57 protein-coding genes (1 of these 57 running past the window's edge) are annotated in these 57,671 nt (G+C 41.4%); 21 read left to right on the top strand and 36 right to left on the bottom strand.

The window, feature by feature from the left end:
- The 3 genes in view from crtID to J4E06_RS16835 are tightly spaced (each overlapping or abutting the next) and all read left to right on the top strand, a layout consistent with a single transcriptional unit that may run on beyond the window.
- Positions 1-765, top strand: partial view of a bifunctional phytoene desaturase/3,4-desaturase gene (gene crtID, locus J4E06_RS16845; RefSeq protein WP_349525167.1) — the 3' portion only. It extends 696 nt beyond the left edge of the window; the window shows 765 of its 1,461 coding nt (coding positions 697-1,461); its start codon lies off the left edge, out of view; the stop codon is at positions 763-765.
- Positions 762-1,604 (top strand): phytoene/squalene synthase family protein, encoded by an 843-nt coding sequence (locus tag J4E06_RS16840; RefSeq protein ID WP_349525166.1) that lies wholly within the window; start codon positions 762-764, stop codon positions 1,602-1,604. The genes crtID and J4E06_RS16840 overlap by 4 nt, the downstream gene beginning before the upstream one ends.
- Positions 1,601-2,053 carry a sterol desaturase family protein gene (locus J4E06_RS16835; protein ID WP_349525165.1) on the top strand — a complete coding sequence of 151 codons (453 nt, stop codon included), beginning with the start codon at positions 1,601-1,603 and terminating at the stop codon, positions 2,051-2,053. Before J4E06_RS16840 ends, J4E06_RS16835 begins: the two co-directional genes overlap by 4 nt.
- Position 2,054: 1 nt before the next feature.
- On the opposite strand, the gene J4E06_RS16830 is transcribed toward J4E06_RS16835, so the two are convergent.
- The 6 genes from J4E06_RS16830 to J4E06_RS16805 all read right to left on the bottom strand — a co-directional run bounded on the left by J4E06_RS16830 (position 2,055) and on the right by J4E06_RS16805 (position 9,020).
- Entirely contained in the window at positions 2,055-2,621 is a 567-nt protein-coding gene (locus tag J4E06_RS16830) for a TlpA family protein disulfide reductase (protein ID WP_349525164.1), read from the bottom strand.
- Entirely contained in the window at positions 2,618-3,178 is a 561-nt protein-coding gene (locus J4E06_RS16825; protein ID WP_349525163.1) for a TlpA family protein disulfide reductase, read from the bottom strand. Before J4E06_RS16825 ends, J4E06_RS16830 begins: the two co-directional genes overlap by 4 nt.
- 245 nt (positions 3,179-3,423) lie before the next feature.
- On the bottom strand, positions 3,424-5,691 hold the full coding sequence (locus tag J4E06_RS16820; RefSeq protein WP_349525162.1) for an aconitate hydratase: 2,268 nt from the start codon (positions 5,689-5,691) through the stop codon (positions 3,424-3,426).
- Positions 5,692-5,796: 105 nt separating this feature from the next.
- Positions 5,797-6,750, bottom strand: coding sequence for an AAA family ATPase (locus tag J4E06_RS16815; RefSeq protein WP_349525161.1), 954 nt, complete (start codon positions 6,748-6,750; stop codon positions 5,797-5,799).
- A gap of 4 nt (positions 6,751-6,754) precedes the next feature.
- The gene (locus J4E06_RS16810) at positions 6,755-8,155 is read right to left on the bottom strand and encodes a peptidylprolyl isomerase (RefSeq protein ID WP_349525160.1); all 1,401 of its coding nucleotides are present in this window, start codon (positions 8,153-8,155) and stop codon (positions 6,755-6,757) included.
- A complete protein-coding gene (locus tag J4E06_RS16805; protein WP_349525159.1) occupies positions 8,139-9,020 on the bottom strand; it encodes a peptidyl-prolyl cis-trans isomerase in 882 nt (293 codons plus the stop codon). The genes J4E06_RS16810 and J4E06_RS16805 overlap by 17 nt, the downstream gene beginning before the upstream one ends.
- 117 nt (positions 9,021-9,137) lie before the next feature.
- Here J4E06_RS16805 and J4E06_RS16800 point away from each other — a divergent pair, with 117 nt between their 5' ends.
- The 3 genes from J4E06_RS16800 to J4E06_RS16790 are packed head-to-tail and all read left to right on the top strand — an operon-like array spanning position 9,138 to position 10,991.
- On the top strand, positions 9,138-9,590 hold the full coding sequence (locus tag J4E06_RS16800; RefSeq protein WP_349525158.1) for an SRPBCC family protein: 453 nt from the start codon (positions 9,138-9,140) through the stop codon (positions 9,588-9,590).
- 5 nt (positions 9,591-9,595) lie between these two features.
- Positions 9,596-9,853, top strand: coding sequence for a hypothetical protein (locus J4E06_RS16795; protein WP_349525157.1), 258 nt, complete (start codon positions 9,596-9,598; stop codon positions 9,851-9,853).
- A gap of 10 nt (positions 9,854-9,863) precedes the next feature.
- Positions 9,864-10,991 carry a serine hydrolase gene (locus tag J4E06_RS16790; RefSeq protein ID WP_349525156.1) on the top strand — a complete coding sequence of 376 codons (1,128 nt, stop codon included), beginning with the start codon at positions 9,864-9,866 and terminating at the stop codon, positions 10,989-10,991.
- A 71-nt stretch (positions 10,992-11,062) separates the two neighbouring features.
- Here the strand turns inward: J4E06_RS16790 and J4E06_RS16785 are convergent, their stop codons facing one another.
- Positions 11,063-11,581, bottom strand: a complete 519-nt coding sequence (locus J4E06_RS16785; RefSeq protein WP_349525155.1) for a fasciclin domain-containing protein — start codon at positions 11,579-11,581, stop codon at positions 11,063-11,065.
- A 119-nt stretch (positions 11,582-11,700) separates the two neighbouring features.
- Between J4E06_RS16785 and J4E06_RS16780 the strand changes: the two genes are divergently transcribed.
- Together J4E06_RS16780 and J4E06_RS16775 are read left to right on the top strand one after the other, a co-directional pair.
- Positions 11,701-12,264 (top strand): RNA polymerase sigma factor, encoded by a 564-nt coding sequence (locus tag J4E06_RS16780; RefSeq protein WP_349525154.1) that lies wholly within the window; start codon positions 11,701-11,703, stop codon positions 12,262-12,264.
- Complete coding sequence (locus tag J4E06_RS16775) at positions 12,261-13,013, top strand: anti-sigma factor domain-containing protein (RefSeq protein WP_349525153.1); 753 nt, start codon at positions 12,261-12,263, stop codon at positions 13,011-13,013. The genes J4E06_RS16780 and J4E06_RS16775 overlap by 4 nt, the downstream gene beginning before the upstream one ends.
- A gap of 95 nt (positions 13,014-13,108) precedes the next feature.
- Here the strand turns inward: J4E06_RS16775 and J4E06_RS16770 are convergent, their stop codons facing one another.
- From J4E06_RS16770 to ftsY, 5 genes are all read right to left on the bottom strand, one after another.
- On the bottom strand, positions 13,109-14,725 hold the full coding sequence (locus tag J4E06_RS16770; protein WP_349525152.1) for a Gfo/Idh/MocA family protein: 1,617 nt from the start codon (positions 14,723-14,725) through the stop codon (positions 13,109-13,111).
- The gene (locus J4E06_RS16765; RefSeq protein ID WP_349525151.1) at positions 14,722-15,201 is read right to left on the bottom strand and encodes a DoxX family protein; all 480 of its coding nucleotides are present in this window, start codon (positions 15,199-15,201) and stop codon (positions 14,722-14,724) included. Before J4E06_RS16765 ends, J4E06_RS16770 begins: the two co-directional genes overlap by 4 nt.
- 320 nt (positions 15,202-15,521) lie before the next feature.
- The gene (gene rimO, locus J4E06_RS16760; protein ID WP_349525150.1) at positions 15,522-16,823 is read right to left on the bottom strand and encodes a 30S ribosomal protein S12 methylthiotransferase RimO; all 1,302 of its coding nucleotides are present in this window, start codon (positions 16,821-16,823) and stop codon (positions 15,522-15,524) included.
- Positions 16,824-16,938: 115 nt separating this feature from the next.
- A complete protein-coding gene (locus J4E06_RS16755; RefSeq protein ID WP_349525149.1) occupies positions 16,939-18,600 on the bottom strand; it encodes an amidase family protein in 1,662 nt (553 codons plus the stop codon).
- Between the two features lie 3 nt (positions 18,601-18,603).
- On the bottom strand, positions 18,604-19,560 hold the full coding sequence (gene ftsY / locus J4E06_RS16750) for a signal recognition particle-docking protein FtsY (RefSeq protein WP_349525148.1): 957 nt from the start codon (positions 19,558-19,560) through the stop codon (positions 18,604-18,606).
- A gap of 224 nt (positions 19,561-19,784) precedes the next feature.
- Here ftsY and J4E06_RS16745 point away from each other — a divergent pair, with 224 nt between their 5' ends.
- Positions 19,785-21,668, top strand: coding sequence for a hypothetical protein (locus tag J4E06_RS16745; protein ID WP_349525147.1), 1,884 nt, complete (start codon positions 19,785-19,787; stop codon positions 21,666-21,668).
- 67 nt (positions 21,669-21,735) lie between these two features.
- Here the strand turns inward: J4E06_RS16745 and J4E06_RS16740 are convergent, their stop codons facing one another.
- From J4E06_RS16740 to recR, 9 genes are all read right to left on the bottom strand, one after another.
- Positions 21,736-21,888: a DUF4295 domain-containing protein gene (locus tag J4E06_RS16740; RefSeq protein ID WP_014033527.1), complete on the bottom strand. Its 153-nt coding sequence runs from the start codon at positions 21,886-21,888 to the stop codon at positions 21,736-21,738.
- 38 nt (positions 21,889-21,926) lie between these two features.
- Complete coding sequence (gene rpmG / locus J4E06_RS16735) at positions 21,927-22,109, bottom strand: 50S ribosomal protein L33 (RefSeq protein WP_100817574.1); 183 nt, start codon at positions 22,107-22,109, stop codon at positions 21,927-21,929.
- Between the two features lie 33 nt (positions 22,110-22,142).
- Positions 22,143-22,370, bottom strand: a complete 228-nt coding sequence (rpmB, locus tag J4E06_RS16730) for a 50S ribosomal protein L28 (RefSeq protein WP_349525146.1) — start codon at positions 22,368-22,370, stop codon at positions 22,143-22,145.
- Between the two features lie 74 nt (positions 22,371-22,444).
- Positions 22,445-23,695 carry a competence/damage-inducible protein A gene (locus J4E06_RS16725; protein WP_349525145.1) on the bottom strand — a complete coding sequence of 417 codons (1,251 nt, stop codon included), beginning with the start codon at positions 23,693-23,695 and terminating at the stop codon, positions 22,445-22,447.
- Complete coding sequence (locus J4E06_RS16720; RefSeq protein ID WP_349525144.1) at positions 23,696-24,034, bottom strand: Hpt domain-containing protein; 339 nt, start codon at positions 24,032-24,034, stop codon at positions 23,696-23,698. It abuts the gene before it with no gap.
- Positions 24,034-24,645: a fumarylacetoacetate hydrolase family protein gene (locus tag J4E06_RS16715; protein ID WP_349525143.1), complete on the bottom strand. Its 612-nt coding sequence runs from the start codon at positions 24,643-24,645 to the stop codon at positions 24,034-24,036. Before J4E06_RS16715 ends, J4E06_RS16720 begins: the two co-directional genes overlap by 1 nt.
- Before the next feature lie 31 nt (positions 24,646-24,676).
- Positions 24,677-25,450 carry an exonuclease domain-containing protein gene (locus J4E06_RS16710; RefSeq protein WP_349525141.1) on the bottom strand — a complete coding sequence of 258 codons (774 nt, stop codon included), beginning with the start codon at positions 25,448-25,450 and terminating at the stop codon, positions 24,677-24,679.
- Positions 25,451-25,520: 70 nt separating this feature from the next.
- Entirely contained in the window at positions 25,521-26,882 is a 1,362-nt protein-coding gene (locus J4E06_RS16705) for a dihydrolipoamide acetyltransferase family protein (protein WP_349525139.1), read from the bottom strand.
- A gap of 79 nt (positions 26,883-26,961) precedes the next feature.
- Positions 26,962-27,582, bottom strand: a complete 621-nt coding sequence (gene recR, locus J4E06_RS16700) for a recombination mediator RecR (protein WP_349525138.1) — start codon at positions 27,580-27,582, stop codon at positions 26,962-26,964.
- Between the two features lie 76 nt (positions 27,583-27,658).
- Here recR and J4E06_RS16695 point away from each other — a divergent pair, with 76 nt between their 5' ends.
- On the top strand, positions 27,659-29,146 hold the full coding sequence (locus J4E06_RS16695) for a sodium:solute symporter (protein ID WP_349525137.1): 1,488 nt from the start codon (positions 27,659-27,661) through the stop codon (positions 29,144-29,146).
- Here the strand turns inward: J4E06_RS16695 and J4E06_RS16690 are convergent.
- Positions 29,130-29,489 carry a CoA-binding protein gene (locus J4E06_RS16690; RefSeq protein WP_349525136.1) on the bottom strand — a complete coding sequence of 120 codons (360 nt, stop codon included), beginning with the start codon at positions 29,487-29,489 and terminating at the stop codon, positions 29,130-29,132. The genes J4E06_RS16695 and J4E06_RS16690 overlap by 17 nt on opposite strands.
- Before the next feature lie 342 nt (positions 29,490-29,831).
- Here J4E06_RS16690 and J4E06_RS16685 point away from each other — a divergent pair, with 342 nt between their 5' ends.
- Positions 29,832-32,282 carry a TonB-dependent receptor gene (locus tag J4E06_RS16685; protein ID WP_349525135.1) on the top strand — a complete coding sequence of 817 codons (2,451 nt, stop codon included), beginning with the start codon at positions 29,832-29,834 and terminating at the stop codon, positions 32,280-32,282.
- A 118-nt stretch (positions 32,283-32,400) separates the two neighbouring features.
- Here the strand turns inward: J4E06_RS16685 and J4E06_RS16680 are convergent, their stop codons facing one another.
- Positions 32,401-33,408: a 3-oxoacyl-ACP synthase III family protein gene (locus J4E06_RS16680; RefSeq protein WP_349525134.1), complete on the bottom strand. Its 1,008-nt coding sequence runs from the start codon at positions 33,406-33,408 to the stop codon at positions 32,401-32,403.
- A gap of 154 nt (positions 33,409-33,562) precedes the next feature.
- Between J4E06_RS16680 and J4E06_RS16675 the strand changes: the two genes are divergently transcribed.
- Complete coding sequence (locus J4E06_RS16675) at positions 33,563-35,980, top strand: S9 family peptidase (RefSeq protein WP_349525133.1); 2,418 nt, start codon at positions 33,563-33,565, stop codon at positions 35,978-35,980.
- Positions 35,981-36,065: 85 nt separating this feature from the next.
- Here the strand turns inward: J4E06_RS16675 and J4E06_RS16670 are convergent, their stop codons facing one another.
- Together J4E06_RS16670 and J4E06_RS16665 are read right to left on the bottom strand one after the other, a co-directional pair.
- Entirely contained in the window at positions 36,066-37,376 is a 1,311-nt protein-coding gene (locus J4E06_RS16670; RefSeq protein ID WP_349525132.1) for an ABC1 kinase family protein, read from the bottom strand.
- A 5-nt stretch (positions 37,377-37,381) separates the two neighbouring features.
- On the bottom strand, positions 37,382-38,038 hold the full coding sequence (locus J4E06_RS16665; protein ID WP_349525131.1) for a TetR family transcriptional regulator C-terminal domain-containing protein: 657 nt from the start codon (positions 38,036-38,038) through the stop codon (positions 37,382-37,384).
- A gap of 325 nt (positions 38,039-38,363) precedes the next feature.
- Between J4E06_RS16665 and htpG the strand changes: the two genes are divergently transcribed.
- The 3 genes from htpG to J4E06_RS16650 all read left to right on the top strand — a co-directional run bounded on the left by htpG (position 38,364) and on the right by J4E06_RS16650 (position 42,044).
- Positions 38,364-40,250 carry a molecular chaperone HtpG gene (htpG, locus tag J4E06_RS16660; RefSeq protein WP_349525130.1) on the top strand — a complete coding sequence of 629 codons (1,887 nt, stop codon included), beginning with the start codon at positions 38,364-38,366 and terminating at the stop codon, positions 40,248-40,250.
- Between the two features lie 93 nt (positions 40,251-40,343).
- The gene (locus J4E06_RS16655) at positions 40,344-41,681 is read left to right on the top strand and encodes a hypothetical protein (protein WP_349525129.1); all 1,338 of its coding nucleotides are present in this window, start codon (positions 40,344-40,346) and stop codon (positions 41,679-41,681) included.
- A gap of 6 nt (positions 41,682-41,687) precedes the next feature.
- Entirely contained in the window at positions 41,688-42,044 is a 357-nt protein-coding gene (locus J4E06_RS16650) for a DoxX family protein (protein ID WP_349525128.1), read from the top strand.
- Here J4E06_RS16650 and J4E06_RS16645 read toward each other — a convergent pair.
- On the bottom strand, positions 42,041-42,451 hold the full coding sequence (locus J4E06_RS16645; protein ID WP_349525127.1) for a hypothetical protein: 411 nt from the start codon (positions 42,449-42,451) through the stop codon (positions 42,041-42,043). The two genes, J4E06_RS16650 and J4E06_RS16645, sit on opposite strands and share 4 nt — an antisense overlap.
- Positions 42,444-43,022: an RNA polymerase sigma factor gene (locus tag J4E06_RS16640; protein ID WP_349525126.1), complete on the bottom strand. Its 579-nt coding sequence runs from the start codon at positions 43,020-43,022 to the stop codon at positions 42,444-42,446. Before J4E06_RS16640 ends, J4E06_RS16645 begins: the two co-directional genes overlap by 8 nt.
- 134 nt (positions 43,023-43,156) lie before the next feature.
- Here J4E06_RS16640 and J4E06_RS16635 point away from each other — a divergent pair, with 134 nt between their 5' ends.
- Together J4E06_RS16635 and J4E06_RS16630 are read left to right on the top strand one after the other, a co-directional pair.
- On the top strand, positions 43,157-43,510 hold the full coding sequence (locus J4E06_RS16635) for a DUF6249 domain-containing protein (protein WP_349525125.1): 354 nt from the start codon (positions 43,157-43,159) through the stop codon (positions 43,508-43,510).
- A 72-nt stretch (positions 43,511-43,582) separates the two neighbouring features.
- Positions 43,583-44,215 (top strand): MOSC domain-containing protein, encoded by a 633-nt coding sequence (locus J4E06_RS16630; protein ID WP_349525124.1) that lies wholly within the window; start codon positions 43,583-43,585, stop codon positions 44,213-44,215.
- Between the two features lie 50 nt (positions 44,216-44,265).
- On the opposite strand, the gene J4E06_RS16625 is transcribed toward J4E06_RS16630, so the two are convergent.
- The gene (locus J4E06_RS16625; RefSeq protein ID WP_349525123.1) at positions 44,266-44,643 is read right to left on the bottom strand and encodes a hypothetical protein; all 378 of its coding nucleotides are present in this window, start codon (positions 44,641-44,643) and stop codon (positions 44,266-44,268) included.
- A 213-nt stretch (positions 44,644-44,856) separates the two neighbouring features.
- Between J4E06_RS16625 and J4E06_RS16620 the strand changes: the two genes are divergently transcribed.
- Positions 44,857-45,729, top strand: a complete 873-nt coding sequence (locus J4E06_RS16620; RefSeq protein ID WP_349525122.1) for an AraC family transcriptional regulator — start codon at positions 44,857-44,859, stop codon at positions 45,727-45,729.
- 5 nt (positions 45,730-45,734) lie between these two features.
- On the opposite strand, the gene J4E06_RS16615 is transcribed toward J4E06_RS16620, so the two are convergent.
- Entirely contained in the window at positions 45,735-46,505 is a 771-nt protein-coding gene (locus J4E06_RS16615; protein ID WP_349525121.1) for a S1/P1 nuclease, read from the bottom strand.
- 148 nt (positions 46,506-46,653) lie between these two features.
- Here J4E06_RS16615 and J4E06_RS16610 point away from each other — a divergent pair, with 148 nt between their 5' ends.
- The 3 genes from J4E06_RS16610 (at position 46,654) to J4E06_RS16600 (ending at position 50,933) form a co-directional block, all read left to right on the top strand.
- Positions 46,654-48,852 carry a DUF5916 domain-containing protein gene (locus J4E06_RS16610; protein WP_349525120.1) on the top strand — a complete coding sequence of 733 codons (2,199 nt, stop codon included), beginning with the start codon at positions 46,654-46,656 and terminating at the stop codon, positions 48,850-48,852.
- Between the two features lie 74 nt (positions 48,853-48,926).
- Positions 48,927-50,189, top strand: coding sequence for a DUF819 family protein (locus J4E06_RS16605; protein WP_349525119.1), 1,263 nt, complete (start codon positions 48,927-48,929; stop codon positions 50,187-50,189).
- Positions 50,190-50,231: 42 nt separating this feature from the next.
- The gene (locus tag J4E06_RS16600) at positions 50,232-50,933 is read left to right on the top strand and encodes a DUF4369 domain-containing protein (RefSeq protein ID WP_349525118.1); all 702 of its coding nucleotides are present in this window, start codon (positions 50,232-50,234) and stop codon (positions 50,931-50,933) included.
- Here J4E06_RS16600 and J4E06_RS16595 read toward each other — a convergent pair.
- The 7 genes from J4E06_RS16595 to J4E06_RS16565 form a co-directional block, all read right to left on the bottom strand.
- Entirely contained in the window at positions 50,930-51,202 is a 273-nt protein-coding gene (locus J4E06_RS16595; RefSeq protein ID WP_349525117.1) for a hypothetical protein, read from the bottom strand. The two genes, J4E06_RS16600 and J4E06_RS16595, sit on opposite strands and share 4 nt — an antisense overlap.
- Positions 51,203-51,230: 28 nt before the next feature.
- Positions 51,231-52,199, bottom strand: a complete 969-nt coding sequence (locus J4E06_RS16590; RefSeq protein ID WP_349525116.1) for a type I phosphomannose isomerase catalytic subunit — start codon at positions 52,197-52,199, stop codon at positions 51,231-51,233.
- Between the two features lie 4 nt (positions 52,200-52,203).
- Positions 52,204-52,611, bottom strand: a complete 408-nt coding sequence (locus tag J4E06_RS16585) for a 6-pyruvoyl trahydropterin synthase family protein (protein WP_349525115.1) — start codon at positions 52,609-52,611, stop codon at positions 52,204-52,206.
- Positions 52,608-53,141, bottom strand: a complete 534-nt coding sequence (idi, locus tag J4E06_RS16580) for an isopentenyl-diphosphate Delta-isomerase (RefSeq protein ID WP_349525114.1) — start codon at positions 53,139-53,141, stop codon at positions 52,608-52,610. The genes J4E06_RS16585 and idi overlap by 4 nt, the downstream gene beginning before the upstream one ends.
- A 56-nt stretch (positions 53,142-53,197) precedes the next feature.
- Complete coding sequence (locus J4E06_RS16575; RefSeq protein ID WP_349525113.1) at positions 53,198-54,115, bottom strand: PorP/SprF family type IX secretion system membrane protein; 918 nt, start codon at positions 54,113-54,115, stop codon at positions 53,198-53,200.
- A 39-nt stretch (positions 54,116-54,154) separates the two neighbouring features.
- Positions 54,155-56,128: a T9SS type B sorting domain-containing protein gene (locus J4E06_RS16570; RefSeq protein ID WP_502877359.1), complete on the bottom strand. Its 1,974-nt coding sequence runs from the start codon at positions 56,126-56,128 to the stop codon at positions 54,155-54,157.
- A gap of 77 nt (positions 56,129-56,205) precedes the next feature.
- A partial coding sequence (locus J4E06_RS16565) for a beta strand repeat-containing protein (RefSeq protein WP_349525111.1) occupies positions 56,206-57,671 on the bottom strand: 1,466 nt, incomplete at its 5' end.

The raw sequence follows: 57,671 nt of genomic DNA, 5'->3' as shown, positions 1-57,671 counted from the left end.
TTGGGTGTCACCATACACACCAATAGCCCAGCAACCCATATTTTGGTTTCGGACGGAGAAGTATTGGGCATAAGAAGCAAAGGAAAAAATCATCTCGGGGACTATGTGGTGAGCGGTGCGGATTACCATCACTCCGAAACATTGCTCGATAAAAAATATAGGCAATACTCCGAAGAATATTGGGATAAGAAAACCTATGCCCCATCTTCCTTGCTATTTTACATCGGTTTTGACAAGAAATTAAATAATATCGAACACCACAATTTGTTCTTTGATACGGATTTTGAAAAACACGCCGAAGAAATCTATGACAATCCGCAATGGCCCAGCAATCCGTTGTTCTACGCCAACTTTCCATCGGTAACCGATACTTCGATGGCCCCAGAAGGCAAAGAAACAGGTTTTTTCTTGGTGCCCATTGCCCCCGGATTGGAAGATACACAACAGCTCCGTGACCAATATTTTGATATTGTCATGGACCGATTTGAAAATTTAACTGGACAAACTGTAAAAAATTCAGTAATTTTTAAGGAAAGTTTCTGTGTAAACGATTTTGTGGAGCAGTACAATTCCTATAAAGGAAATGCCTATGGCTTGGCAAACACGTTGCGCCAGACCGCTTTTTTGCGACCTAACCTCAAAAGTAGCAAGGTAAAAAGCTTGTTCTTTACCGGTCAGCTGACCGTACCCGGCCCAGGGGTTCCACCTTCCCTGATTTCCGGTAAACTGGTGGCTGATTTAATTATTAAAGAAGTTAAAAGATGAAAACTATTTTTGACGATGTATCTTATACTTGCAGCAAGGTCGTAACTCAATCCTACAGCACCTCTTTTTCGCTGGCCACCAAGATGCTGGCGCCGTCCATCCGCTCCGATATATACAATATTTACGGTTTTGTCCGTTTTGCAGACGAAATTGTGGATACTTTTCACGATTACGACAAGAATCAACTGTTCGATGCTTTTGAGAAGGATATGGAACAGGCCATTGACGACAAAATCAGCCTAAACCCTATTTTGAATTCATTTCAACATACGTATCACAAATATGATATTCCACACCATTTGGTAGAGTCCTTTATGAAAAGTATGCGGATGGACCTTACCAAGAAAAATTATGAGACTTTTGATGAATACCGGGAGTACATCTATGGCTCCGCCGACGTTGTTGGACTGATGTGCCTATGTGTATTTGTTCAAGGAGACAAAGAAAAATATGAGGAGTTGAAAGAATCCGCAATGGCTTTGGGTTCCGCTTTTCAGAAAGTTAACTTTTTACGCGATTTAAAAGCAGATTACGAACATTTGAACAGAACCTATTTCCCCAATACAAATCTGATGGAACTTGACGAAGCGTCCAAAAAACGTATCGTTAAAGAAATAAAGGCAGATTTCGCTCTCGGGTATTCTGGTATTGTTAAGTTGCCGGAGCAAGCTAAGTTTGGAGTCTATACGGCCTATAAGTATTACAAAAAATTGCTTCAAAAACTTCAAGGAACACCTCCTTTGGAAATCAAAAATACTAGAATTCGTGTCCCCAATTATCAAAAATTCGGGCTTTTGGCACAATCATATGTAAATTATAAACTACAATTGGTACAATGAAAGTAGCACTTTGGATATTGATATTTTTAGCAACCTTTTGCTTTATGGAATTTATGGCGTGGTTTACCCATAAATATGTGATGCACGGTTTTCTGTGGAGTCTGCATAAAGATCACCACAAAAAAGATCATGATTCGTGGTTTGAGCGAAACGATGCTTTCTTTATTTTCTATGCTGTTGTGAGTATGGCGCTATTTTACCTGGGCAGCTATACTTCTTTTTGGTATGGGTGGCCGTTAGGATTTGGCATATTGGCTTATGGGATTGCTTATTTTACGGTACATGACATCTTTATTCACCAACGCTTCAAAATATTTAGGAATGCCAATAATTGGTACGCTCGAGGTGTTCGCAGGGCACATAAAATCCATCACAAACATTTGGGCAAGGAAGATGGAGAGTGTTTTGGGATGTTGGTGGTTCCCTTTAAATATTTTAAGAAGAAATAAGCTATTGGGAAATAAGCTCGTCCAACAGGCTACGGGTTTTGTCGGAATTCCAATTGGCAGCACCTGTTTTGTCCACTACAATGTTACCTTTCTTATCCAAAATGTAAGTTACCGGAATACTACGGCTCTCGAGTTCTTGGGGCATGCCCGAAGCTTGGAAGTAAACCGGTAGTTCATATCCTTTTTTCTTTAGAAATGCCCGTACTTTTTCTTTTTCATCATTGGCAACGAAGGCAAAGGTGACTTTATCCTTATAATCCGAGTACAATTCAATAAATCCGGGGAGCTCGGCAACACATGGCGGACACCAGGTAGCCCATACATTGATCAACACCACTTCACCTTTTTTGGATTGAAGATTGGTTTGTTTACCTTCTAGATCAACAAGGTTCCAGTTGTAATTTTTTAAAGTGGTTTGTTCGTCCTCATCAACGGTACTTGGACTAATTACTGTGGCCACAATCTTATTGACCCACACCCTAGGATAAAAACCCACGGGGGTAAACACTATTAGGATAATGGCCACTATCCATATAAGGTTACTGATTTGTTCCTTGGTTATCTTCATTCTGCTATTAACCGATCTAAAAGCTTATAAACTTTGTTGGTGCTCCAATCTGAAATGCCTTCTTCGTGAACGACAATGTTACCGGATTTATCAATCAAATAGGAAGAGGGCACCTTAGCTGTTTCTATGGGCATTTTTTCACCTATAATCAAATATGTAACCGGAAATGTAAACTCATGTTCTGCGATAAAGGCTTTAACAGGTTCCTGTTCCTCATTGGTTATGATATAGAAATCGACCTTGCCTTTATATTTGTCGTACAATTCCTGAATACTTGCAAGCTCTGCTTCCGAGGGCAAGCGCCAGGAAGCCCAAAGGTTGATAAAAATTACATTGCCCTTAGATTCTTCAAAATTGAAAAAGTTCCATTCTTCGTCTTTAAGTTTCCAATCATAATCCGTGATTTTTTGTTGCTCTCCTTTTTCGATGATTTCGGGAGAAAACGCAAAGGCCCTGTTCAACCAAATTTTACCGTAGTACCCTATCGGGGTCACAAAAAATGATAGTATAAAAAGAATCAATACTACATTGAGAATGGTCTTTTTACTAATCTTCATTGAAAATTATTTATCGAAAGATGAATGTCTATTATTTGCGATAATGCTGACAACGTCACCCTGAACTCGTTTCAGGGTCACATAAACATACTTAAATTTAGTAGGATGAGATGCTGAAACAAGTTCAGCATGACACCAAACACACAATTATTACTCATTTTATACAGACAATCAATATCAAAAATTAAAAACTCCTGACATCTTAAACAACATCAGGAGTTTTTTACTGATTATTTTAAATACAATTAAGCATTCTGTTTCTTGATCAAGTTCAAGGCCGAACCTTCATTGAACCACTTGATCTGTGCATCGTTGTAAGAATGGTTTGTAATGATGGTATCCTTACTTCCATCGGTATGCACCACTTCAAGGGTCAAAGGTTTGTCCGGAGCAAACTCTGCTGCATCCACAATGTTGAACGTATCGTCTTCCTGAATCAAATCGTAATCATCCTCATTTTCGAAAGTCAGCGCCAACATCCCTTGTTTTTTCAGGTTGGTCTCGTGAATCCTTGCAAAAGATTTTACTAGTACAACGGCAACACCCAAGTGTCTTGGCTGCATGGCCGCATGCTCTCTAGATGAACCTTCACCGTAATTGTGGTCTCCCACAACAACTGTCATAATACCTTCTTTCTTGTACTCACGTTGCGTATCAGGAACACCTCCGTATTCACCGGTCAACTGGTTTTTTACAAAGTTGGTCTTTTGGTTGAATGCATTTACAGCACCGATCAAGGTATTATTGGCAATATTGTCCAAATGTCCTCTAAAACGCAACCATGGCCCGGCCATGGAAATGTGGTCGGTCGTACACTTACCAAAGGCTTTGATCAACAATTTCATACCTTGAAGGTCACTTGCTTTGATAGGCACAAAAGGCTCCAATAATTGCAAACGCTCAGAGTCCGCAGCTACCTTCACCTCTACTCCGGTACCATCCTCAAGTGGGTCTTCGTATCCGTTCTCTTTAACTTCAAAGCCTTTTGGTGGCAGTTCCCATCCTGTTGGCTCGTCCAACATTACTTCCTCGCCATCTTCGTTGATCAATTTATCCGTCAAAGGGTTAAAGTCCAAACGGCCAGCAATTGCGATTGCAGCGGTCATTTCTGGCGAAGCTACGAACGCATGTGTGTTCGGATTACCATCGGCTCGCTTGGCGAAGTTTCGGTTAAAGGAATGAACAATACTATTTTTTGGAGCGTTCTTCGGGTCTTTATAACGTGCCCATTGACCTATACATGGTCCGCAGGCGTTGGTAAAGATCGTAGCGTCCAATTTTTCGAATATCTCCAAGATTCCATCACGTTCCGTGGTATATCTTACTTGCTCGGAACCTGGGTTGATACCAAATTCAGCTTTTGTCTTCAATTTTTTGTCCAAAGCTTGTTGTGCAATGGACGATGCTCTCGACAAATCTTCATAGGAAGAGTTGGTACAGGAACCTATCAATCCCCACTCCACAGCCAAAGGCCAATCGTTTTTCTCGGCTTTTTCTCTCATTGTCCCTACTTCCGTAGCCAAATCAGGGGTAAAAGGACCGTTCAACAAAGGCTTTAGTTCCGACAAGTTGATTTCGATCACTTGATCAAAATATTGCTCTGGGTTGGCGTACACTTCCGGGTCGGCGGTCAAATGCTCTCTTACTTTGTTGGCTTCATCAGCAACATCAGACCTATCTGTTGCCCTAAGGTATCTCTCCATAGATTCGTCATAACCAAAGGTTGACGTGGTCGCTCCTATTTCAGCCCCCATGTTACAGATGGTTCCTTTACCGGTACATGACATGGAAGTGGCTCCTGGGCCAAAATATTCAACAATGGCTCCGGTTCCTCCTTTTACGGTAAGAATTTCGGCCACTTTTAAAATAACATCTTTTGGGGCCGTCCAACCGGATAGTTTACCGGTCAACTTAACACCGATTAGCTTTGGGAATTTAAGTTCCCAAGCCATTCCCGCCATTACATCCACAGCATCTGCTCCACCAACACCAATGGCCACCATTCCCAATCCACCTGCGTTTACGGTGTGGGAATCCGTTCCTATCATCATTCCTCCAGGGAAGGCATAATTTTCCAAGACAACTTGGTGAATAATACCGGCACCCGGCTTCCAAAACCCAATCCCGTATTTATTTGATACGGAGCCCAAGAAGTCAAAAACCTCTTTACTGGTCTCATTGGCGTGCTTTAGATCGGATGCGGCACCGTCCTTGGCTTGAATCAAGTGATCACAGTGAACTGTTGTTGGCACGGCCACTTTATCTTTTCCGGCCTGCATAAACTGTAGCAAAGCCATCTGTGCCGTTGCATCTTGACAGGCTATCCTGTCCGGAGCAAAATCCACGTAATCCTTGCCTCTTACGTATGCTTTTTCTGTTTTACCGTCCCACAAGTGAGAGTATAAGATTTTTTCGGAAAGTGTTAGTGGCTTACCTACCAGTTCACGGGCTTTTTCCACGCGTTCCCCTATGGAAGCGTAGACACCCTTAATCATGTCTATATCAAATGCCATTATACAATTGAGTTTTTTAAGATTTTCGTAATTCGGTAAATTTACTAAATCGTAAAGTAATTTGGAATTAGAATCGCACTAAATAAGTGTTAGCTTTCTTATTTTCTACAATAATTCCGTGATAATTTTTTCTTCATTGATGCCTTCTGCCTCAGCTTTGTAGTTTTTTAATATCCTGTGGCGAAGTATTCCCAAGGAAACCGCTTTGACATCCTCTATGTCAGGAGAGAACTTTCCGTGTACCGCGGCGTGCGCCTTTGCGGCCAAAATCAAGTTTTGGGATGCCCTTGGTCCAGCCCCCCAATCAATATAGTTTTTTACGTAATCGGATGCTCCTTCTTGCCCTGGTCTTGTTTTGTTCACCAACCTAACCGCATAATCCACAACATTGTCCGGTACAGGTATTCTTCTGATTAAATGTTGCACTTCGATGATTTCATCGGCATTGAAGAGTGTGTTTATCTGCACCTCATCATCGGTTGTGGTGGATTTCACCACTTGGATTTCTTCTTCTATGGACGGGTATTTTAGTTCTATGGCAAACATAAAACGATCCAATTGTGCTTCCGGCAAAGGATAGGTTCCTTCTTGTTCAATCGGGTTTTGGGTGGCCAATACAAAATAAGGACGCTTTAATTTGTGTTGCTTTCCTGCAATGGTCACCGCTCTTTCCTGCATGGCTTCCAGCAAAGCGGCTTGTGTTTTTGGGGGTGTTCTGTTGATTTCATCCGCCAATATGATATTGCCGAAAACCGGCCCCATGATGAATTTAAAATTGCGGTTTTGATCCAGCACCTCGCTTCCCAAAATATCGCTGGGCATTAAATCGGGGGTAAACTGGATTCTTTTAAAATCCAATCCCAAAGTTTGCGCAATGGTATTGACCATTAAGGTTTTTGCCAAACCCGGCACACCGATCAATAGGGAATGCCCCCCTGTGTATATGGATAGTAGTATTTGATCGATCACCGTTTCTTGGCCTATAATGACCTTGGCAATCTCTTTTTTTAGTTCTTGGTGTTTTTTAACAAGGTTTTCTACAGCAACTACATCCGACATACAATTATTCCTTTACCCAGTTGTTTGCAAAATCGCAGCCTCTACTTTCTGAATCTACATGGATATAGGTGTCATCAATATGTTCCTCCATCCATTCTTTTATGGCTTTGAACTGCTTTTCTCTTAGCGCTAATTCTTGGATTTTCATATAGTCCTTGGCGAAATCAGCTTCATGCTCATCGTACCGATTGGAAATTTTCATGATTTTGAACTTGGGAGGTCCACCTCTTTGATCATCTTCTCGAATAGGTCGGGATATCTCACCATCCTTGAGATTCCTTACTTGATTATAAAGCGTAGGATCCATTTTGGTCAACTCAAAACGGGAATCGAAATTTATGGGGTTACGAAGCAATCCACCGTCAAATTTGGTCTCCTTTTCATCGGAGAAGTTCATTGCTGCTTCGGCGAAGGTATATTTTCCATCCAAAACGTGCTTACGGATGGTATCCAGTTCTTGGGTCGCTTTATCAATGGCACTTTGAGGAATTTCTGGAATCATTAGTATATGGCGTAAATCCAATTCCTGACCCCTGATTTTTTCAATATAAATGATATGATATCCAAAACTGGTTTCGAATGGCTCAGAAATCTCGCCCTCCCTGAGGCTAAAGGCCACATCCTTAAATTCCTTTACAAAGGGGGTTTCTTTGGTCATACTATAGAATCCGCCTTTGGATTTTGAACCTGGATCTTGCGAGTACAAAATGGCTTTAACATTAAAACTCGCATCGTTCTCCAATACATCTTGGCGAATTTCCTTTAACTGGTTGATTACCTTTTGCTTTTCCTCTTCCGGGGCTTCGGGCTGCTTTACAATCTGCGCGATTTCCAGTTCCGCACCAAAAACAGGTCTTTCATCCTCAGGGATTCTATAAAAGAACTGACGAACCTCTTCTGGGGTCACCTCAATTTCTTCCACGATCTTTCCCTGCATTTTTTCGGATAGCATGCGCAACTTGTTGATTTCAAAAAGCTCTTCACGGAAACTTTCCATATCGGGCTTTTTATAATAACTGAGCATCTTTTCCACACTACCGATTTGCTGCGTCAATTGCTGGATCTGTCTGTCACTTTGGGCGTTCACCATATCGTCGGAAACCAACAAACTATCCTGCACCGCTTGGTGTGCATACAATCTGTCCTCCATTAACTTGCCCAAAAGGCCGCAACGGGTTACATCCTCGGTAGATGCGCCTTGGTTTTGAAGATCGATCAACGTTTTGTCTATATCCGATTCCAAGATCACATAATCACCCACTACCGCGGCAATACCATCGAGCTTTACTTTTTTGGTGTTGCTGGTGGAGTCGTTAACACTCATTGCTTGATCTGCTTCCTGTGCCTGTACCGTTCCCAGCATCGCAAAAAATGCCATGAACAGCACTTTAATTTTCTTTATCATAAACCTCAAATTCGTTCTTCTTAATAGCTTCATCTATAATTTCGGTTTCCAGTCTTTTTACGTAGTTCAAACGTCGTCTGTTCAAAATCAATTGCCGAATATCCGGCTCCACATAATCAAAAGGTGCTGTTTCATTGACTTCCAACACATTGGTCACCCAGCCCAAATATACTTCTAACGAGTCTTGTAACTCAAAAAATTGTGATTTTTTTAAGTGGGTTTCTTCATTTGCCTGTGTTAAAGGGGGAATTTCCTCTATCACTCTCGATGCACTTACCCAAAGGGAATCTTTAAAATGTATTTTTTTGAACTGTACCGCTATGGAATCCAGGTATCTTCTGTCCGAATCGTCCCAGTTTTTGATTCTGGTCTCCACGCCATCCCTATCCAAAAACTGTTGGGACATGCCCACAAATCTCAGCTGCACCAATTTTTCGTTGAGTTTGAAGTTCTCTTTTTCACGCTCGTAAAATTCCTGGAGCTGGTTTTTGGTAACGGCAGTATCTTGGGATTGATTCACCAAAGCCTCGATGTAGGCCCTTGTATATAGGTCTGCACGGTAGTCCGACACCAAACGGTCAAACTCCTCCAACTTTTCTTCGGGCAGATTTATTTTTGATTTGGACAACAGCAATTGCTTCGATGCCCAATTGTTGATGTAATTGGCAACAAAAACGGTGCTGTCCTCCGCTGTCATATCATCCCTGATCAGGGAGGCAATGTCCTCTTTGTACAAAAAAGTATCGTCCACCCTTGCCAATGGTTCCTTTTCCTCAACCTTGTTGAACAATCCCTCGCACGAAACAAACAGGACCGAAGCCAAAATGCAAAGAGGGAAAAGCGTATTTTTTTGGTGCTTAAGCATTTCGCAAAAATAACAATTACAAAATGCCCTACAAGAAGGTTCTAATTTCATTAACAGATTTTTTAGTTGAAATTAGATGCGAAGAAATTGCTACATTAGTGCAAAACCAATCCAAACATGAAGTACACTACGGAAATTGTTGTTGATGTGCCTAGGGAGGAATTCATCAAAAAAATGGACAATGCCGAAAATATGAAGCATTGGCAAAAAGGTCTTATCGGGTATGAACAATTGTCCACCACCCCAGGAGAAGAAGGCTCGCGAATGAGCCTTAGCTATGAAATGGGAAAACGTAAAATGGATATGGTCGAGACCATCATCAAAAAAAACCTCCCCGAAGAACTGCACATGACCTACGATACCAAAGGTGTGCACAACATTCAAAAAAACTTTTTTAAAGCTGAAGGGGACAAAACCCGTTGGGTATCCGAATCGGAATTCCAATTTTCGGGATTTACCATGAAACTCATGGGCCTTTTAATGCCTGGCGCATTTAAAAAACAATCCTTGAAATACATGCAGGACTTCAAGGCATTTGCCGAAAAGGGTGAATCTGTACTTAACTCATAAATACCATGGAGAAACTTTTGGATAGAAAAATCAAGATTATTTGGGATTTTAGGGGACCAAACGCGGCACATACTGCCAAACACTACCTAAAACATTTAAAAGAATTTGTGGAAGTGGAGGAATTAAAATACGACCTTGGGGGCGTAGATCATTTTAGCCCTACACACAGCATTGCCTATCTGGTAGTTGCCGAATTTGAATTGAAAGAGGTGCGTGACATCCTAAAACCTCACAGGGGACAGGTGTACAACCAAGAAATTTAAGTTTGTACCGATGTGGCAAAGGTTTGCTCTTATCGGTCTATTGGTTTTAGCTGCATCTTGCTCGGAAAATACTCCTGCGGAACCTTTGGAAAAAGTTTTGTCTTCGCAAAACCCGAAGATTAAAAACGTGATGGAAAATCTTGAAGAACACGAGATTCAAATCCGATACACTCAAATTGATAGAAGGAACGATAGTATCATTTTCACGGATTACGATTTCCAAGTAGATGAAAACAACTATTTCTACCCTGCCAGTACCGTAAAATTTCCTGCTGCAGTAGCAGCTTTGGAAAAACTCAATGCCATTGATTCACTTTCCATAAACACACCCTTTTTTGTGGAAGGCGATTCCGTAAAAACAACCTTTGGCAAGGCCATTTCAGAAATCTTTGCCGTATCCGACAATGCGGCCAACAATCGTTTGATAGAGTTTTTGGGTCAGGATGACTTGAACAAAAGAATGCAAGAACGTGGTGTTTCACCCATACGTATCGCCCACAGATTATCCACCGACAATGCAGACGACGTTACCACAAAACCTCTTGTTTTCTACCTCAACGATTCCACGATTTCCTTAAGCCAGCCTATTATAAACTCTCCCATCAAACCACTTGATTTAAATGGAATACAGAAAGGCAAAGGATTTATTGCCGATGAAAACTACCAAGAAGGGCCTTTTAATTTCAGTTTAAAGAATTATTACCCCATCACCGCCCAAAACGCTTTATTGAAGCGTATTATTTTTCCAGAAGCCTTTCCCAAGGAACAACGTTTTAACATCAGTGATCATCAACGTGACTATTTGTTGACCGCCATGCATACGCTTCCATCGGATATTGGGTATGATGAGAACGAGTTCTACGACAGTTATGTGAAATTTTTTATGTTCGGAGACAACACGGAACCTATGCCGGAACACATCAAAATATACAATAAGGTAGGATATGCCTATGGAACCCTTACGGATTGCGCCTATATCCAGGACACCAAAAACAACGTGGAATTTATGCTTACTGCTACTATTTTGGTGAACGACAACCATATTTTCAATGACAACACCTATGAATACGAGGAAATCGGCATCCCCTTTTTAGCACAATTGGGAAGAGAGCTTTATGAAATTGAACTAAGGCGTTGAAAAGAATTGTACCCAAATTAAAAAAGCACCGCAAAGCGGTGCTTTTCAACATCAAAACGAACAACGCTCAATTAGTTGGGCATTACAACGTCCTCGATAATATGGATTACTCCATTGGAGGCAACGACATCTGTTTTGGAAATTTTACTCCAATTTCCCTTGGTATCTTTTAAATAAATACCGTCGTCCTTTTTCATAGCAGTTAATTTCCCACCGTTCAAGGTTGTAAGTTCTGCTTTTCCATTTCCTTGGGTCAATGCAGTTGCTACGTCGGTAGCCATTAATTTGCCCGACACCACGTGATAGGTTAAGATAGCCGCTAGTTTTTCCTTGTTTTCTGGTTGTAATAGTGCGTTCAAGGTTTCAGAATCAATTTTGGCAAACCCGGAATTTACAGGTGCAAATACCGTAAAAGGCCCATCCCCTTTCAAGGCGCCTACCAAATCTGCGGCTTTTAAAGCAGTGACCAAAGTTGAGAAGTCATCTACCGAAACGGCGATATCCACAATGTCCTGGGATTTTTGGGCACTGGTGTATTGGGTTGAAAATAATAAAGCACAAGTGGCTAAAGCAAAGATTAATTTTTTCATTTTTTCTGATTTAAATGTTTAATGATTATTGTTTTTAAAGCGCTTTCTATTATTATTTACACACGGTTTGGGCAAATGGATGAAGACCGAAGTTTTTTATCATATCTTTAACACTAGCAATGAAGAACAGTTTTGAAGACCATGAGGTAATTGGGCGTTTAAGAACGGGTGATGATACTGCCCTCTACCAGTTATACGATAAATATTCAGGGGCCCTGTTTGGGGTGATTCTCCGTATGTGCCGCGACAAAACCAAAGCAGAAGACCTCCTCCAGGAAACTTTTGTGAAAATTTGGAAGAATATCGAAGGTTACGATGCGTCCAAAGGGAGATTTTACACTTGGGCCTATCGCATAGCACGCAACACAACCTTAAATTCCCTGCGCACCAAGGACAAGCTCATCCAAACGGATGATTTAAGTGTATATGATACTAAAGAGGCTAATGAGGAGGCTCCTGATTATACAGAACTGAAAGGCTCCATAAAATCCTTGGAACCTCATCACCAAAAAGCTATTGCATTGGTATATTATAGTGGTTATACCCATAAAGAGGCGCACAAGGCTATGGGAGTTCCGCTGGGCACCTTTAAGTCCTACATTAGGCAAGCACTAAAACAATTACGCGAAACGTACACTGATAAGTTGCTTTATATTTGGGTCGTTTTAGAATTAATGGCATGATGGAAAAGAAAAAGATATTGGAAGAAGGACTTCTAGAGCTTTATCTGACCGGAGAGCTTTCGGAAGAATTGACCACCGCTGTGGAAGAAGCCCTTGAGCAAGATGAATCGCTCAAGGAGCATTTTGATGCGTTGGAGGCAGATTTTGAAAGATTGGGTATGGAACAGGCCATAACTCCGCCCATTGCCGTAAAAACACGTTTGAAGAATACCATGGGTAAAACGCAATCCACAAGAAACTGGGTTCCCCTATCAATCGCAGCAGGCTTTGCATTGATTTTTGGTCTGAGTACCTTTTGGTTATATGTGCAATGGCAAAATGCCGAAAGCAACCTGAACACACTTCAATTGCAAACCAGCCAATTGCAGCAACAGGTGGACGAACTAGAATCAGAGTTCAGACTCACCTCCAATCGTTTGGAGAACATCAATAATCCCGATGTGGTTCCTTTGGTACTCTATGGAAACCAAAAAGCACCCAACGGGAAGGCCGTAGCCTACATCAACCATAAAAGTCAGCTGGTATTTGTCAACCCTAAAGGGTTGCCCAAATTGCCCGAGGACAAAACATATCAAATGTGGAGCGATGTAAATGGGGAAATGATTAATATGGGCATTGTACCCACCGATAAAGCATTGATTTCTTTAAAATATATCAAAAATGCCGAATCGCTGAACCTGACCATAGAACCTGTCGGTGGGAGCGAGCACCCTACGGTCGAGGAACTTGTTTCCAATGTTATCATCTAAGCCAAAAGCAGAAATGGGACATCGCCTTGGAGAATCAAATTCTTTAACGGCAACATCCCACCTCACGGACTAGAATCCATAAAAATCAAGAAACCTCATCCAACCATTTCAGGTTGTACATTCCAATTTTCATTGGCCAAGAGCACTTGATCAAAATCAATACCTTCAATAGGCTTTAAGGTTTGACTGACTGCGTCCCACTCTATTTTTCTGCCCAATTTCCATGACAATCCGGCCATGTGGGCGGAGATGGCTTCATCGAAACCCTCTTTGATACCACAACTCACATTACCACCATTTTTGATAACGCTCAACCACTCCCGCATGTGCAAAAAGGTGGAATCTACACGGACACCATCAATATAGGTCCACATCAAACCTTTATCTGCAAAATATTGAGAAGTGGCCGAAGAAACTGCGTCAGTGGAACCTGCAGCTGGGTCATATTGATAGATGGGCACATTGGGCTTCATTCTCCCATCTTCCAACATATCGGTATATCGCGTAGAAGCTCCATCGGGCCAAACCGTCAATCTGTTGCCCAGCTCCATGGTAGCATCGTGACCCATTAAAATGGTAGGTCTGTTGAATCCGTTGCCCAAAGTGGCACTGTAGCAAAAGGTCATTCCCTTCTCTTTGCCTTGGGTTTGACTGCTTCCCGTACTGAAATCGGGAAATTCCATGTTCACTTGGATCACATCGGGAACGTTTCTGCCATCTTTATGGGTGTAAATTCCACCAGATGCACTTACCGAAGTAGGGATTCCCATATTGAGAACACAGTTCAAACGATCGTAGTCGTGTGTCAATAAATCCCCAGAAAGTCCGGAACCATAGGCCCACCATTTACGCCATCTGAAAAAATGGTTTTTATTGAACGGCACCTTGGGTGCAGAACCGAGGAATTGCTCCCAATCAATGGTTTCGGGACTGGCTTTCGCGTGGATATCGTAGTTCCAGGCACCGTTGTCATCGTTCCGATTGGTATTTGTTTGTATCAAAGATACATGACCCAAAGTTCCCTTTTCCACAATATCGCGGGCTGTGCCAAAACTCAAGGTTTGTCGATGCTGGTGACCTACGGCAAAGACCGCATCGGATTTCTCTGCAGCCTCGCGTAAGGCATAGGTCTCACCAACGGTATGCGTCATGGGTTTTTCCACATAGACATGTACATTATTGTTGAGAGCTTCAATGGACATGGGTGCATGCCAGTGGTCTGGCGTGGCAATTACCACGGCATCCACATCGCCGCTTTGAATCATGTCCTTGTAGGTCAAATATCTTTTTATTTGATTATCGTCCGTAGAAAATGAATTGATAAATTGTTCAGCCCGTACATCGAACACATCGCAAATACCCACTAGTTTTACATTAAGTGGTTCTTGTGCTTCAAAATCTTCCAATCGTTTATTATTTGGGTCTTCTTCGGCGGCCAAACGCATTTCTTCTTTCCATTCGTCGGTTGCAAAGCCCAAAGCTCTGGTCAATTGTTCACCACGAATACCAAAACCAATCACTCCGATTCTCACAGGATTTCCCCCGATACCTGGAACCGCAGATGGCAATGATGGTTTTATATTGAGCTGCTCCAATATTTCCGAGCGTTTGTTTCGTGACCCAACTGCAGTTGCGGCGCCAGCCCACCAAACCGCTCCGAGTATGGGCAGGCCTCCCAATCCTATTAAAAGGTCTCTTCTAGTCCATTTCATTGTTCCTGAGTTTTAAGTTTGTTCTTCCTAAGATAATCCAGTCCAAAATACGCGCCCGTAGGTAGTTGATAGATTACGATGCATGCCACCAGTTCAATCAAGTTTTTGTTGATCAACCAGTAATTTCCTTCCACGTTCATTTGGGTCAAGCCCGGAAAAGGTGGATGGGCCAGAAAATAGAGTGCCAACAGGCCAACACCCACAATGGACCCGATTCTTTCAAAAATTCCCAACGTAAAGGTTACTCCCACCACCATAAGGGCTATAATGTTCAAAGTATCCACCCAGCCAATGGTTGCATCACCGATCAGCATCGTAAAAAACCCTTCAAATGGTCCTTGCGCGGTGGCCAAATACCCGAACGATGTCCACTCGGGATTGTACATTTTCACCACTCCTTCAAATAAAAAGTGCCACCCTATAAAAATGCGAAGCAGGGTAACACTTGCTTTCAGTTTATTTTGATTTTGGTTCATAGTTGTTATAGTTAATTGTAAATATTCCTTGTCCTAGTATGCGATTCAAATCAAGATTTGGGAAAAGGCATATCAAAACCATTGATTTTGAATTACTAAAAGTACCTACAACCAACACCAAATACCATGACGAATGTCAGTTTTAATAGTTCAAAAGAAAGGAAATAGAGGTCTTGTTAGGATAGAAATAAAGTTGAGCTCATCTTTTAAAGCAAAGCAACATAATGTTAAGATGCACTTGTTTAGCGTGCGCTGAACAACGCAAGAGCATCGTAAAGATGCTAGATTGTATAAAAAAAGAAGTGCTTTCTGCTAAACTTTTAAGCCGGTTCCCCAAACAAATCGTAGTCCGAAGCATCCGTAATTTTGATGTTCACAAAATCCCCGATTTTCACGTAGTGTTTGGTGGCATCGATAAGCACTTCGTTGTCCACGTCGGGTGAATCGAATTCGGTACGGCCCACAAAATGGTTTCCTTCTTTTCTATCGATGATACAACGGAAGGTTTCCCCGATTTTTTCTTGGTTCAATTCCCAAGAAATTTGGGACTGGATTTCCATGATGCTATTGGCCCTTTCCTGTTTCACCTCTTCGGGAACATCATCTTCCAGATTATAGGCGTGCGTGTTCTCCTCGTGACTGTATGTAAAACAGCCCAAGCGTTCAAAGCGCATTTCCTGCACCCATTGTTTTAGGGTTTCAAAATCCTCTTCGGTTTCACCGGGATAACCCACAATCAATGTGGTTCTAATAGCCATTTTGGGTACGGCTTGCCTAAAGTCTTTAAGTAACTTGGTCGTCTTGGCCTGTGTGGTGCCACGGCGCATACTTTTTAGTATGGCATCCGCTATGTGCTGAAGCGGGATATCGATATAGTTACAGATTTTAGGCTCGTTGCGCATCACTTCCAAAACATCCATCGGGAAACCTGTAGGGAATGCATAGTGCAAACGAATCCATTCAATCCCTTCGACTTTGGCCAATGCCCGAAGCAATTCGGCCAAGTTTCTTTTCTTATAAAGGTCAAGACCGTAATAGGTAAGGTCTTGTGCAATCAAAATCAATTCTTTGACCCCGTTTGCGGCCAACTTTTCAGCTTCGGCCACCAAATCTTCAATGGGAGTACTCTTATGTTTTCCGCGCATCAATGGAATTGCACAGAACGAGCAAGGTCTATCACAACCTTCTGCAATTTTAAGATAGGCGTAGTTTTTAGGGGTTGTCGTCAAACGCTCGCCAATCAACTCGTGCTTATAATCGGCACCCAATGCTTTCAACAAATTGGGAAGGTCACTAGTACCAAAATACTTATCTACATTGGGAATCTCTTTCTCCAAATCCGGTTTGTAACGCTCGCTCAAACAACCCGTCACAAAAACCTTATCCACATCGCCAGCTTCTTTGCGCTGCACATAGTCCAAAATGGTATTGACACTTTCCTCTTTTGCATTGGCAATAAATCCGCAGGTATTGATTACCACAACGTTGCCTTCCTCTTCATGAGCCACCTCTTTATTGTTGGCACGTAATTGTCCCATCAACACTTCGGAATCGTAGACGTTTTTGCTACAACCCAAGGTCACCACATTGATTTTATTTTTTTTGAGCGATTTTGTGCGCATAGTTCCTTAAAATGGAGTGCAAAAATACAATAACACAAAGCATTACAATCACTTTAGTGTATAATTTTGGTAAAGGAACAGGTATCAAAATTAGATAAAAGCCATACCTAGATTCTTAATCCTGATACCCCTCCGGGATTTTTCGGGCTTTGGTCAAATCCTCAAAGGCTTTTCCTATGCGCAATAAATGGGCTTCGGAAAATGGTTTCCCGATAAAGGTCAAGCTTTCCGGCTCGCCATCGGTTTTGTATCCCATGGGAACGGTCAAGGCTGGATATTCTGCTACGGCAGCGTAGCCTGCGTGGTAGTTGTTGATGCTCAACACGGCATCCAACTCCTTTTCTTCCATTATGTTGAAGAAGGCCCTACCCGATTCTTTTAAATCCTTTTTTATTTTTTCAAATTGTTCTGCAGTGGTCGAATCAGCTAAAATACCATCAAAACGAGCTTGACCATAAGGTATTCTCACCAAGGAATCTTGTTTATTGAAGGCGACCACATCCTCTACCGACCCTACTCTAACAGCATCCCTATCTTTGACCTCGGCGTTCAAATAAGCAGGCAAATCCTCCTTCATATCCAGATTCAACAGGGTAGTGAAACCTTCCAAAGGAATATTTTCTGCTTCAAATTCAACAATTTGAGCACCTGCCTCTCTTAGTGCTTCCACATTGGCAGCGTACATAGAATCTCGTGCCATAAGGTTAATCATAACCCCAAGACGGATTTCTTGAAGAGGTTCAGGATTCATCCAAGCAGATAAAATCCCAGGTTCTGCACTTACCGATTTATAATCGACTTCATCTTTACCCAACATTGCATCCAAAAGAATGGCATTATCGGTTACATTTTTGGTCATCGGCCCAGGGGTATCCAACGTACTGGAAATAGGTACGATTCCCGTTCTGCTCAACATACCAATAGTCGGTTTTAATCCCACCACGGAACTTTGACTAGATGGTGAAAGAATGCTTCCTGAAGTTTCTGTTCCTACAGCACCTACGGCATAATTGGCTGCGGTAGAAGTTCCACTACCTGCGCTGGAACCCCCCGTGTCAAAAACTCTTCTTCCGTAGGGGTTTAAGGTTTGACCCCCCACGGCACTTTGGCCATTGGGACAACCGTTACATAGAAAATTGGCCCATTCACTTAGGTTTGCCTTGCCCAATATTAACGCGCCCTTTTGTTTTAAACGTTTCACGATAAACGCATCATCCGTCCGATTTTCTTTGAGAGCGATGGCGCCTGCCGTGGTTTTCATCTCTGCTGTGCCGATATTATCCTTCAATAAAATGGGCATACCGTAAATCAGATGATGTGTCTCTTTGCTTTCATCCAGCTGGCGCACTTCTTCCAGTACATTGGGATTCAGTGCAATTATGGTATTGAGGGTGGTATTGTTGGGCAGTTCGTATTTATAGATTCGGTGGAGATAGAACAGTACCAAATCTTCGTAGGTAAAAGTTCCCTCATCAATCTGGTTTTGAATGGATGGTATATCCTGCTCCAAAACCAAAGGTTTCATCTTTTCGTACTGCTCCTCGGTGAATTGCGACACTTCATCATATAAGGGCAAAAACACCTCGTTCTTATCCAACACTTTACTTTGGATGAACTTATAGCGCATTCTGCGATTTTCATTGTCGGCACTTGCGGCAACCTCAGCGGAATCGTTGTAGGGTGTCCAAAGGACAATTTCTTCTTTGGGTTCTGCATTTTTGTCTTTACAGGAAATGAATCCGATGACTAAAAAAGTACACAGGAGATATCTAAGCATAAATTATATTTTGAAGAATGAATCGACAAACTCGAATTTGTTGAACACCTGAAGATCTTCAATACCTTCACCTACGCCGATGTATTTTACGGGAATCTGAAATTGATCTGAAATTCCGATAACAACCCCACCTTTTGCGGTTCCATCCAATTTGGTGACGGCCAAACTGGTTACTTCGGTAGCCTTGGTAAATTGTTTGGCCTGTTCAAATGCGTTCTGTCCCGTAGATCCGTCCAGCACCAAAAGCACCTCGTGAGGCGCGTCGGGGACCACTTTTTGCATTACGCGCTTTACCTTGGAAAGCTCGTTCATTAAATTGACCTTGTTGTGCAAACGGCCTGCGGTATCCACCAAAACCACATCAGCATTTTCTGCCACGGCTGAGTTTAGGGTATCAAATGCCACGGAAGCAGGATCGCTCCCCATTTTTTGCTTTACGATAGGTACATCTACTCTTTGTGCCCACACTTCCAATTGGTCAATGGCGGCGGCACGAAAGGTATCGGCTGCACCCAAAACCACCTTAAGACCTTTTGCCTTAAACTTATGGGCCAATTTACCAATGGTAGTGGTCTTACCTACACCGTTTACGCCAACGACCATAATTACATACGGCTTTTTGTCTTGGGGCACGGTAATTTCGGTATCCTCACCTGAATTCGTTTCAGAAAGCAGACCTGCTATTTCTTCCCGCAAAATGGTGTTGAGTTCGTCCGTGCCCATATATTTGTCTCGGGAAACACGTTCTTCAATACGCTCAATAATCTTTAGAGTGGTGTTCACGCCAACATCGGAAGTAACCAAAATCTCTTCGAGACTGTCCAGCACTTCATCATCTACTTTGGATTTACCTGCTACGGCCTTGCCCAATTTACCGAAAAAGCTGGTTTTGGATTTCTCGAGCCCCTTGTCCAAGGTCTCTTTTTTATCCTTTGAAAATATATTTTTAAATAAGCTCATCCTGTGTTCTTTGCTAATGGTCAAAGATAGGAAAGTAAGGGGAGTTTTCTTTGGTCAAATTTTGGAATGGGTTCTCAAGGGTTCCTTGGTCTCGAGAAAAAAAGAATTGCACAAACCCTAAGCAAAAAGCTTTTTACCTTATAAACACCGGGCTTTACAACAAAAATTGCGGCCAAACCATCATATTAGGCTAATTTTGGTCTATCCTCAACAACAGCAATTAGATGATCATAAATCTAAACAAACTATTTTTCACCCTATTCCTAGTAATTTCCTTGCCCGCTGTGAGCCAAGATACCTTTACCGATAATTTTGGCTCCATTTCTTACTCCAATAACGACGGTAACCAAAATTGGTCCACGAACTGGTTGGAGTACAATGATAACAATAGTGCCTCCAATGGATACATAAGAGTATGGGGAAACCAACTTTTCTTCTATTACATCTGGAGTGAAAATATCAGGAGAACAGCAGATTTAAGTGGTTATAGTTCTGCAAATCTCTCATTTGATTGGGAAACATCCAGTCTTGAAGCGGGCGAAACCTTAGTAATACAAATTTCTTCAGACGGTTCATCATTTACTACTTTGGATACTTTTTCTGGTACTCAAAGTGGAACCTTTGACCAAGATATTTCTGCTTACATGTCCAACAATACCACCATTCGTTTCAGAAAAGGAAGTAACGATTGGTCCGGAAGCAATGACCGTGTTTATATAGACAATGTATTGATTACCGCAACTTCTGTTCCACAAACAGATTCTGATGGAGACGGAATAATTGATGTAGTTGACTTGGACGACGACAACGATGGTATAACCGATGAGGAAGAATACTGCTCCACCATTAGCGCGCCTTTCCTTACCTCATCAGATGTAGGAGAAAGATCTGTTGTTATCAACCATACGGACACAGGATATTTAAGACTTGATTTTTCATCCATGGACAATTCGTTTCAATTGGACATTAATGGTTCCACAATTCATCCTTCTGTTCTTGAGTTTGAAAATGGAGCATTGGATGTTGGTGACGAATACTTTGTGTTCCAATCCGATGGAAGTTTCATCAGCCAACCTTGGGTCGCCAATTCCAATGGAATTCCCAGATTGCGGTTAGTGGTCAATGAGTATGGTGAAATCAGCCTCTATGGAAGTAGAAACACTTCATCCACTTCCTTGGAACTGATGGAAGCGCAAGGGGGCACGCCATTCAATACAATTGCCTGGATACCGGGAAACAATAATACATTTACACTGACCAACCAACAGGGACCTGGACCCGAAGGTTTTACCGGGGAACTATTCGCCAGTGGGATTTGTGATACCGATGGGGATGGCATCAGCAACCATTTGGACCTTGACTCGGACAATGATGGAATATTGGATATTATAGAATCCGGGGTTTTGAATGAGAGCGGGGTTACAGACGCCAATAATGATGGTAGAATTGATGGAGCCACCACAAATTCCGGTTCAAACGGACTTTTTAATGCTATAGAAGATGTTGATACGGAATATGCCATTCATTCCTATTCTATTTTCGATTCTGATTCCGATGGAAGTTACGATGCTTATGTTCTAGATGCTGATGGTGACGGATGTAACGATGTCCGCGAAGCAGGGTTTACCGACAACGACGACGATGGGTATTTGGGCCCCAATCCCATTACCATCAATAGTGAAGGAATTGTCACCAGTGGTTCCGATGGTTACACAACCCCTGCCGACAACGATTCCAATGCGACCTACGATTTCAGGGAGGCAGGGGCTGCACCCACAATTACATCACAACCTATGGACGTTACTACCTGTCCGGGGTGCACAACAAGCATCTCCGCAACGGTGATTGCCGACCAATTTCAATGGCAATATTACAACGGAAGCTCTTGGATCAATCTTTCAGATACCGGTATTTATTCCGGAACCACAACCAACATATTGATCATTGCTAACCCGACCCAAAGCGAAAACAACACTCCCTACCGACTTATGGTAAGCAATGATTCTTTTGTATGCGGTTCCACTACAAGCTATACAGCCACACTCATTCTTCAGGTAAGTACGGTGATCACCAACCGAAAAGTAACCTACCGCGTCAATAAAAATTAGACATTAAAGAACATAAAAAAAGCCGCTAAAAAGCGGCTTTAATATTATTGTGCAAGGAAGTTTTTCCTTATTTGCTATTCAACCAGTCATTTACCATTTCTGGAGGCATTACAGACTCTACAAAAGTGTATGCCCCAGTTTTTGGAGATTTAACCATTTTGATGGCCTTTGTCAATCTTTTGGAGGATGACTGAAGTGTTGCTACTGTTTTCTTTGCCATGGCTTATATTTTTCTGCCTTTTACTTTGTAAAAAGCTATTACTTAATTTCTTTATGAACGGTCATACGCTTAAGAATAGGATTGTATTTTTTGATTTCCATCCTATCTGGCGTGTTCTTTTTGTTCTTTGTGGTAATGTATCTAGAAGTACCTGGCATACCAGATTCTTTGTGCTCTGTACACTCTAAAATTACCTGAACCCTATTTCCTTTCTTTGCCATTGTATTGTATTGTACTTATAATGCTTTTACAACTTACTTTTTGGAATTGATTTCCTTCAAGACAGCAGAGATTCCTTTTTTGTTGATGATTTTCAACCCACGGGCAGAAACGTTCAAGGTTACCCAACGATCTTCCTCTGGAATATAAAATCTCTTCTTGGAGATATTCGCATTGAACCTCCTTTTGGTCTTATTGATAGAAAAGGAAACGTTGTTTCCAAACATCACCTTTTTTCCTGTTACTTCACAAACTTTAGACATCTCCCTAACTATTTGAGTGATTTTATTGAGGCTGCAAATTTATACCATTTTAATGGGACGTACAAAATTCTTTTTCAGAAATTTAAAATTTCTTTGTACAACAGCTCAAAAGCTTTGTTTACAGACTTTTTCACCACTCTTTCCCGGTGTTTGCCCATCACAAATTTTTGGGCAAAAGTTCCTTTTGGCGTACTTATGGCAATATATACTGTTCCCACATCGGCATCGGAATCACCTTTGGTAGGCCCGGCATTGCCTGTAGTGGCTATGGAAAAATCAGCTTTCAACTTTTTCTTCACGTTGTTGGCCATGGCTATGGCGACTTCTTCACTTACTACGGTATGTTCATCAATCAATTCATGTGGCACCCCCAACAAACTCACTTTAGCCTCGGTGGCATAGCACACCATACTGCCCTTAAAATAATTGGAGGCCCCGGGCACGGCTGTAATTCTCTCGGCAATACTTCCACCCGTAAAGCTTTCCGCTGTGGCCAGTGTCATTTTTTTATCGGTCAACAATGTTCCGATCTGCTTCTCTATCCGTCCATCTTCCTCTTCCTCGCCATAAATGATGTCACCTATCAAAGGGTTCAGCTTTTTCACCTGTTCTTCAATAACTGCCATCAAGGCATCTTTATCGTGTCCTTTGGCAGAAAGTCGCAACCGTACACTTCCAAGACTAGGCAAGTAGGCAAACTTGATTAAGGATGGCAAGTTATTCTCCCAATCTTCCAGTTTTTCCGCAATGGCACTCTCTCCCAATCCGTAGGTCATAATGGTTTTATGAACGATATGAGGGCGTTCATATTCTTCAACTATTTTGGGCAATACGGCTTTGGTGATGAGGTTTCTCATCTCGTAAGGAACGCCTGGAAGTGAAACATAGGCAGTTCCTCCCTTTTTTATCCATAACCCGGGGGCGGTACCAAATTCGTTGTGCAACACCGTGGCCTTGGATGGCACCATGGCCTGTTCCCTGTTCAAATCAGAAATGGGGGTGGAAATATATTTTTTGAAAAGTTCTTCGATATGACATAAAACGGCATCGTTCCGAACCAATTCATCTTCAAAAAACTCACAAAGGGCGTGCTTGGTCACATCATCTTTTGTGGGGCCCAATCCTCCCGTGACAATGACCACCGAAGAACGTTTATCGGCTTCTTTCATGGACGTTAAAATATGTTCCCTATCGTCCTGAACAGAGGTGATTTGATAGACGGAAACACCAATTTTGTTCAGCTCTTTGGAGATAAACGCTGAATTGGAATCCACAATCTGGCCTATGAGAATCTCATCCCCAATGGTGATGATTTCGGCTTGCATTTATAAATCGAAGTCGTTTTTAAGTTCGGTGACCACTTGAAGCACATCCTTTTTTAGGATGGGAAATTTTTCTTCAATTTCCTCTATGCTACCTGTACTTTTGCCCAAAGTCTCTATTTCGAGTGCCTTGGCCCTTGTGTGCTCCATGCCCAAAATATCCACATTGGGTTTAATTTTGTGCGCGAGCTTATATATGTTTTCGTAGTCCTTACTATTGATGGCTTTTTCAAGCTTTTCCAAATCCTCTGGGACTTCTTCCAAAAACACGGAAATTACAGAGATAATGAAATCCTCATCACCTTCGGCCATTTCATTAATCTTATCGAGGTTGTATATCATTATTTCACATTAATATCAAAAAGTTGTTCTCCTTCCAATGTACCGACAAGGTAGTCATTTGGGCTTACTTTACCAACACCGGCAGGCGTGCCCGTAAAAATTATATCCCCCTTTTTCAACATAAAATAGGTGGACACGTGTGCTATGATCTCATCTATCTTCCACAACATCAATGAAGTGTTGCCGTCCTGAACCGTTTCACCATTTTTTGAGAGTGAAAAATTCAAATTGTCCATGTTCTCAAATTTATGTTTGGGCAACCACTTTCCAACAACGGCCGCTCCATCAAATCCCTTGGCCTTTTCCCAAGGTAATCCTTTGGATTTTAATTTGGATTGAAGGTCTCTGGCCGTAAAATCAATGCCCAAGCCTACTTCATCATAATACTTGTGTGCAAATTCTTTGGATATATGTTTTCCCACTTTTTTAATTTTCACCAAGACCTCCACTTCATAGTGTACATCTTCAGAAAATTCGGGAATATAAAAATCCTGCTCTTTGGGTAAAATGGCGGAGTCGGGCTTTATAAAAACCACCGGTTCATCCGGACGCTCGTTGCTCAGTTCATTAATGTGATCCACATAATTACGTCCTATACAAATCAGCTTCATAATTTGTTTATGGGGTTAACGCTTGCTTATCTTAAAACTTATTGTTGAGCTTGCTCAACTTGATCTGGGTAAGTACTTTTTTGGTGTACAACGGAAAATCGGCATTCAGAATCCAGCCAAAATAGCCCGGTTCCTTTTCCATCACTTCATCCACGGTTTTACCTTTGTGCTTTCCGAAAGAAAAAACTGGGTTATTGTCTTCGTCCAATCCAATAAAACCGGCAAAATCAAGATTTTGTCTTCTCGTGGTGAACTCAGCGAGTTTTTTTACGTCGTTTTCCAGTTCGGGATAGCGTTCCAACTGTGCCAACAACACTTCATATGTTGCCAAAGTATCGGCTTCGGCGCTGTGGGCGTCATCCAAATTCTTGTCACAATAGAATTTATAGGCCGCCTCCAAGGTTCGCTTTTCCATTTTATGGAAAATGGTCTGCACATCCACCGAGACCATGCTTTTCATATCAAAATCAATATCGGCACGCAGCATTTCCTCGGCCAATAACGGAATATCGAACCTATCGGAATTAAAACCTGCCAGATCACTATCGCGAATCATGGCATAAATGTCTTTGGACAACTGCTTAAAGGTGGGCTCGTTGGCCACTTTTTCATCAGAAATACCATGAATGGCCTCAGATTCTGCCGGAATTGGCATTTCTGGGTTCACCAACCATGTTCTGCTCTCTTTATTGCCGTTTGGAAAAACCTTTAGGATGGATATTTCAACTATTCTGTCTTTTGCAACGTTGGTTCCCGTGGTCTCCAAATCGAAAAAGCAGATAGGTTTGGTCAATTGTAATTGCATGTGGGACTTTTTAAATAAAATTCACTCGGTCTAAATTAATAATAGTGACAGGAATATTTACGGTTTTCCGTTATATTTCCCTGTTTGTGTCCCAAGCTTCCAAATAATCGGCCACGGCTTTCACGAACATTCCGCCCAATGCTCCGTTTACTACACGGTGATCGTAACTGTGCGATAGGTACATTTTACTGCGGATGCCAATATATTCGCCTTGATCGGTTTCGATAACTGACGGCATTTTACGGATGGCTCCCAAGGCAAGAATTCCAACCTGTGGCTGATTGATAATGGGCGTTCCGAAAACACTTCCGAAGGAACCGACATTGGTCACGGTGTACGTTCCATCTTTTATCTCATCGGGCTTCAACTGGTTGTTTCTGGCTCTACTCGCAAGATCGTTCACAGTTTTGGCCATACCTACCAAATTCAATTGGTCAGCATTTTTGATAACAGGAACAATCAAATTGCCATCGGGCAAGGCGGCTGCCATTCCCAAGTTGATGTTTTTCTTTTTGATGACCTTGTCCCCATCCAATGAAATGTTGATCATTGGATATTTTTTAAGGGCCATGGCCACGGCTTCCATAAATATGGGCGTGAAGGTCAATTTTTCTCCTTCACGTTCTTGGAAAGCATTTTTTACCTTGTTTCTCCAGTTCACCACATTGGTCACATCCACTTCCACAAAACTTTGTACGTGTGCGGAGGTAGAAACGCTCTCGATCATGTGATGGGCTATCAGTTTGCCCATACGGGTCAATGGTATTACCTCATCCCCTGCTCCCACTTGAACTTTGGATTCCTTTGGTTTCTCTGGTGCTTGTTTTGGAGGTTCGGGTGCAGCAACCTTTTCTTTCCCCGCTTCTGGTTGTGGTTTGGATTCCACTTGTTCTTGGCTTCCATTGGAGCGGCTTTCCAGATAGGCCATGATATCATTTTTGGTGACCCTGCCCTCTTTACCGGTACCGGCAATGGCCTCCAGCTCGTCCATGGATACATTTTCTTCCTTGGCAATATTTTTCACCAAAGGTGAATAAAATCTTTCTGAACTTGAAAAGTCTGGGACGGGTGCGGAAACGGATTCCTTCACACTGGCCATTTGGGTCTCCAATTCTTTGGCCGGCATTTCGGCAGGTTCTTCTTCCACAACTTCTTCTTCGGCAGTGTCATCCATTACATTGTCAACGTCACCTTCTATTTGGATTACAGCTACAACTTCGCCTACTTTTATGACTTCATCTACATCGAACCGCTTTTCCAACAATACTCCGTCAACTTCACTGGGAACTTCGGAATCCACTTTATCGGTGGCAATTTCAAAGACGGCTTCGTCCATCTCAATGGTATCGCCCACTTCCTTCAACCAATTGGTCAAGGTAGCTTCTGCGACACTTTCTCCCATTTGCGGTAATTTCAATTCAAATTTTGACATATTCGTATTTATCAAAGTGATTTTGATTCGTATTTTACAAAAATACTAAAGAAATCGACTTATTTTTGATTTATGATCATTAATTCGTTTTCATAGAGCTCTCAAAAGGTACTCTATTAATTATACTTCTCCCCAACGTTACTTCATCGGCATATTCCAGCTCATCTCCTACTGAAATCCCCCTTGCAATGGTGGAGGTTGTGACCTCAAGTCCATCCAATTGTTTGTAAATATAAAAATTAGTGGTGTCGCCTTCCATGGTTGAACTTAGGGCCAAGATCAATTCCTTGATGGTTCCATCCTTAACTTTTCGCACCAATGGCCCAATGGTAAGGTCTTGTGGGCCCACGCCCTCCATAGGGGATATTTTACCGCCCAGTACATGGTACAATCCATTGTATTGTGATGTATTCTCAATGGCCATTACATCCCGGATATCTTCCACTACACAAACAATGGTTTCATCTCGCTTGGGGTTGGCGCATATTTCGCACAGTTCGGTATCGGAAATGTTGTGGCAGTTTTTGCAAAATTTGACCTCGCTCTTCAATTTCAACAATGCATGGGCCAACAGTTCGGTTCTTTCTTCGGGCTGTTTGAGCAGGTGCAACACCAAGCGTAATGCCGTTCGCTTACCAATTCCAGGCAATTGCGACATTTCGTAAACTGCGTTTTCCAATAGCTTCGATGAAAATTCCATAGCATCAATTCTCCTACAAAATTACAATTTTAGTGTTACCAATTTACTTTCGTACTTTGCAAATCAAATTGCAAATATGTCAGCCACACAAATTCTGTTGCTTATAGGTGCCTATTTCTTGGTACTTATCCTTATTTCTTACTTTACTGGCAAAAACGATTCCAACGCCGACTTTTTTAAAGCAGGCAAACAATCCCCATGGTATGTTGTTGCTTTTGGAATGGTGGGGGCTTCATTATCCGGTGTAACCTTTATATCGGTTCCCGGATGGGTCGGAGATAGTCAACTGACCTATATGCAAGTGGTATTGGGCTATCTGTTTGGCTACTTTGTAGTGGCATTTGTGCTCTTACCTTTATATTACAAGCTCAACCTTACCTCCATTTATGAATATTTGCACGACCGTTTTGGAAAAGTGAGCCACCGTACCGGGGCCTTTTTCTTTTTTGTATCCAGAGTACTGGGCGCAGCATTCAGATTGTATTTAGTGGCCATTGTGCTACAGCAATTTGTTTTTGATGACCTTGGCGTGCGGTTTGAATTCACCGTAGTGATTTCAATTTTATTGATTTGGCTGTATACCAACAAGGGTGGAATCAAAACCATTGTTTGGACGGATACCTTGCAAACACTTTTTATGATATTGGCCGTTATCCTTTCCATAGTGATGATCAACAAGGAACTGGGATGGAGCTTCGGGGAATTCTTGGCTTCCGAAGAGTTGAAGAACTACAATGACTTTTTGGTAACCGATAGTTTCTTGAACAAAAGCTATTTCATCAAATCTTTTATTGGGGGAATGTTCGTGACCATTTGTATGACGGGTCTGGATCAAGATATGATGCAAAAAAACCTTACTTGCAAATCACTGAAAGATGCGCAAAAAAACATGGTCTCCTTTAGTTTTGTATTGGTAGGGACCACATTCTTGTTCATGCTGCTGGGAGCTTTGCTTTTCATCTATGCAAAAAGGGAGGGTATTGGAATCCCATTGATGGACGGTACGCCAAAAACGGACTTACTGTTTCCTGAAATTGCGCTGAACGGCGGCTTGGGTCTAGCCTTGGCCATCACCTTCATGCTCGGGTTAATCGCAGCTGCCTATAGTAGTGCGGATAGTGCACTCACTTCCTTGACCACATCGTTTTGTGTGGACTTTTTAAATGTTGAAGAAAAAGAGGATAAAGAGCAAAAGCGTATCCGAAAACGCACCCATATTGGCATGAGCATAGTGTTGGTGATTGTTATTATCGCCTTTAAGTACATTCTTAGCAGCAATGTTATTGATAGTCTGCTCACTGTAGCCGGTTACACCTACGGCCCTTTATTGGGGCTTTTTGCCTTTGGCATCTTCACTAAGCATAAGATCAAGGATAGTTATGTTTGGATAGTTGCACTAACCTCGGTGGTCGCCATAGTTTTGGTTGCCAGTGTACCCGCAGATTATTTGGGCGGTTATCAAGTGGGCTATGAATTATTACCACTCAACGGTTTGTTGACTTTTATTGGCCTATGGTTTATTCGGACCAAAAAACAGGTTCCGGAGACTAGTACTGCCCCGTAGCCAGCAGCACCAAAGTACACGCCACTTCCACCTCAATCCCTGCATTTTCAAGGATTTCATAGAACTCCGGATTTTCCGTGCCAGGGTTAAAAATTACCCTTCGGGGTTTTAAATCCACGATTTGTTGATAATATTCCTTTTGATTTTTTGGATTTAAATATAAAGTTACAGTATCAATATTTTGAAAATCATCCAAGTTGTGTTTAATTTGCACTTCAGATACAGTTCCCCCACGTATCCCAAATGCGGTTGTTTCAATATTATTGTCAACCAGCCTATGAATTGCTGTGTTGCTGTATCTTCTTGGGTTTGTAGAAGCCCCTATTACAAGTGTTTTTTGCATTTGTTAATTTTTGTGTTAAACTTTCATATAGACTGTAACTTATCGTAAAGAAAGTCGTCTATTTTTCATAACTTATTGTCATTGGTAAGACTGTATTTTTATAGTTAATGGTTAGTGTTTAGTATAGCTTATCAATGTTTAACCCCGGTATTTTTACCGGGGTTTCTTCTTTTATAAAGTTATTTAAATGGTCTCTCCAAGCCAAAAGACCTTACAAAGGTGAAGAATCCCCAGTGTTTTTCTGTTAAAGAATGTTAAAACAAAATCCTTCTGTAACATTCTGATCTGCCGGACGTCTTAAAAGTATCATCAATCAATCATCAATCAAAAAACGAACTACTCATGAAAAAAGTGAGCTTTTTAGTTGCACTAGTACTGTGCACCCTATCCCCTTTTACATCTATTGCCAACGACCCGGAAGACGCTTTGGGCTCTATTAACGGGCATGTGGTCGACAATCTCACCAAACAACCTGTGGCTTATGCCGCTGTAGTCATCAAATCCGAAGATGGTTCAAAGACCATAACCGGAGGCATTACCACAGAAGATGGAAACTTTGAAGTCAAAAAACTTCCCGATGGCACCTTTATTTTTGAGGTTCAGTTTATTGGATACAAAACACATTCCCAAAAACTGGTCATAGCCAAAGGAAAACGTAACCTGAATCTAGGGACCGTAACCTTGGAAGAAGAAACCAAAGAGCTTGAAGGTGTAGAACTGGTAGCCGAACGCACAACCATAGAACAGCGTGTGGACCGAAAGGTAATCAATGTAGGGAAAGACCTTACCACCGCTGGTGCTTCGGCATCGGACATTATGAACAACATCCCATCTGTAAATGTGGATGCACAAACCGGTGAAATTTCGTTACGTGGCAACTCCAATGTACGGGTAATGGTGGACGGAAAACTGTCCAACGTTCCCGTGGCCCAATTGCTCAAACAAATACCATCTACCTCAATTAAGTCCATAGAACTCATTACCAATCCATCTGCAAAGTACAATCCAGAAGGAATGAGCGGAATCATCAACATCGTATTGCACAAAAATGCCAATATTGGTTTTAACGGAAACGTGAATTTGGGTCTTACCAAAGGAATCGAGGCCAAGTTCAATAGCTCCATCGATTTAAACTACCGTAACGGCAAATTCAATTTTTATGGAAACTATGGTAACAATATCGGTAAATATGTGAACGATGGAAGTATACTTCGCATCGACGAAAACTCGCGCCAAAAATTTGACTTTTTCAACAACAATAAATCCCACCTCTACAAATTAGGAGTAGATTTTTACCTGAACGACAAAAACACCATATCCTTTTTTACCAATCAAAACATTTTTGATGGAAAAGGGGATGGTAAAACTCAGGTTACTTACTTCAACGATATGTCCAGAAATGTAACACAGTTGTTCTTTGATGACTCCAACAACAGCAGCGAGCAATACAATTTTGATTACAAATTGGACTTTAACAAGGAAGGGCACAACATAGAACTGGAAGTGGACCACAACCAGTTTAAAAGTGAACAAGATGCCACTTTCAGTTCAACCGGTGCAACAACCTATCCAAATTATATGGATTTTGTGGATACCGATCGTACCCAAACAACAGCCAATTTAGATTATGTTAACCCACTGGACAGTATTTCCAAATTGGAAATTGGACTACAGTCCAGGAATTTTGAAACCAATGTGGATTATTCCTCCACTGGACAAACTTTCAATTCTCAGGGAAACTTGGTGCCAACGCCATCCACAGACTTTGTGTATGCCATGGATATTTATTCAGCCTACGCTACTTTTGGACAGTCGTATGAGAAATGGTCTTATCAAATGGGCGTACGTATCGAAGATGTGCAGGTTAAAGCAGATACCAATACCGTACGTGCCTTTACCGATAAATACACCGAAATATACCCATCTGGATTCCTTACTTACAAGCCCAACGAAAAAGACCAGTTGCAAGTGAGCTATAGCAGACGTGTGGATAGACCCGGGCTACAACAAGTAAACCCGATCAGGGAATTTGCAACACCTTTGATATCTTCCTTTGGAAATCCAAACTTGGTTCCACAATTTACCAGTTCCTATGAGGTAAATTACACCAAAAGAATAAAAAATGGAAGTATTACAGGTGGTGTATTCTACAGAAGCATTACGGACGAAATCAACAGAGCTGTTTATGTGGACCGTTTGGATTTGAACAAGACCATCCTGACCTTCGATAATTTTGATGAAACATCTGCCTATGGTTTTGAACTATCAACCAATTATAAACCCATAAAATGGTGGAGTATCAACGGTAGTTTTGACCTCTTCTCACAAACACAACGAGGACTCACGGAAACATTCGACACCACAGTCCCTAACCCGACTGAAGACGATATTGTAGAAGAAAAGGTAGAAGTGGACAATACCGCTTGGAACCTTAGAATGAACAACAGCTTTACGTTATCCAAAAAAATAACACTACAAGCCTTTGGTTTCTATCGCGGTCAAAACAGAAGCATTCAATTTGATGCCAAACCCATGTACTTTGTAAACCTGGGTGCACGTTACAGTTTTGCAGAAGGGAAAGGCACTTTAAGTGTAAATTACAATGATATTTTCAACACGATGCGGTTCGCTTTTGAAGGAGATTTTCCCTACGAACAAGAAGGCGCTTTTAATTGGGAGAGCAACAATGTCTATGTAGGGCTATCCTACCGATTTGGAAGCGGAAAAAACCGTGCTAAGCAACGAAAAAGAAGAGATAGCAACACCAAGGAAGGTGGCGGTGGAATCTTATAAGATGTGTTGATGCCCCCATATTCGAGTGTTGGTTGGTTATCTTGAGAGGGCATCAATCAAAAACCCCGATCCTTAAGGATCGGGGTTTTAATTTGTATATGTTTTTTCTGATGTAAAATTACCACCTGATAATCACACTGCCCCAAGTAAAACCACTGCCAAAAGCAGCAAGTACCACCAAATCACCTTCTTTTATTTTTCCTTCTTCCCAAGCCTCTGTCAACGCAATGGGAATGGATGCGGCCGTAGTGTTTCCATATTTCATGATATTGTTGAATACTTGATCATCCTTCAAGCCAAACTTCTTTTGAATAAATTGTGAGATTCTGAGGTTAGCTTGATGTGGTATCAACATGTCAATGTCCGTTGGCGCCAAATTATTCTTGCTCAAACCTTCCATGATTACCTCACTAAAGCGAACCACTGCATTTTTAAACACAAACTGTCCGTTCATATAAGGATAATACGAAGTGTCCTCAGGGTCATTATCTGCGATAATATCGTTTACCCAGCGTTTGCCCATTCCGGGTGCGATCAGAGAAAGTTCTTCTGCGTGCTGACCTTCGGAATGTAAATGTGTGGACAAAATTCCTTTGGAATTATCTTCTTCACGAGTTAGTACTGCAGCACCCGCACCATCTCCAAAAATTACGGATACGCCCCTCCCCCGTGTTGTCATATCCAAACCATGGGAATGTAGTTCGGAACCGATGACAAGGACATTTTTGTACATGCCACTTTTTATATATTGGTCAGCAACTGAAATTCCGTACACAAAACCGGAACATTGGTTTCTAACATCAAGCGCTCCAATGGTTTTTAAGCCTAAATCTCGTTGTACCAAAACACCAGGGCCCGGGAAGTAATAATCTGGACTTAAGGTGGCAAAAACGATAAAGTCAATGTCATTTTTATCGATGCCCGCACGCTCAATTGCCTTTTTGGCCGCCTTTACGCCCATCGTCGTAGTGGTATCGGTACCCTTTACTACATGGCGTCTTTCCTTTATCCCGGTGCGTTCTTGAATCCACTCATCATTCGTATCCATCACTTTGGACAAATCGTCGTTAGTAACCACATTTTCTGGGACATAAAATCCTAATCCAGTAATCTTGGAATTATACATTTATTATATTTTTTAAAGAAAAAAGATAGTTAGAATTTGAAAATTAGCAAATATTCCTGCCAAACCTTCATTAATTCACCAAAATAATACTTTTTAAAAGTTGTATTTTTAAAAAATGAAAAAACTTAACTCTTTAACATCACAAAACAGGATTATGAAAAACTATTTTTGGGCTTTAGGGGCAATGTTATCCATTTGCTTTGCGCAGGCACAAGAAAAATTAACTTACCAACAGCCTTCGGAAGAAATACTGGAACTGGTAAATGCTCCACTCGCTCCGAGTGTGCTTATTTCCGACGATGGCGAATATATGGTAATGCTTTACCGGGATTACTACAAGACCATTGCCGAATTATCGGAAACAGAACTTCGATTGGCAGGGTTAAGAATCAATCCAAAAACCAACATTGGAAGCCGTACCAACTATTACAATAATATAATAGTCAAAGAAATTGGGGATAAAGATGGTACACAAGTGGAAGGTTTGACCGAAAATCCCCGTTTGGCCAATTTTAGTTGGTCCCCCGACCAGTCAAAAATAGCTTTTACCAATACCACTTCGGAAGGTGTGGAAGTAATGGTTTTAGACCTTGAGACTGCAAAAGCAACAACAATTACCGAAGCCAATGTAAATGCCAATATGAGGGATATTATCAATTGGTTCAAAGATGGAGAATCCATTTTGGTGAAAATGTTGCCCGGTGACAGAAAACCATTGATCAATGTGGATGAGGCCGTTCCGGAAGGCCCGACCATTTCAACCAATGATGGCAAAAAGGCACAAAACAGAACCTATCAGGATTTGTTGAAAAACCCGAATGATGAATTCAATTTTGAACAATTGGCTCGCTCCGAGCTCTATCAAGTAAAATTGGACGGCAGCAAAACAAAATGGAAAGATGCCGACCTATATACCAGTATCAGCTTTTCACCAGATGGGGAGTATGTAATGACAGTTACTTTGGACAGGCCTTTCTCCTACTTGGTACCTTATTATAGATTTCCAAATACCACGAATGTTTATAAAAAAGACGGCAGTATGGTAAAAACGCTTTTGGAGGTTCCCCTTATCGAGGATTTGCCCAAGGGCTTTATGGCAACCAGAACCGGAATGCGCAATATCAACTGGAGAAACGATAAACCAGCAACTTTGACCTATGTGGAAGCCTTGGATGGCGGGGATCCACAAAATGAGGTTGAATATCGTGATGAGGTGTTTGAAATTACCGCACCTTTTAATGGAGAGCCAAGATCTATTTTAAAGACAAAAAATAGGTTTAGGTACATTCAATGGGGCAATGAAAACATAGCCATTGCCCACGACCGCTGGTGGAACAACAGAAACACAAAAACATATCTTTTTGATCCATCCAATCCAGAAGCAGGGGCCAAAATCATTGAAGACAGAAACTACCAAGATGTATACAGTGATCCCGGGGATTTTGTGACCAAAAGAAATGAAAACGGAAGTTTGGTCCTTTCCTTGGACAAAAACAACAATGCCTATTTGATCGGGGACGGGTACACCGAGGAAGGACAGTTCCCCTTTGTGGAAAAGTTTGATTTAAACAATCTTAAAAAAACAAGATTGTACACTTCAAAATTGGAGAACAAGCTGGAAAACTTAATCGAATACAACCCCGAAAAAGATCAGCTGTTGGTGCGAATCGAATCTGCCAACGAGTACCCAAACTATTACTACAAAAGCTTGGTCAAAAGAAAAGGCCCCGTTCAATTGACCGATTTTGAAAATCCTTACAAAAGCATTCAAAATGTGCATAAAGAAGTTATCACCTATAAAAGGGATGACGGATTGGAACTTTCTGGAACCTTATATCTTCCTGTGGGATATGATATGGAGAAAAAAGAAAAAATGCCCATGATTTTGTGGGCATATCCAAGGGAGTACAAAGACAAGAACAGTGCTTCTCAGAATACATCAAACCCGAATGAATTTACATACCCCTATTGGGGATCCCCCATTTACTGGGTTGCCAAAGGATATGTTGTGTTGGACGGAGCGGCATTCCCCATTATTGGTGAAGGTGACGAACAACCCAACGATACTTTTAGAAGTCAACTGGTGGCAAATGCCAAAGCAGCCATTGACGCTGTGGACGAATTAGGGTATATTGACCGTGACCGTATTGCCGTAGGTGGTCATAGTTATGGGGCATTTATGGTGGCCAACCTGCTATCCCATTCGGATTTGTTCGCTGCCGGTATCGCCAGAAGCGGTGCCTACAATAGAACGTTAACCCCTTTTGGTTTCCAAAGTGAGGAAAGAAATTATTGGGAAGCACCCGAGGTGTACTACACCATGTCACCCTTTATGCACGCCGAAAAAATGACGACACCTTTATTGTTGATTCATGGCAAGGCAGATAACAACTCCGGCACCTACCCGATGCAAAGCGAACGTTATTTCAACGCCCTAAAAGGATTGGGGGCTACCGTTCGTTTGGTAATGCTACCCAAGGAAAGCCATGGATATCGAGGTAAAGAGAGTATTCTCCACATGCTATGGGAACAAGACCAATGGTTGGAGAAATATGTGAAGCAAAAAAAGTAGCGCCTAAAATACCTATCCAAATCAAAAAACCTGTTCGCTGATGCCAGTGAACAGGTTTTTTCATTGTAGTAATTTCAACCGAAGGTCAATTTAAATATTGCTGATATGTGTTCACCGTGACTTTGGCCTTTAGGTCGTGTAATAAGTTATAAAGTCCGAAAAAGGTACGGTTGATGTATAAAAAGTGTTTTGAACCCCTATTGCCGTTCATTTTTCTAATCTGTTCGTCCTTGGAATACCTTTCGCTCAGGTTCGCAATCTTTGACCAGAACCCTTCATCGCCAAAATCAAATGTTTCTTTGTGGAAAGGAGAGGTGAAAATAGTGAGCATTTCTTTGAACAGTGCTTTAAAAAACTGAAGTTCTTCCTCAGAATCCGTCGGCGTCAATATCTCCAACTCATACAGTTTTTCCATAAACACCTTGTCATTGTTTATGTTTTCCTCCTTGGCCAATTCAAAATAGGGCACGTAAAAATCATCAGGGATTTGCTTGATGCAACCAAAGTCGATTGCAATCAATTTACCATTAGAACTCACCAAAAAGTTTCCTGGGTGTGGGTCGGCATGTACCCTTCTTAATTTATGAATCTGGAACATATAAAAGTCCCAAAGCGCCTGTCCCAATGTATTTCCAAGCTTTGGATCAAAATCGGTTCGTGTAAGTTCCCCCAAATGGGTTCCTTCCATCCAATCCATGGTCAAAATACGTTCACTGGAAAGTTCTCGGTAGTATTTGGGAAATCGCATGTTCGGAATTACGGAACAAGCGGTTGTAATTTCATCGCTTTGCTCCAGCTCCAAAATATAATTGGTCTCTTCAACCAGTTTATGCTCTACCTCCTTAAAATATTTTTCGGAATCTTTCCCTTTTAGATTGAACATTTTAATGGCCACAGGCTTTACCAATGCCAAATCACTGCTGATGCTTTCGGCTACCCCGGGGTATTGAATCTTGACCGCCAGTTTTTTTCCATCCTTTTCAGCACGGTGCACTTGTCCAATACTGGCTGCGTTAACAGAATCCTTTTCAAATTCATCAAAGACATCTTCGGGGTACTTACCCAAATATTTCTTAAATGTTTTACGAACCAAGGGCGCGGACAATGGCGGCACCGAAAATTGTGAAAGGGAGAATTTCTCCACATAGGCACGGGGAAGAATATTCTTCTCCATACTTAGCATTTGAGCCACTTTCAAGGCACTGCCCTTCAAACTCTTTAGACCGTCGTAAATATCCTCGGCATTGTCTTGGTTCAGGGTATCTCTATTGGTTTGTGGATCAACCAATTTTTTACCGTAATACTTCATGTAATTACCGCCGATTTTTACGCCTGTCTTAACCAGCGTACCTGCTCGTTCAATTTTCCCTGTGGGAATGGTATCCAAACTTTTCATTAGGCCTATGCGAATTTCTCCTTGTACAGGAATTTTCCAAAGTCCACGATTTTTTCCAAAGGTGTACTTTCAAATATTTGAAAAATGGTAGTTACCGACTTTTCTATGGCGATATCTGTTTTTTCCAATCCGGGCGATCCGTCTTCCGTCCAAAATTTTAAAATGAACAGGAATTGCAACCATGCACCTTCAGAAAATAGCGGTGCGTTATATTTAAATATTTTGAGGTTTTTCTCCTCGTTCCTTTCTTCTATAAGCGTGGAAGCGAAATCTTTAAATTTTCTTCTCAGACCTTTTAGTTGCCCCAATCCTTCCATAGAGTTCTTGTGTTCTTTCATAATAAACAACACATAGCTCCTATTTAGGGTTAGGTTCTCAAAAAAGGTGAAGAAGAATGTAAGCATCTTCTCTTCATTGGTCATGGAGGGATATTCACTGTTCTTTTGCATTACATTGAAACTATTATCAAAAAACTTGTCCCAAATAGTTTTTTGAAGCGTTTCAAAAGAACCGAAAAAACCGTAAAACTCTTCTTCCTTTATCTTATGTTCCTTACAAAACTTAAATACCGAGCTCGGAACCTTTTCATTCTCCAATACAGACTCCATGAACAAGCTTATAATTTTATCCTCGGTGATTTTGGATTTGGTGGTATTTGCCATTTTGGTGTTTTTTCAAGGGTTAAAAATGTGGCAGGGCTGCAAAATTGATGTTTTAAAGAAAATGCACTTTCGAGCGAAAGTGCATTTTCACAACCTAACCAATAAATAAACAAACTTGTTATAGTAGTACTATTTCATAGCAATTCTTATCCTATAACACTGTAAATATACGTCTTTGTTTAACTTTTTTAATATTTAAATAAACAAAATTTTGTTAAAATTGAATTCATGCCGTCAAACCATTATCTGAATGCCAGTTTGTCATATTTATGGATATGGTATTTTTTTTGACAAAGGACGTATAGAAAGAATTAAAAACTAAACGATGGCAACAGGTAAAATCAATGTATCAGTAGAGAACATTTTTCCCTTGATCAAAAAATTTCTGTACAGTGATCACGAAATTTTCCTAAGGGAACTTATTTCCAACGCTACGGATGCGACCTTAAAACTAAAGCACCTAACCTCAATTGGCGAAGCAACAGTTGAATATGGCAACCCAATGATTGAGGTTAAGGTAGATAAGGACAACAAACGTATCCATATTTTGGACCAAGGTATCGGTATGACGGAGGAGGAAGTGAAAAAGTACATTAACGAAGTGGCTTTTTCCGGTGCAGAGGAATTCTTGGACAAGTACAAGGATGCTGGCAAAGATTCCGGTATCATAGGACACTTTGGTCTTGGTTTCTACTCTGCCTTTATGGTGGCGGAAAAGGTGGAGATCATCACAAAAAGCCACAAGGACGAACCAGCTGTGCATTGGAGCTGCGACGGTTCCCCGGAATTCTCCATTGAAACTAGCGACAAAACCGAAAGAGGTACGGAAATCATCCTTCATATTGGAGAAGATTCCACCGAGTTTTTAGAAGACGCCAGAATCCGTGAACTTTTGGTCAAATACAACAAGTTCATGCCCATTCCGATCAAATTCGGAACCAAAACAGAAACCCTTCCCAAGCCAGAAGATGCCAAAGAAGACGACCCGGCACCTACCAAGGAAGTGGATGATATCATCAACAATCCAAACCCAGCGTGGACCAAGCAGCCAACGGATTTAACCGAAGAGGAATACAAAAGCTTCTATCGTGAGCTTTATCCAATGCAGTTTGAGGAACCCTTGTTCCACATCCACTTGAATGTGGATTATCCGTTCAACTTAACGGGTATTCTGTATTTCCCAAAGTTGACAAACGACCTCAACATACAAAAGGATAAGATTCAACTTTACCAGAACCAAGTGTTCGTAACGGACAATGTGGAAGGCATTGTCCCGGAATTTTTGACGATGTTAAAAGGTGTTATCGATTCTCCGGACATCCCGCTGAACGTATCACGCTCTTATCTTCAGGCCGATGGTGCTGTGAAGAAAATCTCTTCATACATCACTAGAAAAGTAGCCGATAAATTGAGTTCACTTTTCAAAAATAACCGTGAGGATTTTGAACAGAAGTGGAACGACATCAAAGTCGTAATCGAATACGGAATGCTTTCCGAAGATAAATTCTTTGACAAAGCCGACAAGTTTGCACTTTATCCATCGGTTGATGGTGATTTCTACACCTTTGAAGAATTGGAAGCCAAAATCAAGGATAATCAGACAGACAAGGATGATAAATTGGTGGTTCTTTATGCTTCTGACAAAGAGGCTCAGCACAGCTACATTGAAGCTGCCAAGAAAAAAGGGTATGAAGTACTCTTATTGGATTCCCCGATTGTATCTCACTTGATGCAAAAATTGGAAACCTCCAAAGAGAACCTATCTTTTGTAAGAGTGGATGCAGACCATGTGGACAACCTTATCAAAAAAGAGGACACGGCCATTTCCAAATTGTCCGAAGAAGAAAAAGACAGCCTAAAGGCTGATTTGGAAAAAGTAATTTCCGATAAGGGATATACTATTCAGATGGAGGCCATGGAAAGCAGTGCTTCGCCATTCATTATCACCGAGCCTGAGTTTATGCGCAGAATGAAGGAAATGCAGCAAACCGGCGGCGGTGGTATGTTCGGCATGGGCAATATGCCAGATATGTACAACCTTATCGTAAACACCAATCACGAATTGGTCAGCGATATTTTGAATACTAAGACTGCCAAAAAACGTGAAAGGTTGATCAACCAATCCTTGGATTTGGCACGTTTGTCCAAAGGATTGCTGAAAGGCGAAGAGCTTACGAACTTTATAGCCCGAAGCTACGATATGATCAAATAATTAGATTTTTCTATAATCAAGAACGCAAAACCGCTCATTTAGAGCGGTTTTTGCATTTTATGTTTATCTTGGTTGGACCAAACCAATCAAACCGTGGGCAACAACGATTATAACAGTCCAACCTTTAAAAAGCTATTGGATTCCCTTCAGCAGCAAAGCTGGGAGTTGGAGCTAATTATCTCAGGTTTTGCCATTTTTGGGCTCTTTACGGCATATGAACCTCTTCGGGTAGAAATGTTGAATGCCGAAAATGAAGACCAAATTTATCGCTTCGTTGTATACTTTATCTTGAACATTGCCTGCTCCATTCTTTTGTTCAACCTATTACTACATGTAATTCTTCGAGGACTTTGGATTGGTTCTTTGGGACTACGATATGTTTCCGGTGATATTGAATTTGAAAAACTCAGGTATTCAGAGCGGTTTACCAAATATTTACAAAAACGTATCGTTTCTTTTGACAGATATATTGCCAATCTGGAAAACTATTGCAGTGTACTTTTCGCTATTTCATTTCTCCTGATATTTTACGTTTTGGCCATGACCATGATCATACTTTCGATTGTGTTTGTAGCCAGTTATGTCATAGAAGGTGATTTGTTCCCGAAAGCGTTTGGCAGTGTATTTGGGGCCTTTCTTATCATTTTTATCGTGATCGGAATGTTCCTCACCTTTATCGATTTCATTACCCAAGGGTGGTTAAAAAAGAAGAAATGGATCTCGCGACTTTACTTTCCCATTTATTGGATTTTCAGTTTTATAACCCTTTCGTTCCTGTATCGACCTTTGGTCTACAATTTTCTGGATAACCGTTTCGGAAAACGACTGATTTTGCTCTTGGCACCGATTTACATCATAATCCTGATGATAACGAGTTTGGAGTACAGGCAGTCCAATTATCTTGATAAGGAACAAAGATCGTCCACTATATTTGCAAAAAAGGAAAACTATTTGGACATGTTGACCGAAGAAGGCGACTTCCCAGGGCAGGTGGTCATTCCTTCCAAAGTTATTACCAAACCCTACTTAAATGTTTTCGTTCCTTTTTCCGAAAATTTGGAGGATCGTATTTTTGCCTACAATGATTCTTTGACACCTGAAAACGACCGTAGAGGCCTTTCTTCCAGCATTCAAATCAATACCAATTGGAGCGACCAAATTACCAGTGCCCGTCAAAAGGACAGTATTCGAAAAGTGTATCTAAAAACATTCAATGAAATATATTCGTTCAAAATAGATACCCTAGAGATGGATGAAGATTTTATAGTTACTACAGGAATAAACAATATCCTCGGTTTTGAGACCTTTCTTAAAATATCCAATCTTGATGAAGGCAAACATATTCTAAGGCTCCGGCGTAAAAGAAAGGAAAAAGATACGGTGGAAACTCGGACAGATGTTATCTTACCGTTTTGGTATTTTAAAAACTAGAGACTTATGGCACCTTGGCACCTATACGCAATGGCAGGAATGTATGTTTTGGCAGGCATCATGCACTTTATAAAACCTAAGATGTATATGCGCATTATGCCGTTGTACCTTCCCAATCATAAACTTTTGGTTTATCTAAGTGGTATTGCCGAAATTTTATTGGGTATTGGGGTATGCTTCGAGGCTACCCGAAAACTGAGCACTTTTGGTATTATTTTAATGTTAGGTGTGTTCTTATCCGTACATTTTTATATGCTTTCAGGAGAAAAAGCTTCTGCCGGTATTCCCAAATGGATCCTGATTCTTCGGATTCCGTTACAATTCTTCCTTATGTATTGGGCGTATTACTATGCCTATCTTTAAAAAGCAGTTTTATCCAGCTGCTTTTTTAACCAAGGTACTTGAGCAAAAAACATAAGCCCCAAAAAGAGAAAAGCATATATCGTTACTTTGGAAGAGCCGTATCCTTCCATCCACTTCCAATCAGCATGAAACCAAGAAGCCATGTTCAGGTTTTTGAACCAGCCTTGACCGCTATCAAGTCCCACTTGAGACCCCATCAAAATAAGTAACGCAATAAAAGCTAGAAATACAATGGTCAAAACCTTGCCTGACACAATTGGTTTATATTGAAAAATCGTATTGGGCGCTTCCGCCTCAATTTTTTGCATCACATTTTGGGTAAAATCAACAGAAGGCGTCTCCAATGGAGCATCTTCCATCATTTTATCTACCAAAGCTTCTAGTCTTTTATCTTCTAGTTTATCCATTGCTCTGCAATATTTCTTTGTTCAAATTCTTTTCCATTACACTGGCCAACCTTTTTCTAGCCCTAAACAACCTTACCTTCAATGTGTTTACAGGAAGATTGGTCGTTTCCTCCATTTCTTGCAGGTTTTTTTCCTCAAGATAAAACAAAGTCAAAACTCCCGCATCTTCTGTGGATAATTGGGACAGACATCGGTCTATCATTTCGCTGCGTTCAGCCTGTACCATTTTATCAAACGCCGTATCTAAATCCGCATAAGCAATTTGATCAATATGATTCAAATCTGTATGCATTCGTTTCTTTTTTATTTTTTTAATCCTGTCCAAACAACTGTTATAGGCAATCCGATAAATCCAGGTGGATAGCTTGGAATCTCCCTTAAAGTTTGCCAAGGACTTGTATACCTTAATAAATACATCCTGCGACACCTCCTCGGCCTCCTCTCTATTTCCCAACATCCGAATGGCCAGCGTAAAGACCAAATCTTTATAGTCATCCACAAAATCGGAGAACGCACGGGTATTGCCCGCGTGTATTTCCGAAATCAGTTTCTTTTCCTTGTTGGTCAGCATTGTTCATTGGACGCCAAAAGCGCTATTTAGGTTACACAAAAAATAAATTTTATTAAACATGTAACCTCTTTGTAAAAAGTGTCGTCATAGCTTATGAACAAATAAATTACGAATAATCATTAAAACGAACAGTTATGGGATCAGAAGTAATCATTATACCTATTATTTTCGGAGTCATTTTAGCCATTGCCTACCTCTATTTTTCAACCAGAAACAAAGAACGATTAGCCTTAATAGAAAAAGGGGCAGATGCCAGTATTTTTGTGCGGGGTAAACGAGAAGGTGCGGCACCTTTCTGGAAAATCATCATTCTAAACCTTTCTTTATTGTTGATGGGTATTGGAGTAGCCATTTTTGTAGCCTCTATTCTAAGTTACAATTTAGGGGTTGATGAAGAAGTGGCGTACCCAGGAACCATCTTCTTATTGGCAGGTGTTGGTCTCATGGTAGGTTTTAACATGACCAAAAAATTGGAGAAGGAGGATTAATCACTTTCTACATCAGTTAATTTTAAATGAAGGACCACCGCAACAAGCGGTGGTTTTTTATAACTTGCCAGTATGAAAGTTATCTCTACAAACCTCGGCAAGCCAACAAAAATTGTTTGGAACGGTAAAGAAACCATGACGGGCATCTACAAATATCCCGTTGATCAACCACTTTTTTTGTGTACTGAAGATGTGCAAGGCGACGCCGTTGTGGATAGAAAATATCATGGTGGCACCTATAAAGCCTGTTATTTATTTGCTGCTGACCACTATGCCCATTGGAAAGAGAAATACCCACTTTTGGATTGGAACTGGGGCATGTTCGGGGAAAACCTCACTATTGAAGGCCTGGACGAATCACAGTTAAGGATTGGCAACACCTATAAAATAGGCACTTCACTAGTCCAAATTACACAACCCAGAGAACCTTGTTATAAACTGGGTATTCGGTTTGGCGACCAAAACATACTGAAACAATTTATCGACCATGGATTTCCTGGCACCTATATCCGTGTTTTGAAACCTGGAAAAGTTAACGTGGGCGATACGATGGAACTTGTTGAGGAATCCAAGGCTCCATTGACCGTTCACCAATTCTACAACTTGCTATTTGCCAAAATAAAAGACAAAGATGTTTTGGAGTTGGCTTTAAATAATGAAGCCATCCCACCAAAGAAAAGGGAAAAACTTAAAAAATGGGCATAAAAAAAGGGGGCCTCCCGACCCCCAATGCACATAAAAATTAACTAAACAAACTATCTTACCTCCATAGTTTTCTTGTAGGTTCCAAATTTGTCCACTACAACTATGGTATATTCATCTTTAAAGGCTTTTTCAAAGTTGAATGCTTTTTCAACAACGATATCCCCGTTGATAACTTGGTCAAAAACAAGCCTATCCTCGCTATCGTATACTTTTAAAAGCACTGTACCCTGAGAAACGTTTAAAAGGTTCATCATAATTTTTCGACCCTTTTTAACGAATACCGGATCAAGGTTCACTTTCATCAAGTTCTTTTCAACTTCATATTTGGCTACTGTTTTTTTGCCAAAGTCAGTTGTTGTTCCATTGGCCATCCCAATTGCACTTATCAAAAGGGCCGCTGCTACTGTTAAATTCTTTACTACTTTCATAACACTTCGTTTTTTTAAGATTACAGTACAAATGTATGTCACAATAGCGCACAGAAATACCACCATCTTTTCCACTTTATGTGCTATATTAACATGGTAACTGATTTAACATAGCATTAATGATAAAATAGCATAACTTTGTGTTAACATTGTAGAGATTGGCCTTTGTATCACATTTGTAACTTTGCAATGGAAAACAAAAAATTGCACTAAATGATTCAAAAACCAGCATTTGAAGCAATAGCCCCAAGTTTTGGTCACTCGTTCACGTTTCAGAAGTTCAATGCAAACAACGAAAACAAAAACAATGGCTGGCATTACCACCCAGAACTGGAGTTGGTCTATGTGAACGGAGGGTCCGGTAAAAGACAAATAGGCAGCCATGTTTCCTATTACAGGAACGGTGACCTTATATTAATAGGTTCCAACCTGCCCCATTGCGGATTCACCGATAAGCTAACAGGCAACAAAAGTGAGACTTTGGTGCAGATGAAAGCAGATTTTTTGGGAAGTGATTTCTTCAACATACCCGAAATGAAGAACATCCAAAAGTTGTTCGAAGTCGCCAAAGGAGGTATCGCCTTTTCTGGCAAGACCAAAATGAAGGTTGGGGAAAAAATGGAGATTCTGGAATATCAAACAGATTTTCAACGATTGCTCTCCATACTTAATATATTGAACATTCTCGCCACTTCCACAGAAATAAATGTATTGAACGCCGAAGGCTTCTCCATGGAGACCGAGGTAAAGGACAACGACCGTATCAATATCGTCTTCAATTATGTGAAAACAAACTTTAAAGAAGACATCAGCTTGGAACAAATTGCAGATATGGTAAGTATGACGGTACCTTCTTTTTGCAGGTACTTTAAAAAAATCACCAACAAAACATTTACGCAGTTTGTGAACGAATATAGATTGGTGCACGCCTCCAAACTATTGGCAGAACAACCTATGAGCATAACTCAAGTATGTTATGACAGTGGTTTCAACAACTTCTCCCACTTTAATAAATCCTTTAAGGCCTTTACTGGGCAGAATCCTTCCGAATACAGAAACCAGTTAAAGACCGTTCTGCATTCCTAGGTGCCTTACCCAAATACGTCGTTCAAGACTTTTGCTAAGCGCAGTCCTCCTTTTTGGAGTTGCTTGAACAGTAATTCGTTGTAATCGTAGGAATAGCGGTATCCCAGTTTTTCACCTATCTCTACAGAATCATAGAGTTTTGCACATATCTTGTGCGATTCATCCACCCAATCGTAAATGGTACCCTCCTGAATCGCTTTCCGCTCTTTTCGGTCTACATCGATCAGTTCAGCGGCAAGCTCGGAGTAGGTCATTCCGTAGGATTCGATCAAGTTTTTGTCCCACACCCGGTGTAGATTACTTCCTTCGCCAAACCATTGCACCTGTATATCGTTGCCTCCTTTGTCCTCCGCCCTACTGGCATGCATTGGTTGATGAAGGTCACCGACAAAATGAATGAGCATTTTTAAATGAAAGACCCTGTCTTCCTTGGTATTATTATCATCTTTTACCTTATTGATACATTCCTCAATCGCCATAACAATATCGCCATATTCACTTTTTTCTGAATCTTTATAGCTCATCCCCAACGGATAGTTTACATAATGCCATGCCGAATATTTAGAATAGGTCCGGTCTGCTTTTATGTCATCCGCAAATGTGGAAACAAAGGCAAGACTATGACCGTCCAATAGATTATCCAAAGCTCTTTTGGCCTTTCCCGTCAAATATTCTTCGGCAATTTGTCCGGTAACGCGGTGTCCGGTTTTCCCCCAAATAGCATTTCCAAAAGCCACAAAAGGAAATAAAAGCAGTAGCAATAAGGTTTTTTTCATTTTTTAACGTCTCTTAATAAAGGAGTAGTCTAAGGCAATTCTTACTGCTAATTTTTGCAATGTTTTATCAAAGGGCAATCTAATTCAGAATTTTGGGATTTTTTTAACTACCTATCCTGTAATTTTGTTAAACCAACTAAACTCAACAATGTTAAGAAAACTTTTTGTGCTCGTTGCAATAGTAATCCCTTTGGCTCTTTTTTCGCAGACCAATACTAAAACTTTCACCGTAAAATATACTGACGATATCATTAAGGTAGATGGTATCTTGGATGAAAGTGCGTGGGAAACTTCAGAAAGTGCCCGTGATTTTCATCAATATTTTCCATCGGATACCACACTTGCAGGGCAGCAGACCGATATTAAGATGATGTACGATAACACCACACTCTACGTCGGCATTAGAATGGAGACCGAAGGCGATGATTATATTATCCCTTCTTTGCAAAGGGATTACAGAGCCGGTGGCAATGACAACATCAGTTTAATGTTCGATACTTTTAATGATGGCACCAATGCTTTCCTTTTTGGCATGAACCCCTATGGGGTACGCAGGGAAGCTTTAATATCCAATGGAGGCTCCGACAACAGCGGTTTTACCACATCCTGGGACGTCAAATGGCAAGGAGAAGCTAAAATTTATGATGGTTATTATGTTTGCGAGATAGCCATACCGCTCACCTCTTTTAAATTCAAACAAGGGGAGACCAAATGGCGCTTTAACAGCTACCGCTTTGATATGCAGACGAACGAAACGAGTACCTGGATGAAAATACCTCAAAACCAAGGGATTTTTAATCTGGCATTTATGGGCGATATGGTTTTTGAAAAACCTTTGGGAAAATCTAGAACCCCAATGGCACTTATCCCCTACGTAAACGGTATTCTTGCCAAGGATTACGAAAAAAATGAAGATTTGAGCACAATTGGATTTGGAGGGGATGCCAAAATTTCAATTGGAAACGGAATGAACCTCGACGTTACCTTGAATCCGGATTTCTCCAATGTGGAAGTAGACAATTTTGTGACCAACCTTACCCGCTTTGAAGTTTCTCTGCCCGAAAGACGTCAATTTTTTATTGACAACAATGATTTATTCGGTTCTTTTGGAAATGGCAGAGATGCAAATCCTTTTTTCTCAAGAAGAATAGGTATTGCTGAAGACAAGGATGGAGAAACCATAGAAAATGGGATTATTGGAGGAATAAGGCTTAGTGGTAAGCTAAATAAGAATTGGCGACTTGGTCTACTGAACATACAAACTGAAGAAGATGAGATAAATGAAATTCCGAGTAATAACAATACCGTACTGGCTTTGCAGAAAAAAATGTTCTCGCGATCTAACCTAAGCTTCATTTTTGTAAATCGACAAACCTTTGGAGAATACGATTTCGTGGAGGAGATAGATAGGTACAACCGTGTTGTAGGATTGGATTACAATCTGGCATCACCAAACAATACTTGGACAGGAAAATTTTTCTATCACAAAGCATTTGCACATGACATTGGCGATAAGGACGATTCAGGCGGAATGGACCTCCGTTACAATTCGAGATTTTTCAATTTTGGGGTTCGCGGAAATTTTGTGGGCGAGGATTTTCGATCCGACCTCGGTTTCATTCGAAGGGAAGATATTGTAGCTGCAAGACCCTTTGCAGAGTTAAACTTTTGGCCAAAGAAAGGAAAATTGAACACCCATGGTTTCAGATTTAATCCAAACTTTATATGGAGACCCACATTGGATTATCAGAACACCGATTACAGTATTTTTTCCCAATGGGAAGGCCAGTTTAAAACACAGGAGAGAATAGCCGTACGTATGTTCAACAGGTACACTTACCTAACTGAAACGTTTGACCCAACAGGCACCGATGATGGAGTTGAGCTACCTGCAAATGCAGGGTACCATTACACCAGTTATGAGACATCCTTTCAAAGTGATAGGAGAAAAGTCTTTTCCTTTTCCTTACAACCTGGGTATGGTGATTTTTACAATGGGAAAAGATATGTTTTTGAAGGGGATATGAGCCTTAGGCTGCAACCTACTGTATTCATCTCCATGGGGGTTATTTACAATAGTATTAAATTGCCCGAACCGTATGAAAGCGAAGATATATTATTGTTGAGTCCACGAATCAATATTACCTTTAACAAGTCTATATTTTGGTCAACATTGATTCAGTACGGTAACCAATTGGATAATTTAGGGTTCAACTCACGATTACAATGGCGATTTGCCCCTCTCTCCGACCTCTTTTTAGTATACAACGACAATTACTTTGTAAACAATTTTATGCCAAGGAGCCGATCCATCAATTTAAAGTTGACGTATTGGTTGAATATTTAGGGTGGTCTAAACAAAGTTATACCTGGATCACCTCAACGATTTTCCTATATTTGGGCTACTAGCTCAAAAAACATATGGATCAACTACCTTTTACCCAGGACACCGTCATCTTTGGACTTCTTTGCCTTTGTTTAGGCTTTGTTTTTTACACCTCTTCCATTAAATCCGGTTTCTGGGCAAAGTTTTATCGCGTGGTCCCCACCGTACTTATGTGCTACCTATTGCCAGCAATTTTGGCCAGCGTAGGCATCATCGACGAATCATCATCCAACACCTATTACGTAGCCAGCCGTTATCTTTTGCCAGCCGCCTTAATTTTAATGACCTTAAGCATTGACCTAAAGGCCATCATAAATTTGGGATCCAAGGCCTTGGTCATGTTCCTCACGGGAACGGTGGGCATTGTAATAGGAGGGCCCATCGCCATTTTGATTGTTTCCATATTTTCTCCTGAAACCGTGGGCGGTGTTGGACCAGATGCCGTTTGGAGGGGATTGGCCACCATTGCGGGCAGTTGGATTGGTGGTGGAGCCAATCAAGCTGCTATGCTGGAAGTTTTTAAATATAATCAAGAGAGTTATGGCGGTATGGTTTTAATTGATATTGTAGTCGCCAACCTTTGGTTGGCCATTATTCTGTTGGGCGTGGGCAAGACCAAAAAAATAGACCGTTGGCTCAAGGCGGATACCTCTTCCATTGAAGAACTCAAAATAAAGGTATCCAACCATACCAAAAAAATAGCACGCGTAACTACCCTTAAGGATTTTATCATGTTGTTGTTCTTTGCCTTTGTTGGAGTAGGTATTGCTCATTTGGTGGGGCATCATTTTGCCCATTTTTTACAAAATAATTTTGAGGTCATTCGCAACCCGCAAAAAATATTGTCTTCCTTAGGATCCGAATTCCTTTGGATGGTCGTTTTTGCAACGGCAATAGGAATTGGACTTTCCTTTACCAAAGCCAAAAATTATGAAGGTGCCGGCGCCAGTAAAATTGGCGGCATGTTCATTTATATTTTGGTGGCAACCATTGGAATGAAAATGGATTTGGGCAAAGTGTTGGACAATCCAGGGCTCATCGCCATCGGTTTGATTTGGATTACCATACACGCCGGGCTGCTTATTTTAATGGCCAAATTGATAAAAGCCCCTTTCTTTTTCTTGGCGGTGGGCAGTCAGGCAAACGTGGGCGGAGCAGCCTCTGCACCTGTCGTGGCGGCTGAATTCCATCCTTCGTTGACCTCCGTAGGCATACTTTTGGCCGTTTTTGGCTATGTTGTAGGTACTGCTGGAGCATATTTATGCGCTTTGTTGATGGAAGTCGCCTCGAATGTTTAAATATTTTCAGAAGATTATGCATCTTTGCCCAGCTAAAATTTTATGATGAAGCGGATATTGTTTGTATTACTGGTTGGAATTACTGTACTGTCCTGTGAAAAGAGTACGGAAGATACTATGAACGTTAGTGGAAACATTAAAGGACTCAAAAAAGGAACGCTCTATTTGCAACAATTCAAAGACTCTACGCTTACAGTTTTGGATTCCTTGGAGATAAAAGGGGACGGTGCGTTCAGCTTTTCAACCGAAGTGGACGAGCCAGAAATATTTTACCTCTACTTAAAGAAGGAAGATAATAACGACATCAACGATAGAATTACCTTTTTTGGTGAATCTGGAAATATTGTCATCAATACGGCTTGGAACACTTTTGATACCGACGTGGATATATCGGGTTCCAAATCCCACGAGAAACTTTTAGAGTTTCATAAAATGGCCTCCCAGTTCAACATTAAAGAATTAGGATTGGTTCAAGAAGCATCAAAACCCGAGTTTCAAGAAGATTCGCTAGCCTTGGACTCCCTAGGACGCTTGATCAATCAAAACACGATCAATCGATACCGTTATGCCCTTAATTTTGGACTCAACAATGGGGATTCTTACGTAACTCCATATATTATGATGACAGAGGCCAGTGAGGCAAATCCAAAATATTTGGATTCCATCTATAAAGGATTGACCCCCGAGGTGGCCTCATCTAAATACGGAAAGCAATTTAAAGCGTTTTTGGACAAAAACAACTAGGCCTCTAGACTGTTGAGTTGTTCTACCAGCTTGGTGGCCTTTTTCTCCAGCTCGGTCCTTATGGTCCTAAAGTGGTTTTTACTGTCCGTTACTTTTTTCTGATTGATTTTATCCATGAGATTGTCATATACCTCAATGGCTTCGTCTATAATTACCGTTCCCTCTTCAGATTCCTTGTTTCCGGAACCGGCTTCCCAGATATAGACAGCCTCAATAATATCTCCGAGGACAAAATTGACATCCTTTTTTAAATCACGAATACTTGGCATAACGCGGTGGTTTTGATTAAAGATACCATTAAATCGTGACTTCTAGAAGTTTGGCGCCTGCAGTATCAATTTCAACATAACTGCTTGATGCAGAAACAAGAACAGTTTCTCCTTTTTTAATGGGGGCACTGCCCCAATCATTGTTGATAATGGCTGCTCCACCCACGCACATATAAATGGTGAAGGAATCCCGGTCGGTCAGATTTTGCTTCATCGATTTGGACAACTCCAAAAAGTTTGTTTTAAAATAAGGGCAATCCACCATGCCATTGACCTTGTCATGTTGCTTGGGGTAATTCACCTTAAAATCGTCTTTCTTTTCGTAGTCGATGGCATCAACCGCTAAACATGTGTGCAGTTCTCTTAAATTTCCGTCCTTGTCCCTTCGATTAAAATCAAATACCCTATACGTAATATCAGATGTCTGCTGAATCTCTGCCAAAAGCACTCCCGCCCCAATGGCATGTATTTTCCCTGTATTGATAAAAAAGGTATCGCCCTCTCCAACTTCTTCATAATTCATCAAATCGGTTAAGGTACCCTCCTCTATGCTTTTTACATACTCCTCCTTTTCTACATCTTTATTGAACCCAACAATTAACTTGGCTCCAGGGTCTGCATCCATAATATACCACATCTCGGTTTTTCCGAAAGAATTGTGACGCTCTTTGGCCAATGCATCATTGGGGTGCAACTGTATGGAGAGGTCTTGTTTGGCATCAATAAATTTGATGAGAATCGGAAAATCGTTTCCAAAACGTTCCACAACACTTTTGCCCAAAAGTGCTTCCCCCTGATCATCCATCAAATTTTGAAGCGAAGTGCCCGCGAAATCTCCGTTGGACACTTCTGAAATATCACCCGGTACTCCAGAGAGCTCCCAGCTCTCACCGGTAATATCACTGTCTATGGGCTTGTTTAGAACATCTTTTAACTTGGTTCCTCCCCAAAGCCGCTCTTTGAGGATTGGTTTGAATTTTAAAGGGTAAAGGCTCATGGTACTATCCGGAGTAGGTTACAAAATTTCGAGGGGTTTCATAGAGTACCACTTCCAACTCTTTTGCTTGTTCTATATGGGGTCTTAATTTATTCCATATGACTACCACTATATTCTCAGCAGTGGGGTTCAAATTTTCAAATTCAGGAACATCGAGGTTAAGGTTTTTATGGTCCAGCGCTTCTTCTACATGTTCCTTGATCAAATCCTTGAGTACTTTTAAATCCATAACAAAGCCTGTTTCCGGATCAATTTCCCCTGTTACACTCACTATAAGATCATAATTGTGTCCGTGAAACTTTGGATTGTTACATTTTCCAAAAACGGCGTTGTTCTTCTCCTCGTCCCAGTCCGGTCTATACAGTCTATGAGCCGCATTGAAACTGGCCTTTCTACTTGCTTTTACCTTCATTGCGCTGGAGTGTTTTCCATGAGATGGTCGTAGAAACGTTCAAAAATAATTTTGAACCATTCCGTGTACTCATTGGGGTTTTCTGCGATATCTTTTTTGACATCCTCGGGTTGCATCCATTTCCAATCGGCAACTTCATCTGGGTTTATGTTGGGCTCTTCCTCAAAATAACCCACCATCACGTGGTCGAATTCGTGTTCGGTAAGGCCATTGTCAAAAGGGGCCTTATACACGAAGTTGAAAAGTTCCTTGAGGTCTGTGGTAAAACCCATTTCTTCCATAAGCCTTCGTTTACCAGCATCTATATTGCTTTCCCCTTCTCGTTGATGACTGCAACAGGTGTTGGTCCATAATAATGGGGAATGGTATTTATCCTTTGCTCTTTGCTGCAACATGGTCTCTCCTTTGGCATTCATCACAAAAACGGAGAAAGCCCTGTGCAACAAGGCTTTTTCATGGGCTTCCATTTTTGGCATTAAACCAATAGGTTCGTCCTTTTCGTTAACAAGTATCACTTTTTCCTCTTTCATACTGTAAAAATATGACCTTTGAGGTAAAATAAAGGGTGTTGATAGGTAAATTCTTGCTAAAAGAAGCGTGGGGATTTCAGGTTTCCAATATTTCTGATGAAGTCATATCTCAGAATTATTTCAAAGGAACCGTCGTTGAAAGTGGCCGCCCCTAGTTCTGTAATCTCGCGGTCGTATGCCATACCAATCATAAACTGATCGGAAATCATAAAGCCAAGAAGTCCGCTAAAGGCAGCGTCCCAACGGTAAGCTACCCCTGCAACAAACTTTTCGTTGAACATAAAGTTCACAGAAAGGTCCACCTGCAATGGCGCACCTTGCACTGCTTTGGTCAAAAGTGTGGGCTTAAACTTTAAAACCGGGTTAAGGTCCCAAACATAGCCTGTAATGAAATATAGGTTCATTTCCTCGTTTGCGGTGGACACGGAAGACGAATCGAAATGGGTGGTCTCCAAAATTCGTGGGGCGGACAGGCCTGCATAAAATCTTTCGTTATGGAAGTACACGCCTGCACCAATATTGGGAGAGAACTTGTTTTGTATGTCTTGTTGTGATTGTAATTGCGGGTCCACTTCATATTCATCGAGCTCGGAGTAGCGGATATCCAACATATGTGCACTTGCCTTAAGTCCAAAACTCAATCTACCCTCCCACCCAGTTTGGATGGTATAGGAAAAGTCTACATCAAAATAGGTTTCGGAGGTGGGGCCAATTTTATCGTTTACTATGGATAATCCCATACCAACACCGCGGTAGCCAACGGGGGTATGAACATTTAAAGTCTGTGTTTCCGGTGCTCCATCGAGTCCCAACCATTGGTTTCGGTACAAAGCGGCAATACTCAAATGTCCCCTTGAACCTGCATAGGCCGGGTTAACACTTACCGTATTGTACATATATTGCGTGTACTGTGCATCTTGCTGTGCATGCATGTTTCCCAATACCAAAAGTAGTAGGGCTAGCAGCCATTGCATTTTTCCTTTTAAAAGTTTATTCACCACAGTAACCATTGTTTATCTGTTAATGTATATGTAACCTGTAAGCTGTTTCGTATCCCCTCCATTATCCTGATAGTCTATCACGTAGAAATATGTACCTACCGGCAGTTTATTGTCTTGATCTACGGTCACCCTACCTTGGGATGTACCATCAAACACATTTCCTGTAGTATTGTAGGCTCTGGTTTGATACACCATTACACCCCACCTATTGTAAATTCTTACGGTGTTGCTAGGATAGTTTTCAAGTCCTCGGATTTCCAGAACATCATGTACTCCATCACCGTTTGGCGTAATCACATTGATTACGTCAACTACCTCTTCATCTATGGAGGATTCACCTAGGTCTGGGTCAAGGTAATTGGGTATACCATTTTCATTGGAATCATCATTGGCATAGTTTCCATCGCCATTCATATCTTCATCCATGGTTTCGATACCATCGTCGTCGTCGTCGGAATCCCTGAAGTCCGGAATACCGTCGCCATCGTTGTCGGGCAATGCAGTACTCGGGTCGTTCATTTCGTCATTGACATCAATATCTATAACTGTTGTTCCCTCGTAGCCATCATCCAGACCATCGTTGTCCTTATCGGAACCTATCAGTGTTACTTCTGGAACACCGTCATGGTCATGATCATGCCCTTCGATGGCATCTGGGACATTGTCGTTGTCGCTATCCTCGTCCACATAATCCGGAATTCCATCATTATCGGAATCAACGGGAATCAATCCCACGTTTCCATCAGCTTCATAGGCATCATCCAATCCGTTGTTATTTTCATCCATCAAACTTGGTGGAATATAGCCTAAAGCCAGTTGTGCCTCCACATTATCCGGAATACCGTCATTATCGCTATCAATATCCAAGTAATCCGGGATTCCATCACCGTCAGTATCCGTAGAGTTGGTCGATGGGTCATTATCGTTATCGGTATTCAGGTCTTCAAAACTGTCCACAATACCGTCATTATCAGTGTCCAAATCAATTCCTGATGGACTAACAATCACCGTAATGGTTGCTGTACTGCAATTTCCATTTGAATCACACACCGTGTAGTCAAAAGAGTCCGTACCCGTATATCCTGAGTTTGGCATGTAGGTGATATCATCATCGGAAGGGTCGTTAACTGTACCATTGTCATTCAACACAACAGTTCCGTTGGATGGATCCGTAGTCGTAATTGATCCCGTAGTAGGAATATCATTGTCGTTTGCTCTCCAGGAGATAATAGCTTCCACTCCAATATCCGTTGATACTGAATCATCAAAAGCATCCACAATTGGAAGTACTTCCACGGTAACCGTAGCTGTACTACAATCTCCAAATGAGTTACAGATGGTGTATTCAAAACTATCGTTACCGTTAAAATCCGGGTTTGGTGAATAATTTACCACATCATCCGATGGGTCATTGGCCGTTCCGTTGTCATCTATACTAACTGTTCCGTTTGTTGGATTTGTAGTGGTCAAAACACCTGTTGTCGGCAAATCGGAATCATTATCCAATATGGGTACGATAACCGAGGAATCCTCGTTGACCACAATCATATCATCAACCAAGTTGGCAGACTGACTCATACAAACCACCGTAAAACGTGGCAATTCAGTACTGTTTCCTACTTTTGTAATAGTAGCCACGTAACGCATCACAGTTTGTGTGCTTGTAACAGTTGGTCGGGTCTGGTCTCCAGTTAAGGCAGGACTCCAGCTTACCGTTGCTCCTGAGGGAACACTCGCCGAAATATCCAAAACAACCTCATTATTCGGCGCTTCGCAATCGGTTAGAATAAAATATCCGGTTGCATTGGACCCGCAGAGTGTACCATCGTAAGTCGCAAAATATACCCCTGGTTGGGTGGCTTCATAAAATGAATTGGTTCCCAAAACGGTTCCTGTATCCGATGCCTCATACCATTGATAATTGTTCTCATCACCGGTATCGGGTGCTTGCAACAAAAATTGTGCATTTGCAAAATTCGTCCCCATAAAGAGAACAAACAGTCCAATGAGTAAAGACTTATATGAGGTGTTTGATTTCAAAATCTATCCGTCTTTAGTCATTATTATTTTACTACGAATACTACGTTGATCAATGCATTGTAATCAGCTGGTTGACCGATAATATCATAGGTCAGAACACCATTAGCATCAATACTCATATTATCAAATACGGTTGGGTCTGCGTAGGTTACGTAGTAATATAGTTCTGTTGCTCCATATGTTGGAACAGCCGCTGGAGCTCCTGCACTTGCTACTGATGGAGTTCCGTATTGAGCCACGTATTGGGCGTACAAATCCACTGTTCTTCCTGTTCCGTTGGATGATGCATCGATGGCAATGGAAGGAGGGTAAAATATTCTAGCTGCTTTGGATGTAATTGGAGCTATATCTTGAATCACATCCTCCACGGTAGTTTCCGTATTTCCGTCACCGTCCACATCAATTGGCGAATCTGAATTCACCTCTGATGCTACTTGATCGTCTGTATTGATATTTGTCAATGGCACTTGCAAAGTACCATTGCTATCTTCAATCTCGAGATTTGTGCCATTTACCTCAAAACGTGTATTGATTTCATTCGTTGAAGAAAGGTCACCATCCGCGGCAATATGGTTCGAAATGTCCGTGGCATTGGCCGAGATGTTGCCTGTATTCGTGGAAATGGCAGCCGTGTTGGCGGCTATATCGGTCGTGTTCGTGGCAATATCCGAAGTGTTACCAGCAATATCGGTCGTGTTCGTGGCAATATTCGTTGCATTGGTGGAAATATTACCTGTATTGCTTGTGATGTCAGCAGTATTATCGGCTATGTCAGAGGCATTGGCCGCAACACCTGCACTATCGTCAAGATCGCTCAGGTCAACGGTCACGTCCGTGGTCCCCTCGCTGATGGTCAAAACGTTGCTCGGTGCATCGAGTGAGGCCCCAGTAATGTCGTCATCCGAAACACTGTCCACATAGGCCTTTGTTGCGGCATCGCTTGCGGCAGTCGGCGCACCCAGACCCGTCAATACCAATCCATTGGCATCGTTGCCATCGGTAAGCACTTCCTCGATGTTCTGAATCTCGTTCGTGGAGGATAGGTCCCCGTCCGCGGCGATATGGTTCGCAATGTCCGTGGCATTGGCCGAGATGTTGGTCACATTAGTTGCAATATCCGTTGTGTTCGTGGCGATATCGGAAGCATTCGTTGTGATGTTCGTTGTGTTCGTTGCTATGTCCGAGGCGTTCGTTGTGATGTCAGCTGTGTTCGATGCGATATTGGTAGCATTTATGGAAATGTTACCTGCATTCGTTGTGATATCGGAAGCGTTTGTTCCTATGTCAGTTGTGTTCGTGGCAATGTTGGTTGCATTGGTGGAAATATCACCTGTATTGCTTGTGATGTCGGCGGTATTATCGGCTATGTCAGAGGCATTGGCCGCAACACCTGCGCTGTCGTCAAGATCGCTCAAGTCGACGGTCACGTCCGTGGTGCCCTCGCTGATGGTGAGCACGTTGCTCGGTGCATCAAGGGAAGCTCCCGTGA

This window comes from Allomuricauda sp. NFXS6 (genome assembly GCF_040148835.1).
Classification (GTDB): domain Bacteria; phylum Bacteroidota; class Bacteroidia; order Flavobacteriales; family Flavobacteriaceae; genus Flagellimonas.
This window is presented reverse-complemented; position numbering and strand designations above follow the sequence as displayed.

Excerpts from the sequence above, each read along its gene's own strand:
- J4E06_RS16630 (WP_349525124.1), top strand. The coding sequence starts at position 43,583 with ATGAAAGTTATCTCTACAAACCTCGGCAAGCCAACAAAAATTGTTTGG.
- J4E06_RS16770 (WP_349525152.1), bottom strand. The coding sequence starts at position 14,725 with ATGAAATGGACTAGAAGAGACCTTTTAATAGGATTGGGAGGCCTGCCC.
- J4E06_RS16665 (WP_349525131.1), bottom strand. The coding sequence starts at position 38,038 with ATGGCAAATACCACCAAATCCAAAATCACCGAGGATAAAATTATAAGC.
- ftsY (WP_349525148.1), bottom strand. The coding sequence starts at position 19,560 with ATGAGCTTATTTAAAAATATATTTTCAAAGGATAAAAAAGAGACCTTG.
- J4E06_RS16685 (WP_349525135.1), top strand. The coding sequence starts at position 29,832 with ATGAAAAAAGTGAGCTTTTTAGTTGCACTAGTACTGTGCACCCTATCC.
- recR (WP_349525138.1), bottom strand. The coding sequence starts at position 27,582 with ATGGAATTTTCATCGAAGCTATTGGAAAACGCAGTTTACGAAATGTCG.
- J4E06_RS16645 (WP_349525127.1), bottom strand. The coding sequence starts at position 42,451 with ATGGATAAACTAGAAGATAAAAGACTAGAAGCTTTGGTAGATAAAATG.
- J4E06_RS16785 (WP_349525155.1), bottom strand. The coding sequence starts at position 11,581 with ATGAAAAAATTAATCTTTGCTTTAGCCACTTGTGCTTTATTATTTTCA.
- J4E06_RS16765 (WP_349525151.1), bottom strand. The coding sequence starts at position 15,201 with ATGAACCAAAATCAAAATAAACTGAAAGCAAGTGTTACCCTGCTTCGC.
- J4E06_RS16835 (WP_349525165.1), top strand. The coding sequence starts at position 1,601 with ATGAAAGTAGCACTTTGGATATTGATATTTTTAGCAACCTTTTGCTTT.
- J4E06_RS16840 (WP_349525166.1), top strand. The coding sequence starts at position 762 with ATGAAAACTATTTTTGACGATGTATCTTATACTTGCAGCAAGGTCGTA.
- J4E06_RS16585 (WP_349525115.1), bottom strand. The coding sequence starts at position 52,611 with ATGAAGGTAAAAGCAAGTAGAAAGGCCAGTTTCAATGCGGCTCATAGA.
- J4E06_RS16670 (WP_349525132.1), bottom strand. The coding sequence starts at position 37,376 with ATGAAAAGTTTGGATACCATTCCCACAGGGAAAATTGAACGAGCAGGT.
- rpmG (WP_100817574.1), bottom strand. The coding sequence starts at position 22,109 with ATGGCAAAGAAAGGAAATAGGGTTCAGGTAATTTTAGAGTGTACAGAG.
- J4E06_RS16615 (WP_349525121.1), bottom strand. The coding sequence starts at position 46,505 with ATGAAAAAAACCTTATTGCTACTGCTTTTATTTCCTTTTGTGGCTTTT.
- J4E06_RS16620 (WP_349525122.1), top strand. The coding sequence starts at position 44,857 with ATGATTCAAAAACCAGCATTTGAAGCAATAGCCCCAAGTTTTGGTCAC.
- J4E06_RS16590 (WP_349525116.1), bottom strand. The coding sequence starts at position 52,199 with ATGAGCCTTTACCCTTTAAAATTCAAACCAATCCTCAAAGAGCGGCTT.
- J4E06_RS16745 (WP_349525147.1), top strand. The coding sequence starts at position 19,785 with ATGATCATAAATCTAAACAAACTATTTTTCACCCTATTCCTAGTAATT.
- J4E06_RS16820 (WP_349525162.1), bottom strand. The coding sequence starts at position 5,691 with ATGGCATTTGATATAGACATGATTAAGGGTGTCTACGCTTCCATAGGG.
- J4E06_RS16625 (WP_349525123.1), bottom strand. The coding sequence starts at position 44,643 with ATGAAAGTAGTAAAGAATTTAACAGTAGCAGCGGCCCTTTTGATAAGT.
- J4E06_RS16720 (WP_349525144.1), bottom strand. The coding sequence starts at position 24,034 with ATGATATACAACCTCGATAAGATTAATGAAATGGCCGAAGGTGATGAG.
- J4E06_RS16690 (WP_349525136.1), bottom strand. The coding sequence starts at position 29,489 with ATGCAAAAAACACTTGTAATAGGGGCTTCTACAAACCCAAGAAGATAC.
- htpG (WP_349525130.1), top strand. The coding sequence starts at position 38,364 with ATGGCAACAGGTAAAATCAATGTATCAGTAGAGAACATTTTTCCCTTG.
- J4E06_RS16825 (WP_349525163.1), bottom strand. The coding sequence starts at position 3,178 with ATGAAGATTAGTAAAAAGACCATTCTCAATGTAGTATTGATTCTTTTT.
- J4E06_RS16595 (WP_349525117.1), bottom strand. The coding sequence starts at position 51,202 with ATGCCAAGTATTCGTGATTTAAAAAAGGATGTCAATTTTGTCCTCGGA.
- J4E06_RS16805 (WP_349525159.1), bottom strand. The coding sequence starts at position 9,020 with ATGCTTAAGCACCAAAAAAATACGCTTTTCCCTCTTTGCATTTTGGCT.
- J4E06_RS16725 (WP_349525145.1), bottom strand. The coding sequence starts at position 23,695 with ATGCAAGCCGAAATCATCACCATTGGGGATGAGATTCTCATAGGCCAG.
- J4E06_RS16605 (WP_349525119.1), top strand. The coding sequence starts at position 48,927 with ATGGATCAACTACCTTTTACCCAGGACACCGTCATCTTTGGACTTCTT.
- J4E06_RS16600 (WP_349525118.1), top strand. The coding sequence starts at position 50,232 with ATGATGAAGCGGATATTGTTTGTATTACTGGTTGGAATTACTGTACTG.
- J4E06_RS16695 (WP_349525137.1), top strand. The coding sequence starts at position 27,659 with ATGTCAGCCACACAAATTCTGTTGCTTATAGGTGCCTATTTCTTGGTA.
- rimO (WP_349525150.1), bottom strand. The coding sequence starts at position 16,823 with ATGCGCACAAAATCGCTCAAAAAAAATAAAATCAATGTGGTGACCTTG.
- J4E06_RS16715 (WP_349525143.1), bottom strand. The coding sequence starts at position 24,645 with ATGAAGCTGATTTGTATAGGACGTAATTATGTGGATCACATTAATGAA.
- J4E06_RS16570 (WP_502877359.1), bottom strand. The coding sequence starts at position 56,128 with ATGGGGACGAATTTTGCAAATGCACAATTTTTGTTGCAAGCACCCGAT.
- J4E06_RS16675 (WP_349525133.1), top strand. The coding sequence starts at position 33,563 with ATGAAAAACTATTTTTGGGCTTTAGGGGCAATGTTATCCATTTGCTTT.
- rpmB (WP_349525146.1), bottom strand. The coding sequence starts at position 22,370 with ATGTCTAAAGTTTGTGAAGTAACAGGAAAAAAGGTGATGTTTGGAAAC.
- J4E06_RS16635 (WP_349525125.1), top strand. The coding sequence starts at position 43,157 with ATGGGATCAGAAGTAATCATTATACCTATTATTTTCGGAGTCATTTTA.
- J4E06_RS16740 (WP_014033527.1), bottom strand. The coding sequence starts at position 21,888 with ATGGCAAAGAAAACAGTAGCAACACTTCAGTCATCCTCCAAAAGATTG.
- J4E06_RS16790 (WP_349525156.1), top strand. The coding sequence starts at position 9,864 with ATGTGGCAAAGGTTTGCTCTTATCGGTCTATTGGTTTTAGCTGCATCT.
- J4E06_RS16810 (WP_349525160.1), bottom strand. The coding sequence starts at position 8,155 with ATGATAAAGAAAATTAAAGTGCTGTTCATGGCATTTTTTGCGATGCTG.
- J4E06_RS16755 (WP_349525149.1), bottom strand. The coding sequence starts at position 18,600 with ATGCTTAGATATCTCCTGTGTACTTTTTTAGTCATCGGATTCATTTCC.
- J4E06_RS16705 (WP_349525139.1), bottom strand. The coding sequence starts at position 26,882 with ATGTCAAAATTTGAATTGAAATTACCGCAAATGGGAGAAAGTGTCGCA.
- J4E06_RS16775 (WP_349525153.1), top strand. The coding sequence starts at position 12,261 with ATGATGGAAAAGAAAAAGATATTGGAAGAAGGACTTCTAGAGCTTTAT.
- J4E06_RS16780 (WP_349525154.1), top strand. The coding sequence starts at position 11,701 with ATGAAGAACAGTTTTGAAGACCATGAGGTAATTGGGCGTTTAAGAACG.
- J4E06_RS16610 (WP_349525120.1), top strand. The coding sequence starts at position 46,654 with ATGTTAAGAAAACTTTTTGTGCTCGTTGCAATAGTAATCCCTTTGGCT.
- J4E06_RS16680 (WP_349525134.1), bottom strand. The coding sequence starts at position 33,408 with ATGTATAATTCCAAGATTACTGGATTAGGATTTTATGTCCCAGAAAAT.
- J4E06_RS16710 (WP_349525141.1), bottom strand. The coding sequence starts at position 25,450 with ATGCAATTACAATTGACCAAACCTATCTGCTTTTTCGATTTGGAGACC.
- J4E06_RS16815 (WP_349525161.1), bottom strand. The coding sequence starts at position 6,750 with ATGTCGGATGTAGTTGCTGTAGAAAACCTTGTTAAAAAACACCAAGAA.
- J4E06_RS16830 (WP_349525164.1), bottom strand. The coding sequence starts at position 2,621 with ATGAAGATAACCAAGGAACAAATCAGTAACCTTATATGGATAGTGGCC.
- J4E06_RS16575 (WP_349525113.1), bottom strand. The coding sequence starts at position 54,115 with ATGCAATGGCTGCTAGCCCTACTACTTTTGGTATTGGGAAACATGCAT.
- J4E06_RS16800 (WP_349525158.1), top strand. The coding sequence starts at position 9,138 with ATGAAGTACACTACGGAAATTGTTGTTGATGTGCCTAGGGAGGAATTC.
- J4E06_RS16795 (WP_349525157.1), top strand. The coding sequence starts at position 9,596 with ATGGAGAAACTTTTGGATAGAAAAATCAAGATTATTTGGGATTTTAGG.
- J4E06_RS16650 (WP_349525128.1), top strand. The coding sequence starts at position 41,688 with ATGGCACCTTGGCACCTATACGCAATGGCAGGAATGTATGTTTTGGCA.
- idi (WP_349525114.1), bottom strand. The coding sequence starts at position 53,141 with ATGAAAGAGGAAAAAGTGATACTTGTTAACGAAAAGGACGAACCTATT.
- J4E06_RS16640 (WP_349525126.1), bottom strand. The coding sequence starts at position 43,022 with ATGCTGACCAACAAGGAAAAGAAACTGATTTCGGAAATACACGCGGGC.